Source organism: Rhodoluna sp. (assembly GCF_024639375.1).
Taxonomy (GTDB): Bacteria; Actinomycetota; Actinomycetes; order Actinomycetales; family Microbacteriaceae; genus Rhodoluna.
On sequence record NZ_JAHEIM010000009.1, the window covers coordinates 17392 to 73311 of the forward strand.

Here is a 55920-nt window from a genome sequence, read left to right on the forward strand (position 1 = left end):
GAACCGTTAATTAGAACGGGACTTACGAAAGCCGCCTGTCGGCGCCTTTCCATACTCCCCACCAGAACCGTTAATTAGAACGGGACTTACGAAAGCCGCCTGTCGGCGCCTTTCCATACTCACAACTTTCGTTGGTCGATTGCGGCGGGCACCCTAGAATCGGTCGCATGAAGAAGATATTGATTGCAATGGTGACATTTCCACTTTTGGGGCCTTCATAAGTCCGGTTCAGGCTGCCGAATACGTTGTCTCGCCAAAAACTTTCCTAGTTCCGAGCCAATCAGCCGACGGATACCGTGATGTTGGCGGCGCTTTTCCAATTGGCAGAATCTATAACCGCAAACTCGTCGCAATGGGTGGAACTCTCACCACTAAGCAGCCTTATTACCGCTGGAAGCTTTTGAACATCGATGGTATTCAGGTTCCAGAGCTGCACATCAACCCAACGACTTGGGTATTTTATGGCGCGGGGCCAACAATCGAGGCCGGTTCGCACAAGGTTTGGGCCACGGTCACCGATGCTGCCAAGCGAACAATCAAATTCTGGTTCCCATTGAATCTAGTCACATGCAATTCAACAGCTGGCCCATTCGATGCCGGATTTGCACCGTGTCCTGAACCCGCATTCGTTCCTTACAACACGAATCGCACAGGCTATTTCCGACCAGGAAAATTAAACACTGAATACAATTTGGCGATTGGCGCAAGCGCGGGGCTGCAACCTTACACATTCAAGCTAGTTTCCGGTTCATTGCCGAAAGGGCTTGTTTGGAGCCCAAAGTACGGACTAATTCGAGGCATTCCTCGTCAGAGTGGAACTTTTTCCCTCGGTTGGAATCTGATCGACTCAAACGGTGAATCGTCAGGCGTGGAAGCCACACTCATCATCAAGAAGTGATATCGATAACTAGTGAAACCCGAGCACCGTTCGGGGGTTATCTCCGCAGGCATTTGGGGCTCCCGAAAGAGATAAGCGACAGATGTTGCTTTTCTCGATTCGCGGGTTTAGCATCTTTTTGTGCAAAACACTGCAGAGTCGACACCAGATGCCAGGGTTTTAAAGACCCAAAAGAGGCTTCGGAGCGCAGCCCTAGATTTGGCTTCTCGCCAGTCGATTAAGTCAATCTCTGTGACCGAACTTTCAACAGCAGCAGGAATCAACCGAGCGACGTTCTACAAACATGCTGAAAATCCTTTTCAGGTAGTCAAGGGTGCACTAGAAGACGACTTGGATCAGCTACGCACATCATTTCTAAATGGCACTCACGAGTCTCGACCGGATTTTCGGCAAATGTGGAGTGAAGCTGTTGTGGGAACAGTCGAACACGTAAAAAAGTTCGAACGAATTTATGAACTTGGTTTTGCAGAAAATGCAGATGGTGAACTCCAGAATCTATTGAGCAAACACATCAGTAAATCAATGCAAATGCTTTTTAGCGAGAACCCACAGATGCTTCCCAAGCATGCAAAAAAGAATCGTGAGTTTCTAATCACTTCGACCGCTGCCTTTCTTGGCAGCGGGTTGACGTCAGTCTTGCGAGTTTGGCTTCAATCGGGTGCCAGTGATGTGGCGCTTTATGAAAGTGCCGTCTTGAGTTCATTACCGGCATGGATGCTGTCCACTGATTCCTCGGACGGCGGTTTCATCAAATAACTTCCAGCAAAGAGCTGGATGCAAGTGAAACAGGAGAAACAAGATGAAGGCATGGCAATTTGAGGGCACGAATAAGCCTTTGGTCCTCAATGAAGTTCCAGAACCAAAAGTTCGACCAGGAACTGTAGTCGTGGATGTAAAAGCGACTGGCATTTGTCACTCGGACGTCAGCACGCTGACTGATCCAAACTGGATGTTTATGTATCCAGAACTACCTCGCACTTTGGGCCACGAAACAGCGGGTGTCATTTCTGAGGTGGGCCCGGGCATGGAACATTGGAAAGTTGGCGACCGTGTTGGTCTTGCCCCGGTGATGTCAAACGGTGAAGCCCTTGGTTACTATTCATGGGATGGCGGCTGGGCTCCAAAGATTCTCGCGACTGACGACAACCTTGTGAAACTTCCAGATGAGGTTTCATTCGAACTAGGCGCAATGGCAACCGACGCTGGATTGACTTCATATCACGCAATCATGGCCGTTGGTGGCGCTAAGGCAGGAATGAAAGTTGGTGTGATTGGTCTAGGTGGCCTTGGTTACATTGGAGCTAGAGCTGCAGTGCTAAGCGGCGCTGAGGTTTATGCCGCTGAAGTAAATGCTGAAACCCGTGCCTTGGCTGATGAAATTGGCCTGAAGGCTGTTGCAGAGTCAATCACCGAATTCAAGGATGTCGGTTTGGAATTGATTGTTGACTACGCCGGTTTCGGAACCACGACAGCCGAGGCCATCGACACATTGGCCGAGTTTGGAAAACTTGTTCAGGTTGGAATGGGTAGAGGTCAAGCGACCATCAACACCACTCCAATCATCATCAACCAGCTAACTATTGCGGGTTCAAAATCAGGCACCAAGGAAGACCTTGCTGGAATCTATGAACTGATGCGCACTGGAAAACTTAACCCTCCGATGAACCTCATTGGCTTTGAAGACATTCCAGGGGCTGTAGACAAACTACATGCCGGGGGAGTTGTTGGTCGTTTCATCGCAACAATGTAGCTGTCGAAAACAAAAAGAGCGGGTGGCCGTAGCCACCCGCTCTTTTTTATTGAAGCTTTACTTCCAGTCAACCGCTGACCAGTCAGCAACCTTTAGAAGGTAAAGCTGGCCACCTTCAACTGCCTTGGCAATTGAGGTTGGGTCAGTCACGTCAGGTCGTGAGGCCGCTGGTGTCGCGTGAATCTGAGCATTCAAAACATAGTAAGAAGTCTTGTCTGCAGCTTTCTTCTTGAAGAAGCTGGTCACGTCTAAGATTCCAGATGACTCTTCGTCATTGGTGATCTTTGTTGCGGCTGGAGCGTTCTTGGCAAACATCGAATCCTTGAACTTAGCAACGACGGCTAGCTTCTTGGTAGGAATGTCGTATGCAAAGATGCGTGATACCTGGTCATTGCCTCCTGGGTCTTCCTGAATCAGGATGTGACCAAAGTTGTCAATGGTGATGTTGTCAGGCTTGTTGGCGTAGATCCATTCAGAACCGTCGAGCAACATCTCAAGAGTCGCACCCTTCAGAGGCTCGTTGACGTTCTTGAAGCGCAGGCGCCATAGAGCTCCACCGTCGCGTGAGGTTACGTCTGGGGTAGCTGGGTTCAAGGCGATTGCTGATTCCCACTTGTTCGACTGGGTGGTCACAAAGTAGTAGTCGTTTGGGTGCTTAGGGTCAAAGGCGCCATCCTCAACGCGAGTGAAACCAGTAGCCAAGGTGCCTACGTGTGAGTTCTGTGAAATAGCGGTTGCATTGCTGTCGTACTTCTTGAACGAAACATTTGCTTTCACGTTCTTGCCAACGAATGCGCGGAACTCGCTGTCGGTGGCAATGTCGTCAACCTTTAGGAAGTATGAAGAACCGTTGGTTAGACCAGCCTTCTCGTACCAGGTGCCAGAGTTGTTTTTGGTGCCTACGTACATGCGAACTTCGCTCGAAACAACCTCGTCGTCCTCGTTGCCGATAATTACTGAGTTGGCGTTTGTGGTCTTAGCGGCGTTGAAGGTTTCCTGACCAGCAAGACCCAACTTAGGTAGCTGAACTAGCTGACCAGCGGTGTTCATCGCAAAGCCACGTGACTGAATGCCTGACTCCTCAGGTGTCATGAATACCGCGCCAGTGTAGCCAACGGTCTTGCCATTCTTCTTGTATGTGAAAGTGCCGGCTGGTGCAAGTGATGCTGAACAGAATCGGTCTAGGTTCTTTGCGAATGCTGGACCGTAGTAGTTGTTGACTGCTTTGCCATCCGGTGAAGTAGGTGTGTCACCATAAGTCTTGGTCTGGTAGTTGTACCAAACAACTGAGCTCAAAAGCTCTTTTGCTGCCTTGACTTTGCCCGTTGCTGGGTCAATAGTGACCTCAGAAACGGTTGAACCACCGGTGGTTGATCCGGCACCCTGAGCCCAGGCAGCCTGGGCGCCAGTGAACTCGTGGTTTACCAAAAGCTTGACGCCGTCAGCTGTCTTGTATGCGCCCATGCCGTCTGGGGTTCCTGGCAGCAGGTATCCGCCGATGGTGTCGCCAGAAGTAGCCAGCACATCTAGGGTTGCGCCAGCAGCAACTGGCTCCATGTATACAGGCTTTTCTGCTGCGTTGGCTGCGAGTGCGCCAGTGGCAAGCAGAGTTAGTGCAGCAGCAGAAGCTGCAACGCGCTTAATCATCTTTTCTCCTTATAGAACTGCGTTTATGGGCAGTGAGAAAAGTCAAATTTGGCCAAGCAAACTGCGGATGTCCTTTTGCTTTCGTGCTGGTTAACTAAATGGAAATATATTCCTGGTTCAGGATTACTTTTCGATAAAAGTACTTTTTTCTTCGATGTAGCAAGCGGGGCAAAGCGATTCATAAGTCACGTCGACACCATCAATGGCAACTTGCTCGCCGTCGAAGATAAATTCTCCATTGAATTTGCGTGCGTTGAACATGGCTTTACGGCCGCATCGGCAAATTGTCTTCAACTCTTCGAGTGTGTGTGCAATCTCGAGCAAACGAATTGAACCAGGGAACCCCTTGGTTTGAAAGTCGGTTCGAATTCCGTAGGCAAGCACTGGCACGTCATCTAGAACAGCAATTTCAAGGGCCTGGTCTACCTGGGCAGCAGTTAGAAATTGAGCTTCGTCAATCAGCAGGCAGGCAATCCCTTGGCCTGATTCCTGCTTGATTTTGGAGCAAAGTGCATTGAACTCATCGCGCAGATTTAGATCAGGCGTAAGTAAAAAGTCAACGTCTCGATCAACACCAAGTCGACTCACGATCGCCGCACTGCCCTTGGTATCGATAGCCGGTTTAGTGAGCAAAACTCGCTGTGAACGCTCTTCGTAGTTGTGGGCTGCTTGCAAGAGTGCTGTGCTCTTACCGCTGTTCATGGCTCCGTGGCGAAAATATAGCTTGCTCATAAAAAATAAGGCTAGCAGCGGGGTAGGGGTGTCAATTGCCTTAGGATTTCATTCATGACTTCTCGAAGTGGCACACAGAATGACGACATTGTCGCCATTCCACTTCGTCACCCTTGGCGTTGGGTTTCAGCAGCTCTAGTAGTTCTCATTCTTGGAGCTTTTGTCTATTCACTTTGGTCTTCGCCAAATGTGAATCACTCAATTATTAACGAGTTCTTGTTTGATAAGCGTGTGATCGGGGCAGCCGGTTTAACGGTGCTGCTCACCGTGATTTCAATGTTTATCGGCACAGTTCTAGCCATTCTTCTGGCGATCATGAAGCTATCCACAAATCCGGTTCTCAGAATTGTTTCTACCGCGTACGTGGGCTTCTTTAGAGGCACACCTTTGCTATTGCAGGTAGTTTTCTGGGGATACCTCGGCATTATTTATCCCAAGGTTGAAATCGGTATTCCATTCACTGACTTCTTGCTTTTTTCAGAGAAGACAAGTTTGGTTTTCACTTCTCTAGTGGCCGGCATCATTGCGCTTTCGCTAAACGAGGCTGCTTATGCAGCGGAGATTGTTCGCGCCGGAATTTTGTCTGTGGACTCTGGTCAAACTGAGGCTGCCAAATCGTTGGGCATGAGCACCGGCTACACGCTTCGTCGAATTGTTTTGCCGCAGGCCATGCGAGTGATCATTCCGCCAATGGGCAACGAATTCATTTCAATGCTCAAGAACACCTCTTTATTGCAGGTGGTTGCAGTGATGGAGCTTTACGCACGAACATCTCAAATTTCATCGCAAAACCTTGCACAAGTTGAGCTTCTTGTGGTTGCTGGTTTCTGGTACCTCGTTATGACCACCGTGCTTTCGTGGCCACAGAGTTATCTTGAAAAGCGCTATGGCCGCGGATTCAGTGCACCAAACCAGCAGCAGCGTTGGCTTAGATTTTCGTCAAAGGCATCAGCATGACAAATGACTTGATGGTCGATGCTCGCAGCATTCGCAAACACTTTGGTTCAAATGAGGTGCTAAAGGGAATTAACCTGCAGGTTAACCGAGGAGAGGTGCTTTGCTTGTTGGGCCCGTCGGGTTCTGGCAAGTCAACCTTGTTGCGCTGCATCAATCACCTCGAAACCATAAACGGTGGTCGTCTTTACGTAGACGGCTCTCTAATGGGATTCCGCGAAAAGGGCGACGCGCTGCACGAGATGCGCCCAAGTGAAATCGCAAAACAGCGAAGTCACATTGGAATGGTTTTTCAGCGCTTCAATCTGTTTCCGCACCTAACCACGCTCGAAAACGTGATCGAAGCCCCAATTGGTGTGTCTGGCATGTCGCGAGCTGCGGCACGTGAGAAGGCTCTCGAGTTGCTAAAGACTGTTGGGCTTGCCGACAAAGCAGATGCCTATCCAAGCCAGCTTTCCGGGGGTCAGCAGCAACGTGTCGCCATTGCCCGCGCCTTGGCCATGGAGCCCAAGCTAATGCTTTTTGATGAGCCAACCTCGGCGCTTGACCCTGAGTTGGTTGGCGATGTGCTAGATGTGATGCGCAAACTCGCAGATTCTGGCATGACCATGATTGTGGTGACCCACGAAATGGGGTTTGCTCGCGAAGTAGCGGATCGCGTGGTCTTTATGGATCAAGGCGTGGTTGTCGAAGAGGGCAAGCCTAAGGATGTCATCGACAAGCCTCAAAACCCGCGCACTCAGGCGTTCTTGCGAAGCGTGCTCTGACCATTTCGGTTTTGTAAACTCTGCTCAAATCAAGGCCAAGCCAGGCCATGCCTGAACTAGGCTTTTTTCATTACCCGAGATTAGGAGACAATTTGTCTATTTCTAAAGTCGCCGGTTTGGCCATGTTGGCCACCGCTAGCCTTTTTGCACTAGCTGGTTGTGCAGCTGAGCCCGCACCGTCAGCAAGCCCAACATCAGCATCAACAATCGCTGTGGATGAAGCAGCTGCAGCACTTGTTCCAGCTGAGTTCAAAGATGGCATCAGCATTGCATCAGACATTCCTTATGCTCCAATGGAGTTGTTCGACGAGAACGACAACCCAACCGGTTTTGACTATGACCTTTCGCAGGCAATCGGCGCCAAGCTCGGCGTAAAGATGAGCTTTGAAGACCAAGACTGGGATGGCATTATTCCTTCGCTTCAGTCGGGTGCACACGACGTAATCATGTCTGGCATGAATGACACCGCAGAACGCCAGAAGGTTCTTGACTTCGTTGACTACTTCAAGGCTGGCTTTGCCATCATCGTTGCTAAGGGCAACCCAGAAGGCGTCGCATCACTTGCTGACCTTTGTGGCAAGACCGTTGCAATTCAGACTTCAACCGCACAGATTGACTTGATCAACGCTGTGAACCCAAGCTGTTCAAAGAAGATTGAGATTCTTGAGTTCCCAACCGATGGCGATGCACAAAACGCAATTCGTGCGGGCAAGGCAGTTGCTGGTGTGAACGACGGTCAGGTTGCTGCCTACACTGCACAGACTGCTGGAGCTGGCGAATACTTTGAAATCGTTGCACCGAGCGACCCACCAGCTGGTTTCGAATCAGCTTTCACCGGTGTTGGTGTGTTGAAGGCAAACTCAGGTTTGACTGCAGCCATTCAGGCAGCGATTCAGTCTCTGATTGACGATGGCACATATGCCAATCTGCTTGCCAAGTGGAACCTTTCTGCATTCGCAGTGACCGAGGCAACCATCAACGGCACCAAGTAATAAATAGTTCAAAAGTTTCAACGGGTGGGGGCATGCGAAAGCGTGCCTCCACTTTTTTATCTGAAAGAATAAAGGCATGTCAGCGCAGATAACTCAGGTTGCATCAGTTCAGGATGCAGAGCAGTTAGCTGCGTTTTTGAATTCAATTTGGAGTGACGGGGCAGAAGTTGCGCCGTTCGACTTGATACTCGCAGCGGTTCACGTGGGCGCATATGCCGTTCTTGCAAAACAAGACAATCAAGTTGTTGGCGGTTCGTTCGGATTTGTTGGGCAATTTCAAGGCCAGACCATCTTGCACTCGCACGTGACCGCTGCAACCTTTGCTGGAGTGGGCTTCACAATCAAGCAGCATCAAAAACTTTGGGCTGCGCAACAAGGCCTTAGCGCAATCACATGGACTTTCGACCCGCTGGTGCGCCGTAATTGTGTCTTCAATTTTGAAAAACTCGGCGCCACTGCAATCGAGTTCTTGCCTAACTTCTATGGCTCTATGAGCGACTCAATCAATGCTGGCGATGAGTCTGACCGACTTTTCACATACTGGCCAATTGATTTTGGTGCCAAAATTGCCCCACCAACCGGCAAGCGCATCGAAATTGCGTTGCCCGCAGACATCGAGACTCTGCGCAAACAAGACCTCGAAGGTGCTCTTGAGTGGCGTCGACAAATTCGTGAAATCTTGCAACCAGCTTTTGAATCCGGAGCGACTATTCACTCCATGACCGAAGATCGCACTGCTTTAGTGCTAAACACCCCGGAGGCATAACCATGAAACTTGAAGCAGTCGAACTTATCCGACTCAATGTTCCACTCAAATCAGCATTCCGCACATCATTCTCTTCGGTAAGCATGCACGAAGTTTTTTGGGCTCACGTTATTACCGACCAGGGTGAAGGTTGGGCCGAGTGTGGTGCGAACGATCGCCCAGACTATTCGAGTGAATATCACACCGCCGCCATGGACGTTATCAAGCAGTTCATTTTGCCTGACCTCTTTGCCATGGGTGATGACCTAACTGCCGAAAAAGTTGCACCGGCAGTGCATTGGATGAAAGGCCACCGCATGGCCAAAGCGGCCATCGAGACGTCCTTACTAGACGCGCAACTGCGTCACCAAGGAATCTCTTTCGCAAAGTATTTTGGTGCTGTGAAGGATCGTGTTCCAGCTGGAGTTTCGGTTGGCATCATGGATTCATTGGGCGAACTTATGCGATACGTTGATGGCTACTTGAACGAGGGTTACCTTCGCATCAAACTCAAAATCGAACCAGGCTGGGATTACGAACCGGTCAAGCTAGTTCGTGAAACATACGGTGATGATTTGCTGCTTCAGGTCGATGCGAACACCGCTTATACCCGTGATGATTTCGACCTGCTAAAGAGACTCGATGAATTCAACCTGTTGCTCATCGAGCAGCCAATCTTTGAAGAGGATCTATTAGGTCACGCAAAGCTGGCGCAATACATTGAGACTCCGGTTTGTCTTGACGAAACAATCATTTCGGCCGACATCGCGCGAGACGCCATTGAATTGGGCGCAGCCGAAATCATCAACATCAAACCTTCGCGCGTTGGCGGATACCTTGAATCAATGAAAATTCATGACGTCGCTGTGGCCAACAACATTCCGGTTTGGTGTGGCGGAATGTTGGAGACCGGAATTGGCCGAGCTGCAAACCTTGCCCTTGCTGCCATGCCTGGTTTCACTTTGCCAGGCGATACCTCGGCATCATCACGTTATTTCGAAACCGATCTCACCGAACCTTTTGTTTTGGTGGATGGGCACGTGTCAGTTCCCACTGCACCCGGAATCGGCGTTGATCCAATCCCTGAAATCGTTGAAAGATTCACAGTTTCTCGAGAGTGGATTAAGCGCTAGAAGGTATCCGGGGCCATTTTTGGCCTTTGACAGATGCAAAACGCCAGGCGTATTCTTTATGGGCGCCGCGAACACAGGACATTGGGGAAGATGCACCTAGGTTCGAGAGGCGAGTATGACATCGATTACCGCCCACGGCATGGTTTTTATCCACAGTGCCCCTAGGGCCTTAATGGCACATCTTGAATGGTCTATTGCAAGTGTGCTCGATACCGAAGTACGCCTGCAGTGGGCCGATCAGCCCATAGCTCCCAAGAGTGCCCGCACTGAATTTCTCTGGTCTGGTCACGAGACCGCTGGCGTTGAATTGGCAGCCATTTTGGCCAGCTGGCAAAAGGTTCGGTTTGAGGTAAATCAACAGTCCAGTGAGGCCCAGGAGGGCTCTAGATGGGTCTATACACCTAGTTTGGGCATGTTCTATTCACCAGTAGATTCAGCGGGCAATATTCTCGCTTCCGAGCTCAGAATCAGATCGGCCATCGATGCTGCCGGCACAAATCTGCTTGATCTGCAACGAGGTCTGCGAGCTGTTTTGGGGCAGGCTTGGGATGACGAATTGGAAGGCTACCGTAAGGCAGAGTTGGAAAAGCCGCAGGTTGAATTGCGTCGAATTAGCTGATCAGCGACCGTTTAGCCCTGATAGCTGCGGAATGCGATTACCGCGTTGTGCCCACCAAAACCAAAAGAAGTGCTGATTGCCAAGATTGGACCATCAGGAAGCTTGCGAGGGCTAGTCACCACGTCGAGAGGAATCTCTGGGTCTTGCTCATCCAGGTTGATAGTTGGGGGAGCAGTGCGTTCGTGCAAGGCCAAGATGGTGAAAATTGACTCAATCGCACCAGCGCCACCTAGAAGGTGACCGGTTGATGCTTTGGTTGCCGAAACCGCAATGTTGCCCAGGTGGTCACCAAACACGCGCTTTAGTGCGGTGTACTCGGCGATGTCACCAACCGGGGTGCTGGTTGCGTGAGCGTTGATGTGTGCAACATCTTCAGGCTGTGCGTTGGCCTGCTTTAGCGCAGCGACAACAGCGCGAGCTGCGCCTGAACCCTCAGGGTCTGGGGCAGTGATGTGGTAGGCATCCGAAGTAACAGCGCCACCAACTAGTTCGGCATAAATCTTTGCGCCACGAGCCTTGGCGTGGGCTTCGGTTTCAAGAACGATGGCGCCGCCACCTTCACCCATCACGAAACCATCGCGGTTGACGTCGTATGGGCGTGAAGCTTTGGCTGGATCTTCGTTGCGGCGTGAAAGTGCATGCATTGACGCGAAAGCTGCGATTGGCAGTGGGTGAATTGCAGCTTCACAACCACCAGCAACAACAACATCAACTTCGCCAGATAGCAGGCGGTTCAATGCGTTTGCGATTGCCTCGGTGCTGGACGCGCAAGCAGAAACTGAGGTGCGCACACCGCCGCGAGCCGCGATGTCCATGCCGATTGCTGCAGCCGGGCCATTTGGCATCAGCATTGGCACGGTCATAGGCAAGACGCGGCGAGGGCCACGCTCTTTTAGAGTGTCGAAGGCATCCAACAAAGTCCACACGCCACCGATGCCGGTAGCAAATTCAACCGCGAGGCGCTCAGGCTCAACTGCAGGAGTACCTGCGTCGGCCCAAGCCTCGCGTGCTGCGATCAATGCAAACTGGCTTGATGGGTCGAGGCGCTTGACCTCTTGCGGGGTAAGAATTTCGGCTGCCGGAACCTTTGCTTGACCAGCAAAAGTGACAGGAATTTCGTACTGCGCTACCCAAGCTTGCTCAAGAGTCGAGATACCCGATTCTCCAGCAAGCAATGCATTCCAGGTTGATCGCGCGTCGCCACCGAGTGGCGTGGTTGCGCCAATACCAGTGACAACAATTTTTGTAGACAATTTGTTTAGCCTCGGCCTAAATTACTGAGCGTTGGTAATGAAGTTAACCGCATCAGCAACTGTGATTAGGTTCTTAACTTCTTCGTCTGGAATCTTTACGCCGAACTTGTCTTCTGCGTTTACAACGATTGTCATCATTGAAATTGAGTCAATGTCTAGGTCGTCAGTGAATGACTTCTCTAGCTGAACGGCTTCGGTAGCAATACCGGTCTCGTCGTTAACGATCTCTGCTAGACCTGCAAGAACTTCGTTCTGTGAAAGTGCCATTGATTTCTCCTTTAGGGGTTATTTGACCGTGGTTAAGTTTAGGGCAGTACTACTACTTGAGCGCCGAAGGCAAGACCCGCGCCGAAGCCGATTTCTAGGGCCAAACCGCCAGATTTGACCTCGCCAGATTCAAGCAGGGCATGCATGGCAAGGGGAATGCTTGCTGCGGATGTGTTGCCGGTGTAGACGATGTCTCGTGCAATCACAACGTGCTCTGGAACCTCAAGCTGCTTGGCAAGTTCGTCAATAATGCGGATGTTTGCCTGGTGGGTGACTAGGGCGGCGAGGTCTTCAACTTTGATGCCAGCAACTTCAAGTGCCTGGCGAGCAACCTTAACCATTTCCCAAACGGCCCACTTGAAAACGGTTAGGCCTTCTTGGCGAAGGGTTGGCCAGTTTGCAGTTCCGTCACGAAGTTCCAACAAGGATGCGCTCATGCCAACGGCATCCCAGTGTGAGCCATCCGAGCCCCAAACGGTTGGGCTAATGCCTGGAGTGTCTGATGGGCCAACAATTGCCGCGCCTGCGCCGTCGCCAAGCAAGAATGAAATTGTGCGATCGGTTGGGTCAATGAAGTCAGAAAGCTTTTCGCCACCGATTACCAAAACATATTTAGCTACACCAGATCGAACTAGAGCATCTGCCTGCGCAATGCCATAGCAATAGCCGGCACATGCTGCAGAAATGTCGAATGCTGGGGCAGGGTTGGCACCAATCTTGTCTGCCAATAGAGCGGCTGCGGATGGAGTTTGGTGCGGGTGGGTAATGGTCGAGAAAATTACTGCACCGATTTCAGACGCCTGAATTCCGGCTTTGGCAATTGCTTCGTTCGAAGCTGATACTGCCATGTCCATAAGGCTCAAGTCTTTGCTCGCGCGTTTGCGAGTGATGATTCCGGTGCGCTGGCGAATCCATTCGTCGCTTGAATCGATTGGGCCGGCAATGTCGTCATTGGTGACGGTGAGATCGCCACGAGTTGCACCTAGTGAATAGATGCGTGAGTACTTGACGGTCTCGTACTGATTTAGCGTCGGCTGCGACATTGATCCTCGGTTCTTGTTCTATTCACCAATTTACTTGGCGAAACCTTAGCTGTGGTTGTTGATTAGTAACAATGCTTGTTCGATATTTTCTGGAGTTTTAACTGCCAAGGTCTCAATTCCTGGCATAGAGCGCTTGGCAAGGCCAACCAGGGTTCCAGCCGGAGCCACCTCAATTAGGGCAGTGACGCCCGCCTCGACCATTGCTTGCATGCACAAATCCCAGCGAACCGGGCTCGACACCTGATTCACCAGCAGGTCAACAAACTCAGTTCCGCTAGCAACCTCGCGGCCGCCGTTGTTGCTCCAAATCTTGATTGCCGGGTCGTTCACTGGCACGCCGTTGGCGTAAGTGCGAAGTGACTCAACGGCTGGCTTCATAAAGCGAGTGTGAAAAGCACCAGCCACCTGCAGAGGAATAACACGGGTGCCGGCAAGTGGCTCAGCTTGCAGTGCCGCGATCGCTTCTGCGCTGCCAGCAGCAACAAGCTGTCCACCACCGTTGTAGTTGGCAGGTTCCAAATCGAGTGATTTCAACTTTGATTCAACCTCGGATTGGTCGCCGCCCAAAATCGCTGCCATGCTCGTTGTTTCTAGTGCAGCAGCCTTGGCCATTTCGCGACCGCGTTCGGCAACAAACTTGATGCCTTCTTCTTCGGTGAAAATTCCTGAAATAACCGCTGCAGTGATTTCACCAACCGAGTGTCCAGAGACACCGGCAATGCCTGCGGATTTTGCACCGGCGTTTTCGAATAGGGCAGCAACGGTTGCAACACCGGCTCCAACGATTAGTGGCTGAGCGATGGCGGTGTCACGAATTGTATCGGCATCACTTGTTGTGCCGTGGGCAATCAAATCAATGCCACTTGCCGCTTGCATTCTTTCGATTGAACTTTTGAAGTTAGGCAATTCGAGCCAGGGAGCCAGAAAGCCTGGTGCTTGCGCACCCTGACCTGGGCAGACGATAACAATCATTAGATTTCCTTACCTTTTTCGCTTCGAATCATTTTCACTCATTGCGCCGAGAACCATGGAAACCTGCAGCACAAATGCTTCGCGAGGGCCACTCGCATCCCAGCCAATAATTTCGCTGATTCGCTTTAGGCGGTAGCGAACAGTGTTTGGGTGCACAAATAATTCGCGAGCAGTCGCTTCTAGAGAACGGCCGGTTTCAAGATAGTGAACCAATGTCTCAAGCAGTTCTGCCGAGTTCGTTAATAGTGGGCGGTAGATGCGCTCAATCAGAGTCGCTTTCGCAAGCATGTCACCGGCCAAGGCTCGTTCGGCTAACAAGTCATCCGCGGCAATTCTTCGCGGTGCTTTATTCCAAGCTTTTACAACGGCAAATCCTGCAAGTGCCGCCTTTGCTGATTTATGCGCTTCGGCGATGGTCGCCACTTCGGGGCCGATCACGACCGCACCATTTCCAAAATGCGAATCCAGAGCTTCGGTTAGCTTTGCAAATGTTTGAGTCTTGGCATCCTGGTTTGGGTCAATTCGACCGATTACAACAATCAGGCGATTGCCGTGCACGCCAATGAGAACGTCGGCATTGTTTTTGCGTGCGATTCGGCGCAACGCATCTTGGTCGACTGGTTCTGCAGCAGTGCCGACCAACGCGCAAACTGCGCCTTGCGCGCGCCAGCCAAGCGCAGCAATTCGTGAGGCAAGTTCTTCATCGCTCTCGCCGCTCAAAATTGAATCGACTACCAGTGCTTCTAGTCGAGCATCCCAGAGGCCACGAGCCTCAGCAGCACGTGCATAAACATCGGCGGCTGAGAAGGCAATTTCGCGTGAGTAAAGCAACACCGCTTCGCGCAATGATTCGTCTTCGCGCACAACGGTTTCTTCAACTACCTGAACCACTACACGAATCAACTGCAACGTTTCTTGCAATGAAATTGAACGCAGCAATTCTCTTGGGGCAGTGCTAAACACATCCGCGGCAACCCAAGGTTGTGACTTCGGATCTTTATACCAAGCTAAAAACGAAGTGATGCCAGCTTGGGCGACTAAGCCAACCGATGCTCTGCGCGAGGCAGGCATGTCGCGATACCAAGGAAGCAAGTCATCTAGGCGCTTTAGCGTGGTGGTTGCTAAGTCGCCAGAGATCGACTTAAGCCAGTCGATCGTTGCCTGCTTAGTTTTCGCCACCGGTCGATCCAGAGGTTCCAGCATTCACGTCGTGCAAGCGATAGCGGTCGATTGCAATCTGGGGAACACTCGGGTCAATTTCACCGCGTTCAACAAGTTGCTCAAGAACGCGCACCGCGATTGAAGGACCATCGATCTTGAAGAAACGACGTGCAGCTGCGCGAGTGTCAGAGAAACCAAAACCATCGGCACCCAAAGTTGCATAGTCGCCTGGAACCCATGGTCGAATCTGATCTTGCACTGCATGCATAAAGTCGCTCACGCCAAGAACCGGGCCAGCAGCGTTTTGCAATTTGCTAGTCAAGTAAGCAGGTGCAATCTCGTGGTTAGGGTTCAAGAACTTCGCCTCATCGCGGGCTAGGCCATCGCGACGAAGTTCAGTCCATGAAGTTACCGACCAAATGTCAGCCGATACACCCCAGTCGTTTTGCAAAAGTGATTGCGCTTCGTAAGCCCACGGCAACGCAACACCAGAAGCAAGAATCTGCGCCTTGCGACCTTCACTGTGGTTTTCAGAAACACGGTGAATACCGCGGATGATTCCGTCGACGTCAACGCCCTCTGGTTCAGCAGGCTGAACGTAAGGCTCGTTGTAAACGGTTAGGTAGAACACGACGTTTGGATCTGGGTGCTGACCGCCATACATGCGTTCAATACCGTGACGCATAATGTGTGCAATTTCGTATCCGTAGGCCGGGTCATAGCTGATGACACCAGTGTTGGTTGAGGCCAACAAAGGTGAGTGACCATCGGCGTGCTGCAAGCCTTCACCGGTAAGTGTGGTGCGACCTGCAGTAGCGCCAATCATGAAGCCGCGAGATAGCTGGTCAGTTGCAGCCCAAATTGAGTCGGCTGTGCGCTGGAAACCAAACATTGAATAGAAGACGTAAACCGGAATCATTGCCTGACCCTGGGTTGCGTAGCTGGTTGCTGCTGCGGTGAAGCCAGCAATTGATCCGGCTTCGTTGATGCCAGTGTGCAGAATCTGACCCGAAACACTTTCTTTGTATGCCAATAGCAATTCGCGGTCTACCGAGATGTAGTGCTGACCATTCGGGTTGTAAATCTTTGCAGTAGGGAAGAATGCATCCATACCGAAGGTGCGAGCTTCATCAGGAATGATCGGAACAATTCGCTCACCAAATTCAGGTGCACGCAAAAGGTCTTTTAGCAAACGCACGAATGCCATGGTGGTTGCAATTTCCTGAGTACCCGATCCCTTTTTGGCAATCGCGTATGCATCAGTTTCTGGCAACTTGAAATCAACATATTTGCTGCGACGCTCTGGAAGGTATCCGCCAAGTTCGCGACGACGTTCGTGCATGTACTGAATCTCTGGAGCATCCTGACCCGGGTGGAAGTAAGGAGGCTGGTAAGGGTTCTCTTCGAGCTGAGCATCGCTAATTGGAATCTTTAGCTCGTCGCGGAATCCCTTTAGGTTCTCGAGGGTTAACTTCTTCATCTGGTGGGTAGCGTTGCGACCCTCAAATGACTTGCCCAGGGTGAAGCCCTTAATAGTCTTCGCCAAAATTACAGTTGGCTGGCCCTTGTGCTCAAGAGCTGACTTATAGGCTGCGTAAACCTTGCGGTAATCGTGACCACCGCGCTTTAGGCCCCACACTTCATCGTCGGTCATGTGTTCAACGAGTTTCAGTGTGCGAGGGTCGCGGCCAAAGAAGTTTTCGCGCACGAATGCGCCATCTTCGGTCTTGTAAGTCTGGTAGTCGCCATCCGGAGTCTTGTTCATCAAGTCGACCAAAGCGCCTTCGGTGTCGTTGGCAAGAAGTGAATCCCACTCGCGACCCCAAACAACCTTGATTACATTCCAACCGGCACCGCGGAAGAACGATTCAAGTTCTTGGATGATCTTGCCGTTGCCTCGAACAGGGCCATCAAGACGCTGCAAGTTACAGTTCACAACGAAGGTGAGGTTGTCTAGGTTGTCGTTGGCTGCAAGTTGCAATGCACCGCGTGATTCAACTTCGTCTAGTTCGCCGTCGCCGAGGTAGGCCCAAACGTGTTGTTCGGCGGTGTCTTTGAAACCACGGCCGGCAAGGTAGCGGTTGAACTGCGCTTGATAAATAGCGTTGATTGGGCCAATACCCATCGAAACTGTTGGGAACTGCCAGAAGTCTGGCATCAATCGCGGGTGTGGGTAAGAAGACAAACCGCCACCGGCGTGTGACTTCTCCTGGCGGAAACCATCAAGTTGGTTTGCGCTCAGACGACCTTCAAGAAAGGCGCGAGCATATGGGCCAGGTGAAGCGTGTCCCTGAATGAAAATCTGGTCGCCACCGGATGGGTGGTTCTGACCCTTGAAGAAGTGGTTAAAACCAACTTCGTATAGCGAAGCCGATGACGCAAATGTAGAGATGTGTCCACCAACGCCAACGCCTGGTCGCTGAGCTCGGTGCACAAGCATTGCAGCATTCCAGCGCATCCATGCGCGGTAAGTTCGTTCGATTTTTTCGTCACCGGGAAACTCGGCCTCGTTTTCGGGCGCAATGGTGTTGATGTAGTCGGTGGTTGGAACGATCGGAACGTTCAGCTGTAGTTCGTGTGAGCGACGAAGAAGATTAAGCATGATCTCGCGGGCTCGACCGCGGCCGTGCACTCGTGCTACCGCATCGAGTGATTCAAGCCATTCGCTTGTTTCTTGTGGATCAAGGTCAGGGGTGTTGACCGCGTATGCATCGTTGTTGTTTATGGACACCGACATTCCCTTTCGTGGGGGATAGACAAAGAATTCCGATTAGCTTTGGTAAAGCCTCATAAGAGTTTAGAACGACTCGGGGCTTGCTTAGAACAAAGGGAAGCATATGTATGTGCTGCTAGTTTGTAACCAGACCAGCCCATCTTTCAGCAACGGAGACAGTAAATGACCCTAATCATTGGCGACGAAGCCCCTAATTTCGAACTGATCAACCAATTCGGCGAAACCGTAAAACTTTCAGATTTCCGCGATCAAAAACCCGTTGTCTTGGTCTTCTATCCGCTATCTTTCTCAGGCATCTGCACCGGTGAACTTTGCGAAATCCGCGACAACTTCGCCAAGTTCGACAACGAGAATGTTGAACTGCTTGCTATCTCAGTGGACTCAAAATTTGTTCAGAAGAAGTTCGCTGATGAAGAGGGCTACAAATTTTCCGTTCTTTCAGATTTCTGGCCTCACGGTGCCGTTGCTAAGGCTTACGGGGTCTTTCTAGAAGAATCTGGAATCGCTAATCGAGCTACCTTTGTAATCAACATCGAAGGCATTTTGACTGCTAAATTCGTGACCGCACCTGGCCAAGCTCGCTCTCAGGATGAGTACGACCGCGCATTGGCTTCGTTGCAAGTTGGCGTTAACCGCGATTGATGCGGTAGGCTCTTCGAGTTGCAGTTCACTGCAACCTCGAAAGAGGGCCTTTAGCTCAGCTGGTAGAGCGCCACGCTTACACCGTGGATGTCATCGGTTCGATCCCGGTAGGGCCCACAACTAGAGAAACCCCAGGTCAATTGGCCTGGGGTTTGCTTTTGCCCTAACCAGCCCCGTTGCCTTCCCGAATAAGAATTTGGGCCACATTAGAATTTGGCTATGGATTCCAATCAATTCAAGCCTCCCGTTCGCCGCTCGATGACTGATGCCGAGCTGCAGGATGCCCTTGGCAATTCGCAAGCCGATGAGGCTGGAATCTTGAAGGCCATGGAGCTGCTTGAAACCCAAGCACAGTTGCGTGACATCGAAAAGATGGAGCTTGCTGCCTGGGTTTTGCAAATGGAGCAAATTGGAACGCCTGAGGCGTTTTTGGCGGTCGAAAACGCAGCCCGTGTTTCTAAAGGGTTGGAACCACTGGAGGTCTTGCCAACTTCGCAACCTCCGGTTGAAGACGTTGTTGCCAACCTGAATGCACTGTTTGGTGCTGTCACACCAACCGCCCCAGCTGAGCCGGTGCAACATTCAGAGCCAGTTCAATCGCAAGAACTAGAGACGCCTTCGCCATCAGAAGATCCACAGTTCAACTATGTAGACGCTGTGACTCACGAGTCGGCAGTGATTCAGCAAATTGAAGTTCCTGCTGCCTTCGAAGAATTCTTCACAGAAATCGAAAACGAAGAGGCCTCGGATGCGCCAGCACCTGTGGCCGTCGCTGCAACCGACATCGAAGCCTTTGACATGGTGATTGGTGCCGAGGAAGAACTCACAGCACTCGAGGAAGCTCTTTTTGAAGAGCCAGAGCAAGATGTTGAGGTAGTCGTCGAAGCGGATCCATTCGTTGAATTTATTACTGGTGCAGAACCAGTGGTTGAAACCGTCGCTCTCGAATCGGCGCCAAAAATCAGCCGCCGCAGCCGTGCAATCTCACAGTTCTGGGCTTGGCTAGGGCTCACTGGTTCAGTAGTTCCGTTTCTCTTTGCCAGTTTCCTGAATGGTTTTGCGCTTTCATTTGGTCAACTTGCTTTAGCAGTAGTGCTCGGCTTAGTTGCTTCAGGCGCCGTTATCGCAATTGGAAGTCTTGCTGGCAAGCGAAGTGGCTTGCCGACCCTGATGTTGTCACGCGCTGCCTTTGGTGTTCACGGCAATCTTGCGCCGGCAATTTTTATGACTATCAACCGACTCTTCTGGACTGCAGCGCTGATTGGCATGGGGCTTTCTTTGGCCTTTCCAAGTTCACTGCAGTTCGATGCAATCAGCACGGTGACATCTGGCGCACACCTGATTCTGGCAATAGTTGCAGTTCTGCTTATCGCAGCAGTAACGCTGGCAATCTTTGGCGGTCGTGTGCTTTATCGAGCGCAACAGATTTCAGGCCTGATTGGTTTGATTGCAGTGGTTGCCTGGCTCTCAGTCATGGCGCCAACAATTTCGACGACCAAGATATTGCAAACAGCTGACGGAAGTTGGCTCGCCACATTTGCGGTTGCTGTTCTAACTTTTAGCTTCTTCGGTTTGGTGTGGTCGTCGGCGAGCGCAGACTTCGCTCGCAAACTGCATGTTTCGGTTCGTGGCATTCGAGTAATCGCTTGGGGGCTGCTGGCTCTGGTTGTGGTGCCAGCCGTAATCATTTTGGCCTCGTTGACGGTTCTTCGAGGTTGGGGTGGCCCTGGAGGTTTACCTGCTTGGTTGGCAACCGTTTTGGCAGTTGCGGCTGTGACATCAGCAATTGTTTGGCTTGGAATGTCGTTCTACTCGTCAAATCTCAGCCTGCACTCAATCGGTCTGAAGTTGCGACCAACCATTGCGCAACCATTGCTGGGTTTGCTCTTGGGCTCCGCAGCGGTATTTGCCTTCATGCATCTGCAGGTTTCGGGTTTCTGGTTCAACCTGCACGGTTATGCATTGGTTCTTGCTGTACCAGCTGCCGCTTGGACTGGCATATTCGTTTCTGACATTTTGATTCGTCGAATCGCATATCACGAGATCTCGCTGAGCCGCGGTTACGGTTTCTATAAGTCGGTCAACTGGTTCAATCTCTCTGGTTGGGTAGTTGCATCGGTGATTGGACTAGGCCTCACTTATTCAGAACTTACAGAATTCCAAACACTTGGATTCATCGCCGAGCAATTAGTGAATCAAGAATTCTGGCGTCAGTCTTCTTTTGGAATTGTGATTGCGTTCGCAATTGGATTGCTGGTTCCGGTTGCAATTGGCATTCCTAGAATCAAGCGTCAAGAAGCTGAAGTGCTCACCATTGAGGCTCGTCGCAACGACCTTAAAGACGTTCTTGGCTTGGTCGACTAATGTCGGTTGAACTTTCGCAACTAATAGCTTCGTTTGAAAAGGCCTGGCCGATTGAATTAGCTGAAACTTGGGATGCGCCCGGCTTGATTGCTGGTTCTGCTAACCAGCGTGTAGCACGTGTATTGCTAACGGTAGATGTGACTGCCGAGATTTTGGCCGAGGCGCAAGACGGTGCCTTCGATTTGATTCTGGCTCATCACCCGTATTTGATGCGAGGCATAACAACCGTTAACGAACAAACTGCCAAGGGTGCCCTGTTGGCTTCAGCTGCTAGGTCCAACACGGCAATTTATGCGGCACATACCAATGCTGATGTTGTGTCTGATGGCGTATCGGCGGCCCTCGCAGCAGCAATCGGAATTACGACCGCAAGACCGCTCGTTGCAAGCACAGATCAATCAATTGGCCACGGCCGCATTGGCGATTTGGCGGCACCAATGACTCTCGGTGACTTCGCTCGTCAGGTGGCTAATGTCTTGCCTTCTACCGCAACTGGTGTGCGTGTTGCTGGTGAATACGACCAGATTGTTTCGTGCATTGCACTGTGTGGTGGTGCTGGAGACTCGTTCATTGCCGATGCAATCGCAAGCGGTGCTGACGTGTATCTATCTTCAGACTTGCGTCATCACCCGGCTCAAGATGCTCGCGAACATGCTCAGTTGCATAATTCCAAACCAGCGCTGGTTGACGTTTCGCACTGGGCAGGAGAGTGGATGTGGCTTGAAGTAGCTGCAGCGCGCCTCGCCAAGGAATTTTCTGAAGTACAGTTCGTAGTTAGCCACATCAGAACTGATCCGTGGGATTTTGTAGTCACCCAATAACTCAACATCAAGAAGGCAACACATGAAGGCATCAGAAAACCAGCAAGCAGGCTTACTGTCTCTAGGCAACCTTGATGCGGAGATCTCACGTGCGAAATCTACGCTCACTGAGCTCACCAGCGGTAAGTCGACAAAAGATATGCGCGAACTTAATCTAAAACTTGCTGGTGAACTGATTGAAGCCCGAAACCAACTTGACTCAGTTGAACTTGAGCTCAAGCGTGCCGAAACAGATTTGCAAACCGTTGAGCAGCGAATCGAGAAAGACAATGCACGCCTAAGCACCACCTCAAACAGCAAGGATGCCCAAGGCATTCAATCGGAGTTGGCAACACTCACCAAGCGCAAGTCGGAACTTGAAGACATGGAGCTTGCCATTCTTGAAAAGAAGGATGAAGTGGCTGCGGTATTCGCCGAAGTGCAGGCACGCAAAACTTTGAACGAGAACGAACTTCGTGAAGCCGAGGCAAAGATTGAGGCTGAAGTTCTTAAGCAGCGTTCAGGCCTAGATCTCATGGTGCAACAGCGGGCTCAGCAATCAACCCAATTGCCTGTTGAACTGCTAGAGCTCTATGAAAAGAAGGCAGCTAGAGGAATTGCAATTGGGCGACTTATCGGTCGCGAATGCGGAGCGTGTCGAATTTCTTTGGGAGCCACGGCATACGCAGAGATTCAGGCCTTACCCAGCGACGACATCGCTACTTGCCCAGATTGCCAAGCGATTTTGGTTCGATGAGTCTGCCGCAAAATCTAATCATCGAAGCCGATGGCGGCTCGCGTGGTAACCCCGGACCTGCCGGAAGTGGCGCGGTTGTAATTGATGCGGACACCGGTCTGGTTATCGCTGAAATCGCAAGATTCATCGGTGTTGCTACGAACAATGTGGCTGAGTATGTTGCATTGCAAGCAGGTCTTGAAGCTGCCTTTGCAATAAATGCCGAAGCGCGAGTTCTAGTGCGCATGGATTCAAAACTTGTCATCGAACAGATGAGTGGCGGCTGGAAAATCAAACATCCCGACATGATTCAACTTGGTGCACAGGTTCAAAAACTGGTCGCTGGCAAAGTCGTGCGCTGGATGTGGATTCCTCGCGAAGATAACAGCAAGGCTGATGCGCTCGCTAACAAGGCGATGGATGACCGCGCTGATTCTTCAACGGTTCCTAGAAATTCGAAACCAAAGTCTGGTGTTGCCGAATTCAATCACGAATTGCCCAGCTCGGTACGAGCTCCCGGGGGAGTCACTGAGCCACTGACAACAATTGTTTTAGTTCGCCACGGCCGCACTCACCTAACCGAATCAAAAAGAATTTCGGGCCGCGGGGGAGAGAACCCACAGCTTTCTGCGCTTGGCCGTGAGGATGCAACTGCCGCTGCAAATGCACTGTCACAGTTTGGTCAAACCGGATCGTGGGCGCACTTGAAGCCTATTGATGCGATAGTTGCCTCGCCCGTAGCTCGCACTCATGAAACAGCAAACATTATTGGCGCAAAACTCGGCTTAGACGTGGCCACAAATGAAAACATCGCCGAGATTTCTTTTGGCGACTGGGATGGTCACACCAACGAAGAGGTCTTCGAATTGTGGCCGGAACAATTTGCCGCCTGGCAAGGCTCGTGGACCGTGGCGCCGCCCGCTGGAGAGTCGCTAGAGGAATTCGATGCGCGCATTCTTGAAGGGCTTGCTTCAATTCAGAAGCTGCATGCCGGCAAAACTGTGGCCGTGGTGAGCCACGTGATGCCCATCCGCGGATTTGTTCGTGCCGCTATGGATGCCGGAATCGCAGCTTATTGGCGCCCAAGCATTGCACCTTGCTCAATCACGGTCTTGCGTTTCTGGGGTAATCAGGCCGCTGAAGTGCTCTGCGTGAACGCCACAAGCCACCTATAGGGCTTAGCAAGTTTGACAAAGCCCAAGTAGTCTTGAACGCGGATGGGTCGGCAAGGCGATCGCGATGGCAACATCGAGGAACGTCCGGGCTCCATAGAGCAAGACGGTGGCTAACAGCCACCCGGGGTAACCCGCGAGAAAGTGCAACAGAAAGTAAACCGCCGCGCAAGCGGTAAGGGTGAAACGGTGGTGTAAGAGACCACCAGCGGTGCGTGTGAGCGTGCCGGCTAGGTAAACCTCGTTTGGAGCAAGGTCAGACAGGAAGCGCATAGAGCTGCTCGCTCTAGTTTTCGGGTAGGCCGCTTGAGGGCATTGGCAACGATGCTCCTAGATAGATGATCGTCACCTAGAAATAGGAACAGAACCCGGCGTAATAGCCGGCCCATCCACTTAATCTGTTGAGTTTTTATAGGCCAGAGCAGCAGCTCCCAAGATGCCTGCGTTATTGCGCTTTAGTGCCGGAACAATCTCTGCGCCAAGTTTTAGCTTGGGCAAGAAGTTTTCGTGTTCTTTAGAAACTCCGCCGCCAACCACGATCAAATCCGGGCTGAATAGTCTGTCCAGGGTGCCGTAGTACTTCTGCAAGCGGGCGGCCCAGTCATCCCACGAAAGTTTTTCACGTTCTTTTGCCGCAAAAGATGCTTGAGTTTCGTAGTCGACGCCATCGATTTCAAGGTGACCCAGTTCCGCGTTCGGCACAAGTTCACCATTGATAAACAGGGCGGTACCAATTCCGGTTCCCAAGGTAGTCATGATGACTAGGCCATTGCGTTTTTTGGCAGCGCCGAATTTAACTTCGGCAACTCCGGCTGCATCTGCATCGTTGATCACGTGCACATGACGGTTCAGAGCTCTTGTAAAAAGTTCGTCGGCGTTCAGGCCGATCCAGTCTTTGGATACGTTTGCCGCGGATTGGGTGTAGCCATGCTTCACGATTGCTGGAAAGCAGATGCCAACCGGCATGCTTGCTCGAGTCGCTGGCAAGTCGGCAACGATGTTTCGCACAACTTCAGCAATATCGGCGGGCTTGCCGCCCTTCGGTGTTTCAAAACGAACACGCTCACCGATCAAAACACCGTTTTTCACATCGACCAGGGCGCCCTTGATTCCGGTGCCGCCAATGTCGATTCCAATTGCTTTTCTAGCCATTTCTTACTTTCTTTTAGGGCAGAGTCAGAATCTCTGGCCCGTTATCGGTGATTGCGATTGTGTGTTCAAACTGCGCGGTAATGCTCTTATCTTTGGTCACGATGGTCCACTGGTCTCTCCACATGTTCCATTCGTGCGTGCCCAGGGTCAACATCGGTTCGATCGTGAAAACCATGCCCACTTTGATTTCGTCTGCATAGGCAGGAGCGCTGTCGTAGTGGGGAATGACCAATCCTGAGTGAAAAGCTTCGCCAACGCCGTGACCCGTGAAATCGCGAACCACACCGTAGTCAAAACGTTTGGCATAAGTTTCGATAGCTCGACCAATCACATTTACCTGGCGACCAGGCAACGCCGCATTGATTCCGCGCATCATTGCTTCGTGTGTTCTTTCCACCAGGTTGCGAATATCAGGGGCAACCTCACCGACCATAAATGTTTGATTACTGTCACCGTGGTAGCCATCTTTGAATGCCGTGATGTCGATGTTTACGATGTCGCCTTCTTGCAACACGGTGTCATCTGGAATCCCGTGGCAAATCACTTCGTTGATTGACGAGCAGAGTGATTTTGGAAAGCCTCGATATCCGAGAGTTGAGGGATAAGCGTCATTAGCGATCAAGAACTCGTGACCAATGCGATCTAGTTCGTCGGTGGTGATACCTGGCTTCGCGTGTGAACCAACAAGTTCGATGGCTTGGGCAGCAATTTTGCCCGATGCTCTAATTTTGGCTATTTGATCGGCTGTCTTAACATCGCTACCGGTAAACTTTGCTGGCCCAGTTTTGCCAACATATTCTGGCCTTGCAATGTGCCCAGGAACCGCTCGAAGTGGGCTGACTTTGCCTTGGGTAAGGAAGCCGGTTTTAGGGTCGCGGGGCATGACTCCAGTCTATTTTGCGCTTGGCTTTATGCTTCTAGGTGAAAGCGGTGTCGCATGAGAAGTAGTTATTCCGAGCAAGAAGAGAAGCCAGAGTTCTGGTTCAACCTTCAGACCAATCAGGTCGAAGTGGGTAAGCAGTCGGCTGCGAGCCATCGCATGGGTCCTTATGGCACCCGTGAAGAGGCAGAGCACGCATTGGCCAAGGCTGCCGAAAGAGCAGCAAAATGGCGCGAGGACGAAGCTCGGGATTAGCCTTCGAAAGAGTGCTCGGCAGTAGGGAACTCTTTTGTTGAAACTTCGCGTTTGTATTCTTTCGCAGCGGTGGCGAGGTTCTCGCGAATGTTTGCAAAGCGCTTCACAAATTTGCGCGGCTTTTGACTGCTGAGCCCAGCAAAGTCGGTCCAAACCAAAATCTGCCCATCGGTTCCGTTGCCAGCTCCGATTCCGATCGTCGGGATTGTTAGTTGCTTAGAAATTTGAGTGGCTAAATCTGCCGGAACCATTTCGAACACAACTGCAAAGGCCCCAGCGGCTTCAACGGCAAGAGCATCAGCAATCAAACTTTCGGCTGATTCACCGCGGCCTTGAATTTTGAAACCACCAAGTGCGTTGACGCTCTGTGGTGTGAAGCCCAAGTGGCCCATGACAGGAATGCCAGCCTCGGTGAGAGCTTTTATTTGCGCTGACACGCGCGCACCACCCTCAAGCTTTACTGCTGCTGCACCAGTCTTCTTGATGAGTTCAACGGCATTTTGAATCGCGTCAGAAACGCCACCTTCATAGCTGCCGAATGGCATGTCAATCACAACTAGCGCGCGCTTAGCGGCACTTGCCACGGCGCGCCCGAATGGGATCATTTCAGCCACTGTGATTGGCAGGGTAGTGGTGTAGCCCAGCACGTTATCGGCGGCTGAGTCTCCAACTAGCAAAACATCAATGCCAACCTCATCGAAGATGCCGGCGGTTAGGTGGTCATAGCTGGTTAGGCAGGTGAACTTTTCGCCTGCGTCTTTAAATTCTTTGAGGCTGGTGGTTCTTACCCGCTTGGGCGTGGTTGTCATTAGCTGCGCTTCCAGGCATCAACTTCGATTTCGACCAGCATCTTTGGATTGATGAATTTAACGCCGGCCAAAATTGTCAGCGCAGGTCGAATTTCGCTGAACACTTCACCGTGGGCTTTTCCCGCGGCATCCATATCATCTGGGTTGGTTAGGTAAACGCGGGTGCGCACCACATCGGCAACTGTGTAGTCAACCTGAGCAAGCGCGGCAGCAATTACCTCAAGGGCAACCTTGGTTTGCCCATAGGCATCGCCTTCATGTTGCAGTTGACCATCGACGGTTGCGGTTGTGCCTGATACGTGCACGTAATCTCCGGCAACTACTGCGCGAGAGTATCCCAAAACGCCTTCCCAAGGGCCTCCGCTTGAAATCAATTTGTCTGCTGCCATTTGCTTACCTATCTCTTGTATCCATTTGTGATTGGCATACGGCGATCTCTGCCATATGCCATGCCTGTGATCTTTGGGCCGATTGCTCCTTGGCGACGCTTCCATTCCGAGATCGAAACAAGGTGAATGATTCGATCTACGGTAGCTGCATCAAAACCTTGCGCAATAATTTCTTCTCTGCTCAAGCGTTTTTCAATGTAGGCGTCAAGCAAGTCGTCGAGCAATTCATAATCGGGCAAACTGTCTTGATCGGTTTGATCAGGGCGAAGTTCTGCCGAAGGCGGTTTGCTAATTGAATTCTCAGGAATCGGCGCAACCAAACCCAAATCTGTGGCTTGGGCATTGCGCCACTTTGCGAGTTCCCAGACCAATGTTTTTTCAACATCTTTGATTGGAGCAAAACCACCAACGGAGTCGCCGTAGATTGTGCTGTAGCCAACGGCAAGTTCGGTTTTATTTCCGGTGGTCAAAGTGAGATGGCCTTCCGCGTTGCTGAGACCCATCAGAATGGCGCCTCGCATGCGTGCCTGAAGGTTTTCCGCGGCCAGTCCATCGAAGCCGAGTTGTGTTTCAAAGGCGCTGACCATAGCTTCAATCGGTTCGGTGCGGAGGTGAACTCCGAGGCGCTCCGCTAGGTCATCTGCATCAGAACGCGAATGATCCGAGGAATACCTACTTGGCATCGAAACGCCAAAAACATTTTCTGCACCAATTGCATCGGCTGCGATCGTGGCGCATACTGCCGAGTCAATTCCGCCGCTAAGTCCCAAGACCACACTCTTGAAACCATTTTTCGAAACATAGTCTCGCAAGCCAAGCACCAGAGCACTCCATACTTGGCCCTCAAGCTGCTCCTTGCTGGCTTGGTTGGCTGAACGACATTCGGTCTTCGAATCGATGTCTACCAACGCAACATCGCTAGCAAATTGCGCAGCTCGAGCGATGGTCTCACCTTCGGCATTCACAAAAATGCTGTCGCCATCGAAGACCAGGTCGTCTTGACCACCTACCAGGTTCACGTAGGCGACCGCACAGTTATTTGATTTGGCAAGGTTCTGAACGAGCTCGGCACGTTTGTCGGTTTTATCTACTTCAAATGGTGAACCGTTGAGCACCAAACACACATCTGCATTGCTGGTCTGCAATTGGGCAACTGGCCCACCTGATTGCCAGATGTCTTCACAAATTAGAGTGGCAAATTTAATGCCTTCGAATTCAAAAGTGAGTAGGTCCTTGCCGGGCACAAAAATTCGATACTCATCAAACACTGAGTAGTTAGGCAGGTGATGCTTGGCATAGCGACCAATCACCTTGCCGCCCAAAAGCACCGAGGCGCTGTTCTGAGCGATTGCCCAGGCTTTTGATTGGTCTTCGATTAGCGATGGGTGCCCAATAATTACCGCAACATGGCCCAGATTATTAGCCAGCAAATCTGCGGCGAGCCTGTGAACTGCGGTTTCGGCCTCGGCTACAAACGATTTTCTAGTGGCAAGGTCTTCAATCGGGTATCCGGTGGCGACCATCTCGCCAAACAAAACCATATTTGCGCCCGATTTTGCGGCGTCAATTACCACGTTGAGGCAATCGGCTAAATTGCCATCAATATTGCCAACCAACGGGTTTGTCTGCGCGAGTGCTAAGCGAACTTTAGCCATAACCATTAGCCTAGTAGCAGCACGAGAGAGGGTTTCCCCATGGAAAGACAGCGCGATTTTGTTCTGCGCACCATTGAAGAACGTGGAGTTAAGTTCGTTCGCCTTTGGTTCACCGACGTAGCGGGAACCCTTAAGTCGGTAGCGATTGCACCGGCCGAAGTTGAAGGTGCCTTTGCCGAAGGCCTCGGCTTTGATGGCTCTGCTATCGAGGGCCTTGCCCGCACCTATGAGGCCGACATGTTGGCTCAGCCGGACCCAAGCACCTTCCAGATTCTTCCTTGGCGCGGTGAGATCGACCCAACCGCTCGCATGTTCTGCGATATTCAAACCCCGGATGGCCAGCCGGCTGCCGCAGACCCGCGCAATGTGCTGCGTCGCGCGCTTGCTAAAGCTTCTGATCGTGGATTCTCTTTTTACATTCACCCGGAGATCGAGTTCTATCTGCTCAAGTCTTCAGAGCTTGATGCCAATGGCGAACCGGTTCCTGTAGACAAAGCCGGTTACTTTGACAACGTTCCTGGTGGCACCGCACATGACTTCCGTCGTCGTGCAGTTTCGATGCTTGAACAGCTTGGCATTTCTGTTGAGTTCTCACACCATGAGGGTGGCCCTGGCCAGAACGAAATCGACCTTCGTTATGCAGACGCTTTGACCATGGCTGACAACATCATGACCTTCAGAACTGTGATCAAAGAAGTCGCAATCGAGCAGGGTGTTTATGCCACATTCATGCCGAAGCCATTTACCAACCAGCCTGGTTCAGGCATGCACACCCACATGTCATTGTTTGAAGGCGACACCAATGCGTTCTTCGAAGCCGGTTCGCAATATCACCTTTCAAAGACCGCGAAGCACTTCATCGCGGGCCTCTTGCGTCACGCACCTGAAATCACCGCGGTGACTAACCAGTATGTCAACTCATACAAGCGCCTTTGGGGCGGGGGCGAGGCTCCGAGCTTTGTCTGCTGGGGTCACAACAACCGTTCAGCACTGATTCGCGTGCCACTTTATAAGCCAGACAAGGGCAACAGTTCACGCATCGAATACCGCGCCATCGACTCTGCCGCAAACCCTTACTTGGCCTACGCGTTGTTGCTCGCTGCAGGACTCAAAGGCATCGAAGAGGAGTACCCGCTTCCTTCGGAAACCGAAGACAACGTTTGGGCCCTAAACGATGCAGAACGTCGTGCCATGGGCATCCAGCCGCTGCCACAGAGTCTCGATCACGCCATTCGCAAGTTGGAAGAATCTGAACTTGCTGCGGAAACCCTTGGCGAAGAAGTGTTCAGCTACGTGCTTGCCAATAAGCGTCGTGAGTGGAGTGAATACCGTTCACAGGTCACTCCGTTCGAGTTGAAGCACAACCTCGAGACTCTTTAGGCGAAAGCCGTGGTGGCTGCGCACGATCGCTCACAGGGTCTATCTGAATTAGCCAGGTTTGGCTTTGTTGACCTTGCCGGAACCATTGGCAAACTCGATGCACTGGTAAAAATTGTTGGAGACAGCGGGCGATCAGCGCTTGCCTCATTGGCTGTCACTCAGGACCCCGATCAGGCGCTTAATGCCTTGCTCACCCTGGCAGAGCGTCAACCAGGGGACATCAAGGCACTGCTAAAAAAAGAAGATTCTGCTAGACGACTTTGCTTGTCACTTGGTGCATCTACATCACTAATTGATTTTCTCAATCGAGCTCCAGAAAATCTCGATGTCTTTCAAAAACCCATCAACACTTTGGATGACGCATCGACGCTGAACACAAATCTGTTGAACAGCGTTTCTAAGATCCTTAAGCCAGGTTTTCAAGTTGCCGAAGCATGGAATGCAATCCGACGTGCATACCGTCGTGAATTGCTTAAGATCGTCTCTTTCGATCTAACTCAAGCGAATCCGCAATTGGCTCAACCAGTGGTTGCCGCTGCTTTAGCCGATTTGGCCGGCGCGGCCATTGAAGCTGGCTTGGCTGTTGCGCGTGCGGAACTTAAATTCTCAACCGAGCACGGCGTCTTTACTGAATTTGAAGTTGAAAACACACGCGTTGCCGTGTTGGCGATGGGCAAGTGCGGCGCACGGGAGCTTAATTACATCAGCGACGTAGACGTTATTTATCTTGCCGAATCTGCAAGCGCGGAATTGGAAACAGCCCGGGCAATTGAAGTTGCAACAAAGCTTGTAACACGAATGATGCGCGCCATGGATGGCACCTCAACAGAGCCAATGCTTTGGCAGGTGGACCCCAACCTAAGACCAGAAGGAAAGTCTGGTGCGCTGGTTCGTAGCCTTGATTCGCATGTTGCATACTACGAGCGCTGGGCACAAAGTTGGGAGTTCCAAGCGCTTCTAAAGGCTAGACCATTGGCGGGTGACATTCCGCTTGGCAATGCCTACGTTGAAGCGCTCGCTCCAAAAGTCTGGAGTTCGGCTACTCGCGAAAACTTTGTTGAGTCAGTGCAACGAATGCGCGAACGAGTAACCGAATTCATTCCTGCCAACGAAATTGATTTGCAAATCAAACTTGGTCCCGGCGGTTTGCGCGATATCGAGTTCACCGTTCAGCTGCTGCAACTTGTTCACGGTCGCACCGACGATTCAGTTCGTCAGCGCGACACAATATCGGCGATCAACGCACTTGCTGCCGGGAGTTACATCGGTCGAATCGAGGCCACACAATTTGCCGATAGTTACAGATTTCTTCGCTTGCTGGAGCACCGCATTCAACTTTCAGACATGCGCCGCACTCACTTGATGCCAACTTCGGAATCACGACGCAGAGCACTTGCAAGAGCCATCGATCTCAAGATGACCGCAGAACAACTAATCACTCGCTGGGAAGCTGTGAAAGTTGAAGTGCGGGCATTGCACCAAAAGATTTTTTATCGCCCGTTGCTATCCGCGGTTTCTCGGCTTGATGATTCGAGCCTTTCGCTCAGCAGCGATCAAGTGCAAGATCGACTTCGAGCGATTGGTTTCAGCGACACCAAGGGCGCGTTGGAGCACATTGCTGCACTGACTCAGGGTCTGTCGCGCAGAGCAGCAATTCAGAAACAACTTTTGCCGGTGCTATTGCAGTGGTTCTCGGAGGGCACTGATCCAGATGCTGCGCTGCTTTCGTTCAGACGCTTAAGTGAAGACCTAGGGGAGTCGCCTTGGTATTTGCGAATGCTTCGTGACTCCACAGGTGCAGCACAACGCATGACGCAAGTGCTTTCAAATTCCCGACTGGCCACCGGACTATTTGAGCGCATTCCAGAGGCTGCTGCTTGGTTCGAGAAATCAGAAGACCTCATTCCGATGACAGCTGCTGAACTACAGGTGGAATTTGAATCGGTGATTTCGAGACAAACTGACGTGGATGCCGCTGCGAATCTAATTCGCAGCATTCGTCGCCGTGAGACTTTGCGCATAGCAATCGGAGCTGTTCTTGGAGATCTAACCATCGATCAGCTCAGCCAGGGGCTTAGTGACCTAACCGCAAATTATTTGAAGGCCATGCTCGAAGCGGCAATGCAATTGCGTGGGCTAGACATTTCGGCGAGCGATATCAACAAGATTCTTGATTTTGGAATTATCGCAATGGGCCGCTTCGGTGGTGAAGAACTCGGCTTTGGTTCAGACGCCGACGTGATGTTCGTTTATCAGGTGGTTGAAGGTGCTGACCCTGCGGTCGCGCAGAAAACCGCAGAGCGAATCATTGCCGAATTGAAGCGTCTATGTGCCGATCAACTGCTCGAGTTTGAGTTAGACATCGATCTTCGTCCCGAGGGTAAGAATGGCCCTGTGGCTCGTTCGATCGAGTCATACGCGGCTTATTACAAGCGTTGGGCAAACACTTGGGAGGCGCAGGCACTATTGCGCGCAAGACCAATCGCAGGCAGCGCAGCCTTGCAATCGGCATTCCTTGAACTAATCAACACCTATCGCTATCCAACCGAATTTTCTGACTCGGCGATCACCGAAATTCGCCGCATCAAGGCACGCGTCGAGACTGAGCGTTTGCCGCAAGGCGCTGACCCTCGCCGCCATCTCAAACTCGGCCGTGGCTCACTCAGCGATGTTGAGTGGCTAGTGCAGCTGCTGCAACTTGAACACGGTGCCGAACATCCGGCAATTCGCACTCCAAAAACCCTGCCAGCTTTGGATGCCTGCATTGCGGAAGGGCTCATCGCCGAGCACGATGCTCGTGTGCTTTCTGAAGCTTGGTTGTTGGCTTCAAGAGTTAGATCGGCCAGTGTTTTGTGGGCAAATAAACGCACCGATGTTTTGCCCACCGATCGCCGACAACTCGAGGGCATGGCACGAATTTTGGAGTATCCGCGGGGGAGTGCATCAAACCTTGAAGAGGATTACTTCGCATTCACGCGCCGCGCGCGGTCAGTTTTCGAGCGAATTTTTTACGGGCAACAAGCTGAATAGTTTCAACCAATAAAAAAACCCCGAGCATCTTCTCTCGGGGTTTTTTTAACAACAAATTAGTTGGTTAGTTCTTTGTGTGCTTCTGCGTCTAACTCAGAAGCGTGGTCATGGTGAGCTGCTTCCAACTCAATCTGACCAACCGGTGAAATGCGGTCTTCAAAGTAGAAACGTGACAGCCCTGCACGAACGCGAGCACCAACGGTGATTTTGCCCTTAGCGTTAGGGCGAGCAAGAGTCGGCTTGTAGTCGGCAAAGTCAACCAACTTATACATGTCGTGAGCGTCAAGTGGTTCGTGAACTTCGATGTACTCACCGTGTGGCAAACGAACAATACGACCCGACTCACGACCGTGTAGCACGATCTCGCGGTCTTTGCGCTGCAATGACAGGCAAAGGCGCTTGGTGATGAAGAACGCAATTATTGGGCCAACAATCAACAAGATCTGCATTGAGGTAAGCACCTGGTTCAATGACATCTTGAAGTTTGTTGCAATCAAGTCAGTTGCAGCTCCAGCCCAAAGTGCAGCATAGAAGGTTACACCGGCTGCACCGATAGCAGTGCGAGTAGGCGCGTTGCGCGGACGGTCAAGTACGTGGTGTTCACGCTTGTCGCCGGTGACCCAAGCTTCGATGAATGGGTACAGTGCAACAACGGCCAAGAAACCAACACCAACAATCATTGGCAGCAAGATGTTCCAAGCCCAAGTGACTCCACCAGCGGTTACCTCTAGGTGGGTTGGTGCCAAACGAAGGGCGCCATCCAAGAAGCCGATGTACCAGTCAGGCTGTGTACCAGCTGAAACAGGGGATGGGTCGTAGCCACCGTAGTTCCAAACCGGGTTGATGGTGATGGTGGCTGCAATCAGCATGATCACACCGAACACGATGAAGAAGAAGCCACCAGCCTTTGCAACGTATACAGGCATAAGCGGGTAGCCAACAACGTTGTCGTCACGCTTGCCAGCACCTGAATAGTGAGTGTGCTTGTGAATAACAACCATGAACAAGTGGATGACGATGAACACGAGAATCAATGCTGGAACCAGCAAGATGTGTAGACCGTAAAGACGAGCAACAATGGTTTCCCCTGGAAACTCGCCACCGAATAGCAATGATGATGTGTAGGCGCCGATTACCGGGATGCCCTTGATCATTCCATCGATGATTCGAAGACCGTTTCCTGAAAGCAAGTCGTCAGGAAGTGAGTATCCAGTAAAGCCACCAGCCATGCCGAGCACGAACAACACAAAACCAACCAACCAGTTGATTTCACGTGGCTTGCGGAATGCACCGGTGAAGAACACGCGGAGCATGTGCAAACCAGCAGCTGCAACAAATAGAAGCGCAGACCAGTGGTGCACCTGACGCATCAAAAGGCCGCCGCGCACCTCAAATGAAATGTCGAGTGTCGATGCGTAGGCAATTGACATCTCGGCACCCTTTAGCGGGCCGTATGCTCCGTCGTAAATAACCGGAGTCATAGCTGGCTGGAAGAAGAAGGTTAGGAAGGTTCCTGAAAGCAAAAGCACTAGGAAGCTGTAAAGCGCAACCTCACCCAACATGAATGACCAGTGGTCGGGGAAGATCTTGCGACCAAACTCCTTGAGAATGCCTGCTACACCGACGCGCTCGTCGAGGTAGTTTGCTGTGCCGGCTAGAAAGCCGCCTTTTTTAGCTTGAACTGCGTTGCTCATTTTTAACGCTCCCAGAAGCTAGGGCCAACAGGCTCGGTAAAGTCACTCTGTGCAATCAAGTAGCCCTCTGCGTCTACGGTGATTGGCAACTGAGGTAGTGGTCGAGATGCAGGACCGAAAACAACCTTGCAGGCATCGGTCACATCAAAAGTTGACTGGTGGCACGGGCACAACAAGTGGTGAGTGTGCTGTTCGTATAGCGCTACTGGGCAACCAACGTGGGTGCAGATCTTGCTGTAGGCAACGATGCCGTCGTAAGACCAGGTTTTGCGTTCTTCAGATTCTTTGATGTCTGCTGGGTCAAGGCGAACTAGCAAGACAGCTGCCTTGGCCTTTTCTTCAAGCTTGTGGTGCTCAAGATCAGCTAGGCCTTCTGGAATCACGTGGAAAACAGATCCGATGGTGACATCCGAAGCTTTAATTGGTGTGCCAGTTGGGTCTTTCGCTAGGCGAGTGCCCTTCTTCCACATGGTGTGACGCAAAGTATCGCCTGGGTTTGGGCCAAGGTCACCGAACAACATGATTGCTGGAAGCGGGAACAAAGCCAATGCTCCGTATAGAGAACGGCGAATCAACTTGCGACGAGAAAAACCAGATTCTGAATCTGCAAGCTTGATGATCTCGATTGCGCGGGCACGAACTTCTTCGCTGCCGCGGGTTTGGTGACGAGGCTCAGAAACTTCGTTGTCTGGCATCAAGGTCTTTGCCCAGTGCACGGCACCAATGCCAATGCCAAGCAAACCAAGGGTGATGCCTAGACCAAGCAGCACTGTGTTGTTGCGCACGGATCCAAGGTCGTCGGTTAGTGGAAAAGCAAAGTAGGCATAGATTGCAAAAGCGCTGCCAATTGCCGAAGCCACGAACATTGCTGTCACCTGACGTGAGGCAGCCTTCTCATGCTTCTTGCTCTTGTCGGTCATGCGAACGCGGTGAGGTTCAAGACCCGGGTCTTGAATTTTATCCGCAGCGATTACCGCTAGACCACCTGAGTAGTCGTGCTCAGCATCTGGTGAGTTAGTTTTGCTCATAATCTCTATCGTCCTTAGTTCGACTTAGCGCCAAGCCAAATGGTGATTGCAACAATTAGTCCAAGACCAAAGATCCAAATGAATAGACCTTCTGCAACTGGGCCAAGGTTGCCGAGTTCATAGCCACCTGCGGATGGGTTTGACTCCACGTACTTTAGGTAAGTGATGATGTCTTTTTTGTCAGCAGGGGTGAGGTTTGCATCGTTGAAAACCGGCATGTTCTGAGGGCCAGTAAGCATGGCCTCGTAGATGTGATCTGCAGGAACACCAACCAACGACGGCGCGTACTTGCCTTCGGTAAGCGCACCACCGGCACCAACAGCGTTGTGACACATCGCACAGTTGATGCGGAATAGCTCGCCACCGCGAGTTGCGTTACCGTTGGCCTCAAGCTGAGCGTCGGTTGGAATTGCTGGACCAGGAGCAAGTGTTGCCACCCAAGCGGCCATTGCGTCAATCTGGTCAGCAGTGAACTGTGGGTATTTCTTTTGAATCTGAGGGCCTGAAGCCTGAGCCGGCATGCGACCAGAGTCAACCTGGAATTCAACTGAAGCTGCCCCAACACCAATCAAGCTAGGAGCGTTGTTCGTGCCTTCTGCATTCTTGCCGTGGCAACTTGCACAGTTAGCAAGGAAAAGCTTGTGTCCAGTGTCTAGCTGAGCAGCATCGGCAGCTGCCGGGGCAGCGGTTTCGGCAACAGCAGCAGTAGTTGCTGCATAGCCACCACCGGTCAATGCCAAGCCTGCTGCGATTACTAGAACCGCTGCAAACGGGCTTCGACGAGAGCCGTTCGATTTCTTCATGAATGCCATTGTTATAGGTCTTTCAGGTCGATCTTTATTTGAGAACGTAAACGATTAGGAACAAGCCGATCCAAACTACGTCAACGAAGTGCCAGTAGTAAGAAACAACGATTGCGCTGGTTGCCTCGTAGTGACCGTATTTCTTAGCCGCGAAGGTGCGACCAATAACGATCAAGAATGCGATTAGACCGCCGGTCACGTGGAGGGCGTGGAAACCGGTGGTGATGTAGAAAGCGCTGCCGTACGAGTTGGCGTTTAGCGCGACGCCTTCAGAAATTAGAGTTGCGTATTCCCAAACCTGGCCTGCAACGAACACTGCTCCTAGAAGGTAGCTGAGCATGAACCATTCTGCTACACCCCATTTAACAGGTGACCAGCCAGTTGCACGCGGCTGAAGTCGTTCAGCCGCAAAGACACCGAACTGAGCAGTGAACGATGAAGCCACCAAAATCAGGGTGTTCACCAATGCGAATGGCACGTTCAAAATGGTTGTGTCATGAGCCCAGATCTCTGGTGAATTGGCACGAAGTGAGAAGTACATTGCAAAAAGACCTGCAAAGAACATCACCTCGCTGCCAAGCCAAACGATAGTTCCAACCGAGGTTGAACTTGGGCGATTAATGACTGGGGCGCTAATGGTCGTCATGTTTTCCATCCTAACTCTCAGAATCGCTTGATAAGGGCTTTTCAGGCGGTTCGTCGTGGATTTTCGCTAATAAACTTTGCCCTATGAGCGCTTCGACGAATTGGCAAACATTACTTGGCAAGCTAACGCGGAAAATCGATTTAGATCGAGCCGAGGCGGCCTGGGCAATGCAGCAGTTTATGTCGGGTGAAACCCCCGAGATAACCATGGCTGCTTTCATGATTGCATTGCGCACTAAGGGTGAATCAGTAGACGAACTATCTGGTCTAGTGGATGTCGCGCTGGAGCACTCGCTCAAATTAGCAACCGGCCAGAACGCGGTCGACATTGTTGGCACCGGTGGCGACATGCTCGGTACGGTAAACATTTCTTCGATGGCATCCGTAGTGACCGCAAGTGCCGGTGTGCCGGTTTTGAAGCACGGCAGCCGATCGGCCTCGGGTAAGACTGGATCAGCCGAAATGCTTGAGGCTTTGGGTGTTCGTTTGGACGCCAGCCCAGAGCGACTTGCCGAGATTTTCGAACAAGTGGGCATCACATTTTTCTTTGCCCCGGTATTTCACCCCTCACTGCGCCACCTAGCCCCGGTGCGAAAGGCCTTGGGGGTGCCTACAACTTTTAACTTCCTGGGGCCACTGGCGAACCCAGCTCAGCCAATCGCGACCTCGCTTGGTGTGGCTAGGGCTTCCGTTTTGCCGCTTATCGCAGCAGAACTCGCATCTAGGGGCCGCACAGCCCTCGTTTTCAGAGGCAGCGACGGTCTGGACGAGCTAACTACCACCGGTGAAAGTGAGATTTTCCAGGTTTGTGGGGGAGAAGTCACCACGTTCGAGCTAAATCCCACCCATTTTGGGTTGAAAAGGTCTGAAATCAGCCAATTAATCGGCGGAAATGCAGAAGAGAACGCTGAAGTGGCTCGCCAATTGATTGCTGGCAGCACCTCGGGCAACCTTGGCGCAGTGCGAGACATCGTTTTGTTGAATGCCGCCGGAGGAGTGGTGGCCTATGAATTGGCCAAGGATCACTCACGAGCTGACGTTGACCTCAACCTGCGATTTGAAGATGCGCTGCAACGCGTGACAACTGCATTGGAGTCTGGCGCCACCGCCGAGAAGCTTTCTCAGTGGATTAGCGCGAGCCAGCAGTAACCCAAAGCAAAAGAACCTGCGGATACCGGGGAGACGGTCCTGGATGCCAGAGAAACATTACTTGACATAATGTTCATTATCGGCGAATGGGGTTCTAGCTCCTGAACTGCTGCTGCAGCAATTGCACCAATTCTTGCGGTCCTACCAGCTCATCTGAATTTGCCAGCTCTTCGATGTTCCACCAGCGATGTTCCAGCACATCTCGCCGTTCATCCTCAGTCCAACCTGAAATGTCTAAATCAAATTGCGGATATTCCAGTTTGTAAAAATGATCGACAAATGTGTGGTGGTTTTTTCCGTCACCCCAATCCCAGCGGCCGGTAAAACTGGCGATTGGCTCGCCCAGGTCCTCAGGTTGCACCACAAGGCCCGTTTCTTCGCGCAATTCGCGCACGGCTGCATCCAGCGGGGTTTCGCCGTCATCAATTCCGCCACCCGGGGTGATCCAACGAGCCGGCAATTGAACCTCAGGGTCAAAATGCGTCTTCAGCAGCAAAATGTGATGCTGCGGGTCATAAATTATGACTCTTGCTGTTTCGCGGTGCTGTCCAGGCTTCATAAAAGTCATTTTGCCTCATCAACTGTTAACCATTGCCGTTTATCATCTGAACATGGCCTCGAAAAAGAGCTACTGGAGCACCTTGGAACCGCGTATTTTCGCGCACCGAGGTTTGGTCACTTTGGACAGTCCAGATGAAAACACGGTTCCCGCATTCAGAGCTGCGGTTTTGGCTGGGGCCGACTACATCGAATCAGACCTGCAATTAACCTCGGATGGTGTTCCCGTGCTCTTTCACGACGCAGATTTGTTGCGTGTGGCTGGTCTTAACAAAAAGATCTCCCAGGTCTCTTGGGCTGAACTGCAAGATATCCGTTTGCTGCGGGGTGGCCACATTCCCCGTCTCGAAGATGTTCTCAAAGCCTTCTCGGGTTCAAAATTCAATTTGGATTTTAAGAGTGATGATGTGGTTGCGCCTGCAGCTGCGGTTATTAATAAGTTGCGTTGTCACAATCGTGTTTTGGTCACTTCTTTTAGTGACGCTCGCCGCCGTCGTGCAGTTTCTTTGATGGACTCCCCTGTGGCAACATCTGCGGGTTCGATCACCGTGGTGCTTATTTATATAGCTTCGTATGTGCCGGTGCCAGCATTAGGTCGCCTAATTGCACGCGACGTGGATTGCTTGCAAATTCCAGTTGGAAATAAATACATCCACTTTGACACCAAGCGGTTCATTAGATACTGCAGATCAATAGACCTGAGTGTTTATTTCTGGACCATAAATAAGAAAAAGGATATGAAGCGCCTAGTTGGTTTGGGCGCCGCCGGAATCGTCACAGATAAGTGCGATCTAGCGATTGAGGCATTCGCAACTTCTCTGTGAGTTTGCTGTTAAGACTGCAAATGCGGGATGATTGACTGTTCTCGCCGAGTTGTTCCTCGTCGAGCCCTAATCGGGCCAATCTTCAGGAGGAAATAATGGCACAACAAACTATGCGCGGAATGCGCCTGGGAACTCAAAGTCTTGAGAGCGAACGCGGAGTAAATTACTCGGCTCGCGTGCAGCACTCCTACCAATGTGCAAACAACCACGTTTCAGAAATGGTTTTTGCTGCGGATGCTGAGATTCCACAGACCTGGCAGTGCAAGAGCTGCCCACAGCAGGCAACATTGCTTGAAGATGGAAAACTAATCAAACTTGATTTGGTTGAAGACAAGACTCCACGCAGTCACTGGGAGATGCTTCTTGAGCGTCGCAGCCGTGACGAACTTGAAGAAATTTTGCAGGAGCGCCTGGACTACATTCGTGCACGTCGTGCCGGTGGTCAAGCAGACCTATAAAAACCCCATTTGGTGACCAGCCATAGTGCCTCGAGCACTATGGCTGTTGTCATTTTTGAGGCACCATGGTTTCGCTCCACGAAGGTAATTGGCACCTCACGGATTCGGCCACCTTGTTGGTGAACGCGCATTGCCATCTCTACTTGAAATGCATAACCTCGCGCGGCGACGCCATGCAAGTTCATCTGGCGAAGAAAGCTAATTCTGAAAACTCTAAAACCCGCAGTCATGTCTTTGATTTGAGTTCGCAACATGAGGTGCGCATAAATGTTGCCAACTCGCGATATAAGTTTGCGATGTGCGGGCCAGTTGAGTACCTCTCCCCCAGCAACCCAGCGCGAGCCGATAACTAGGTCTGCATTTGTTGCTGCATCAAGAAGTTTGGGCAGGTCGATGGCTCGGTGACTTCCGTCGGCATCCATCTCTACAACTAATTCATAGTGACGCTTTAGTGCCCATTCAAAGCCGTGCAGATAAGCAGCTCCCAAACCATCTTTGCTGTTGCGATGCAACACCGAAATGCGTGAATCGGCTGCGGCGAGTTCGTCGGCAAGCATGCCGGTGCCGTCGGGGCTAGCGTCATCAACGATCAAGATTTCAACGGTAGCGACGTGCTTCAAAATGCTATTGACTGAGGTGCTTAGATTCTCGATTTCGTTGTAGGTGGGCATGATTACCAGAGTCTTCATTTACCTTCACCCCGCAGCAGGCTCTTCTTTAGGCGGCCATGGCGAATTGCCCGAAAGATGAAAAATAGCGCTAAAAGATTGAGGCCTAAGTCAACGTATTGGCCAAAGATCATGGCCGGAGTTAGCGATGTGCGCAGCGGAACGGCAGCAACCATGGCACCGGGTTCAAAAGTAGGTAGCTGTTGAATCACTGCGCCATCTGGCGCATAAACAACCGACTTACCTACAGTGGAAATATTGACTACTGCCCTGCCTGTCTCTATCGCGCGCAGTTTGGCAAATGCAACTTGCTGAAAGGTTTCATCGCTGTGACCAAAGTCGGCGTTGTTTGTTTGCGAAATAATCACCTGTGCACCCTCGCGCACTAAATCACGACCAATGTCGTCAATGGCAATTTCGAAGCAAATTAGCACGCCGAGTTTCTCTTTATTCAGTTCAAAAATTCCGTCACGAGTTCCAAAGGTGTAGCCACGTGAGATCAAACCCACTAGGTCTGGAGCAAGTTGATACCAAAAGTCTCGGTCGGGTACATACTCCGCAAACGGCACTGGACGCTTTTTGTCGTACCAGTCAACAGGTCCTTGGTTTGGCTTCCACAAAATTGAGCTGTTGTAGATGTCTTGCCCACGACTAGTAATAGTTCCAAAAATCAGTGGCACTCCCAGAATGTTGTCGACTTCGTTTCGAATTGTTTGTGCTGCCTTCACATCGATAAACGGGCTGATGTCCGAGGCGTTCTCTGGCCAGATCACGACATCAACTTTGTGTTGCTTAAGTTGCTTATAAATCAGTTTCGTTGCTTCAAGGTGGTTTCGCAGAATCGAACCTCGATCAGGGTTCGCGAATAAGCCTGCATTCGCATTGCCCTGCACCGCTCCAACGTTCAACGTTCCGGCCTCGCTCGTTGATGGTGGTGTTGTGAGCACCGGGATAGCGAAAGTCGCAGCAACAGTGAGAAATGCAATCGATTTTTGAAGTTTGGACGCCGTTCGCCACTCAAGTACCGACACGAGACAAAGCACGCTTACGAATGCGACGACAAAAGTAAGAGAACCAAGGCCTCCCCAGTAAACCCAATTGGCGAGTGGCGATTCGCTTTGGCTTTGGGAAAGTCTTGACCAGGGAAATCCACCATATGGAATTGAAATTGAAACCCATTCACGAGCAGTGAATATGGATGCCAGTGTCGCAGCGATTGACAACTGACGCGTGGCTCGGTTCTTAAGTCGGTCAAGTTTGCTCAGAACCAAGGCGATGCAAGCCATGCCTACAGCGAATATCGCGGCTTCCATAATTGAAAGTGCAAGCCAAGGCACGGGGCCAAGATAAAGGCTCAACCATTCAATCTGGCTTAGGTAAAAAGCTAGGCCACCAACAAATCCAAAGAAAAGCGCTTTTGCAAAACCTAAACCGCGAACCGAGAGCGTTAGCAAAGCTACTGAAACGAAAATCAGTGGCCAGATGCCCTCTCGCGGAAACGCAAGGCTCGACACCAAACCGCCAAGGAGTGCCATGGCTCCGCGCACCAGGTCATAGCGCGTGATTGAAAATTTCAGCTTAGGCATCGTTATCCGTAGTACGAGTAGGCCACGATGCCACGCTTTACTTTGTCGACAGCATTTTTAGCAGTCGCAGCCAATTCGCCATCCGCGGTTTGTGCAATCTGATCGAGAAGGTCGATGATCATCTTGGCCCATCGGATGAAGTCACCGGCAAGCAAGTCGGCGGCATCCAACACGGTGTCAAGGCGAGCACCAGATGCCCAGCGGTGAATCGGCAATGCCAAACTCAAATCGAGTGGCGGGGTCTTGCCCAACTTGTGGTGGTGGGCTAGTTCCTCGAGGTCTGCCCAAATCTCTTGCGTGCGTTCAATGACCTCGACAAAATTGCCTTTAGGCAATCGAGGTTCCCATTCCTCATCACGCCTTGCCTCGTAAACCAATGCTGCGGCAACGGCAGCTAGGTTCGGGGCATCTAGTTTGTTCCAGACACCCTCGCGCAGGCTTTCTGCAATTAGCAAATCGCGCTCGCCATAAATGCGTGCAAGTTTCTTGCCTGCTTCGAGCACCTCAAAATCGCCATCATTGTCTTCTACATATTTAAGATCGATGAGCATGTCGCAAATTCGATCGAAGGTTCGCGCAACCTGATTTGTGCGCCCTTCAATTTGCGCGTGAATACCGTCAAGTTCACGTTGCAGCTTGAACCAACGCTCACCCCATCGTGCGTGCGCTTCTCTTTCATTACACGCATGACAAGGGTGTGAACGCAGATCTCTCTTTAACTGATTGATGCGCTGTTCTTGAATGTGTCGCCCTTTTGACTGTCGAATGTCCTTGCCTCTGTCTGCACGTACTCTGCCAGAAGCCAACAGGCGCTCGATGTCTGTAATCTCACGTCGCATTTCGGCATAAGCCTGAAAATCACCAAGGTGACACTTCATTGCGGTGGCATAGCCGGCTAGCGACTCTTGCTTCTCTCGAATTCCGCGAGCTAACCCGACAACCGAACGGTCTGCTTGAAATTGTGCAAACGATGTTTCTAGAACTTCGCGAGCTCGTTCGCGACCGAAGGCCTCTAGTAGATTCACCGACATGTTGTAGGTGGGTCTGAACGGGCTGATCAACGGGTAGGTGCGCTTGCTGGCAAGACCGGCAACATTATTTGGATCCATGTTGGCCGACCACTGGATGACCGAATGGCCTTGTGTGTCGATGCCTCGACGTCCGGCACGACCGGTGAGCTGAGTGTATTCGCCTGGTGTTATTTGAACGCGGCCTTCACCGTTGAATTTGTCCAGACGCTCAAGCACCACAGTGCGAGCTGGCATGTTGATGCCAAGCGCGAGAGTTTCGGTTGCGAAGACAACCTTCACAAGCTTGCGCAAAAACAGTTCTTCGACCACCTCTTTGAATGCTGGCAACATTCCTGCGTGGTGAGCGGCAACACCCTTCTCTAATCCGCTTAGCCAGTCGAAATAGCCAAGCGTGGCTAGATCTTCATCAGCTATGTTGTGAGTTTTTTCTTCAACAATTCGACGAATCTCTTGCTTTTCCTCGGTTGTAGTCAGGCGCACTTGGCTGCTTTGACAAGCTTTTACCGCTGCATCGCATCCCGCGCGCGAGAAGATGAAGAAAATGGCTGGCAGCAGATCAGCATCTTCAAGAATCTCAACTATCGCAGGCTTTGAAATCCGCTCAATGCGGTTTTGCATGGCCCGATTCTGCTCGCCATATGACTGCCGCTTGCCCCGGTATGAGTTATTGATTGGTTGGCGCATTTTGGTGGCATGCTTGGCTGCTAGCTCGCCGTTGACTCGAGTTGCACCCTCACTCTCGTCAAACAGCTCAATCATCTCTGAGCCAAAAAGCACGTGCTGGTTCAGTGGTACCGGTCGGATTTCCGAAACGATGATTGCAGTATCACCGCGAACTTCGTCTAGCCATGCTCCAAATTCCTCAGCGTTGGAAACCGTTGCGCTCAGAGAAACGATCTTGACGTCTTTTGGCAGGTGCAGAATAACTTCTTCCCAAACCGCTCCCCTAAACCGGTCGGCAAGATAGTGAACCTCATCCATCACTACATAACCAAGCGTGATCAATGAGTTCGAATTGGCATAAATCATGTTTCGAAGCACTTCGGTGGTCATCACCACAATTTGCGCATCAGAGTTCTGATTGGTGTCACCGGTCAGCAGACCAACTTTTTCGGGCCCATACCTTTTGACCATCTCGGCGTATTTTTGATTGCTCAGCGCTTTGATGGGAGTTGTGTAGAAAACCTTCTGATTTTTTTCTAGCGCCAGGTGGATGGCAAACTCACCCACGATAGTTTTGCCGGCGCCAGTTGGCGCTGCAACCAGCACACCCTGATCTTTAGCAAGCGCACGACAGGCTTGCTCCTGAAAGTCATCGAGTGGGAATTTGAGGAGTTTGGTGAACGAATCTAGCGAGGGCACAGCCGGAGCCTTACGAGATTTGGCGTATCGTTCTGCGGGCGAGAGCTCGTTATTAGTCACAGGCACTAGTCAACCTGAGGTGCATCAGATAATCCGTCTAATTCGAGGTCGATTTGCAATTGTTTTTTCGCTCGACGCTTATCGTTTAGCCAAGTGACTAACGCGGATAAAGCGTAAAGCGCCAAAAGTGGAATCATCACTAAGAACATCGACATTGGGTCGGCAGTTGGAGTAGCTAATGCGGCAATCACAGCGATCACGAAGATAGCCACGCGCCAAGACTTGATGATCGAACTTGCAGAAATCAAATTGGCAAAGTTTAGAAGAACCAAAACAACTGGCAAGACGAATGCGATTCCGAAAACAAGCAGAATGCGGATGGTGAACAAAATGTACTCGTTGGCATTAATAACGTTGGCGCTGCCTGAAGGTGTGAATCCAATTAAAGTTGACACGAAGCCCGGTAGCGAGACCCATGCCATCCAACAACCAGCTGCAAATAGCGGAATAGCACTGCCAAGAAACGCCAACGTATATCGACGCTCACGTTTTTTGAGACCGGGAGTTATGAAGGCCCAGAGGCTATAAAGCCAAAAAGGGCTAGTGATTAATACTCCAAGAAAAATCGATACCTGCAACCGCAGGTCGAAAGCGCCCACAACGGTGCCGAAATTTATGGTGGCGTTGATGTTCTTGCTCTGGGCAAGTTCAACAACGGGCGCCTGAAGTATTTGGAAAACAGGATCAAACAAAATCCAACCCAGAACTGAACCAGCAAAGATCGCGATAGCAATAAAAAACAGTCGATTGCGCAACTCTTTTAGGTGACCACCAAGGCTCATACGAGCGTCGGGGTTGCGTTTCTTAGCCATCAAAGCCCAGCTCGGTTGCTAGTTTTCGGTTGGCTTGTCGCCCTTATCAGATGGCTTGGTGTCATCTGCCTTGAGTTCTTTCTTAAAAACTCGCATTGACTGTGCCAGGCTCTTGGCCAAACCTGGAAGTTTTGGACCACCCCAGAGCAGCAAAACGATAACGAGGATGATGATCCATTCCCAGCCATTGAGTCGCATTATTGAAACCTGCTTTCTGTGGGGTCAAACTGATTTAATCGCTTGATAAGCCTACGCTGTCGATCTTCACGTTTCTTTGCTTTGTTGCGCAGTAGTCGCTTTCGAGCCTGAATGTGAATCTGCGGGTCATCGTTCATATTGGAGCCCGGAGCCTCGATTTGAGCCGGCTCATCGATTGCCCGCTGCAGTTTTTCGAGTGTTGGCAACAGCTTGGCTGCCTGCCGAGCAACGGCTTTTCCGCTCTGAAAGAGGCTGTATCCAACCAGTGCAAAAACAACCAGACTGAATATGCCTACCCCCACCCAGATCCAAAACAAGGCCCAAAACCCCATCAGCTACTCCTCATCCTGAACTTGATTCGTCAATTCGGGTTGGCGGCCAAGAGCCTTTAGCGCGTAAGTCTTAACGAAACTCCGAGCTTCGAGTGGTTCGATTACTTTTGCCGCTCCCCCATATTTAGCCACTAGCCGAGCAATGTTGGGAAGGTGGCCAACCTTGATTTCTGCGCGGATGTTTCCTGATTCAATCGATTTCGGTTCAGCCACATTTTGGAATTCAGAAATCAGACGATAGGCCTCGGGTTGAACCTCAACCACCACAGTGGTGTCGGTTTTATCTGCCACGTAAAGCGCGTCATCAATCTCGCCCACTGACTTAGCCTCATTAGAAATGGCAGTTTCGAGAACCTCGATAGAACGCATGCGATCGAGTCTGAAATTGCGCATTGCGTTATTTATCGGGCAATAACCCCGCAAGTACCAGCCATCGCTTCTTGGATCAAGCCGAATCGGATTAATATCTCGCAGTGCACGTTCGCCTTTTTGGTTGAAGTATTCACATCGAATTTGCTTCCCCTGCAAAATTGCTTGACGGATTATTTCTGATCCGGCTTCAACAGTCCCAGGAACAACTTCGACAGTTGCGACTGCACCTCGACCCGATCCAGCTGCCAAAAGATTCTGCAATTCAATCAAGTCTTTATCATTTGCAAACTCTGGAATGGTGGCCAGGTAGTTAAGACCAGCGGCAATTGCAGAAGCTTGCCTGGTCGAAAGACGCGGCACATTTTCGATTACTTCATTTTCAAGTAGTTGCAAAATGCCGTCTTCTTCAAGAGCATCCACATCAATGTAAAAAAACCATTGCTCAAAGTCGCCCACCTCAGCCGTCAATTCATTGATTGATGTGACTGCAGCACGAATGTATTTCTCTTCTAAATCAAAATGTTCGGCAGCTTCAGCAAGTGAAACCGGCCCTCGGTTTTGCAAATATCCAATCAAAGCGAGCAGAAAATTGAATCGCTCCTCGCCGTTGAAACTAGCCAATCTAGGCATGAGCCTCAACCACCTTTTCAAAGCCACTTCGGATAGCCTCGCCAAGGGCAACGGGAGAAATAACTGTCACATCAAGGGCGAATTCCCTGAGTTGTTCAGCCAATAGGTGCATGTCTAGATAGGCAACCGAAACCAGACCATCCGAGGTAGAAGGTTGGTCATTTAATTGAAAATGAAACCAAGCCTGAGAATCTGGTTTCACTTTCAACCGTGCTACCTGAGTGTTGATCAACTCAGAGAGTTCAGCCTCTGCATCAGTAATTAGTTTCGAATCTGGCGCAGCAAATGTAACTTCAGTATCGTCAATTTTCACCGTTGTCACTTTAGAAACGATGCGCATCAGAAGAAAGTTGCGTGTGGCGTTTCGGTCGAGGTCAAAACTGATGACTAACCATTGGCCATCTATGTTGCGCAAAGCCCACGGTTGAATGTGACGAAGAGAAATCTCGCCATTTGGTTTTCGATAACTGAAGCGAACCTCCTGACAAGAATCAATTGCAATATTCAGTGGCATAAATGCCGGTTCGTGAGTCTTAATTCGAGGTGCGTAGCCAATCAGGTCGGATGCAGCGGGGGCAACTCCAAGCGCTCGCAATCGCACCAACGCTCGGTTTGCGTCTGACTGCAATGATGCGTGAGCCCACACACCTGCTGCCAGATTTAGCAATTGAAGTTGATTTGGGTTTAGTCCAACTTGCTTGGGCCAAACGAATGTATCGCTAGCAACCACGTATCGAATGTCATCGCCGTCGACCAGATTCTCTTTGATCTCAACTTGAATTCCAGTGTTTCGAAGGTCGGTCTTGTCGCGCTCAAACATGCGAAAGACTGATTCTTCATTTGTGCCAGAGGCAAGAGTGTCTCGATAGCTTGGAATGCACTCGAACAACTCTTTTTTGCTCAAGCCCCGTTGAGAGAACAACAAGGCGCAAGTGATTTGCATCAGTCGTTCTGATTTATCACTTTTGGCTGGCTGCCAACCCAATTCGGCTTTCACCACGAAGTCACCAAACCGCTTATTTAGCGGCCGAGTCAGTTCCTAGAATGTCGATCACAAAAATAAGAGTTGAATTGGCTGGAATTGAGCCCTGTGCGGTAGCCCCATAACCCTCGGCCGGCGGAATTACTGCAATTACTTGAGAGCCAACTTTTTGACCAACCAGCGCCTTGATGAAACCAGGTATTAGTTGACCGTCTACAAGTGGAAATTGAACTGGAGATCCGTTGCTCCAAGACGAGTCAAACTCTGCTCCGCCCCAAACAATTCCTGTGTAGTGCAGAGTGACGTTGTCACCCATGGCCACAGTGGCGCCCGCCCCCTTGATAAGTGTCGAGACTTTGAATTCCTTAGGTGCCTTACCCGACTGGGTCACGCCTGGTTGCCCGTTTGGTGCGCGAACAACGGTCGGCATTCCAGCCTCGGCCGCTTGTGCGTCTCCAACAGCCTTCTGCAGGTAAACGCGCTTCACATCAATCACGTAAACCACGGATGCATCAGCATCAAGGCCGGCCTCAGTGTTTCCTTGACCGCCGTGTGCAAATTTAGGTGGCAAAAGCACGGCAACGCGTGAGCCTTCGCGAACACCGGCTAGAGCGTGGCAAAAATCAGGTGACTGACCCGACTTGATTAGCTGAGACGCAGCATCGGTGCCATTAAAAGAAGTGTTCGAAAGGGTTGCACCGGTTTTGCCGTTTAGCGCAATGAATTCGAGCGAGATGAATTGGTCACCGGCAAATTTAGGGCCCGCGCCCTCGGTGATGATCTGAGTCTCGATCTTGTCGCTGGTGATGCCGTTCGCAAATTCAACTTTTGGCACGGCACCTGCGGCACCACTCACCTTAATTTGAGCCGCGTTGTTTCCAGTTGTATAGCTGCCACAAACCTGCTCGATGTCTGAGTACATGGCGTCTGCGGCATTGCCTGTGGCGCATCCGGTGAGAGAAATAGCCAAGGCTGCGCTGGCAATAACGGTTAGGGCTTTAAGCAAAATATTGAACCTTTGATCGAGATTTTCTTAGTGTAGTCAGGCAAGTTGAAATTATTCGGTGTCTTGCGCGGCCTTGGCTTCAGCAGCTGCATTGGCACTGCGGATGGTTTTGCGGAGTTTCTTGTCAGACACCTTGCGCTCCCCCATGTGATCAGGGTTCCAAACTGCCAAATCTTCGTCGGCGAATTCTGGCTTTGCTTTGGTGGTTTTGAAATTTGGCAACACGGTTCCAGGGGCCAGTTTGCGAGCAACGACCAAGAAGCCAGTGTGACCAATCATGCGATGCTCCGGGCGAACGGCCAACCCCTGAAGGTGCCAGCCACGAACCATCGATTCCCAAGCCTCTGGCTCGGCAAACAATTCGCTCGCTCTAAGTGCCTCGGTGAAACGAGACAACTGCGTGACTGTTGCCACGTATCCCATGATCAAACCACCGGGAACGAGTGCGTCTGCGCACTCCTGAACACACTCCCAAGGCGCAAGCATATCGAGGATGATGCGGTCGATGCTTTGCGCTTCGACCTTATTAGGCAGCTCATCCTGTAGATCACCAAGGTGAATCTGCCAAGTGCTTGGCACCACCCCAAGGTTTGTTTGAACGTTCGCTTGGGCGATTTCGGCAAATTCGGCTCGCCGTTCGAAGGAATGCAGCTGGCCGGTTGAGCCAATGGCGCGCAGCAGATACATGCTCAGACCACCTGAGCCAACACCAGCCTCAACAACGCGAGCACCAGGAAAAATGTCACCCATTACGATGATCTGTGCTGAATCCTTGGGATAAATGATGTTGGCACCACGAGGCATTGATAGAACGAAGTCGCTTAGCAATGGTCTAAATGCAAGGTACTCGACACCATTGGCGTTCTGAATGACTGAACCTTCAGGCTGGCCAATTATATCATCGTGCTTTAGGTCGCCACGGTGGGTGCCGAATGCTGCACCTTCGCGCAAAGTAATGGTGTTCAGTCGACCTTTCGGCCCAGTCAGCTGCACACGGTCACCCGCGCGAAACGGGCCAGTCGGCAGACGCAATTCGGCGTCGTTTTGTTTACTAGTCATTGGGTCCTAATCAAATAGTCTCTGCAGGTCTTTTAGGCGAACGCCTTCAAGAGTTGGCCAAAGAATTCGGCCTTCGATTTGCGGAATTTCGATGAAGTTCGGAATTCCAATAGCTTTCGTGCCGGCCGCTTCTGCGGAGCGCAGACCAGTGTTTGAATCCTCAAACGCAACACAGTCCTCTGGAGCAACACCAAGAAGTTTTGCGGCCTGGAGGTAAGGGTCCGGAAATGGTTTGCCGCGGCTCACGTCGTCTCCGCCAACGATTACGTCGAAGGCGTCAAAGGGAATCTTGTCGACTACTTCCTGGGCCATGCGATGCAGCGACATAGTTACCAGGGCCGTCTTTACGCCCTTTTTCTTTAGCTCGAGCAACAGCTCTTTGGCGCCTGGACGCCACGGGATTTCTACCGCCAATTTGGCGACCACTGAGTCGGTTAGGTGCTGAACAATAGCCTCAGTGCTCATATCGCTGTTGAGTTTGGCCTTGATGATGCGACTGGACTCATAAAGACTGTTGCCAATCAAGTCATGCCCGTCTTTATCGGTCCATTCGGCAGAATGAGCCGAAGCCAAGGCTCGTTCACTGGCCATCCAATAGTGCTCAGAGTCGACCAGCGTGCCGTCCATGTCCCACAAAACGGCAGCAGGAAGCCTCTTTTTAAACATAATGAGTTGATTTTACCCTTCGTCAATTGGCTTAGAGTTTTAGGGGCAAGAATCGGCATAAGCAATTAGGAGCACTCTGATGAGCATCTTTTCGGGTCGCCCGCTAATTGTTGCGTTCGAGGGTTGGAATGACGCCGCAGAGTCTGCCAGCTCGGCTGTGAAGCACATCTGTGAGCAACTAAATGTAGATGTCGTTGCAGCAGTTGACCCCGAAGATTACTTTGACTTTCAATTCACTCGCCCTACCGTGGCACATGACCAAAATGGCGAACGAGAAATCACCTGGCCATCGGCACAGATGTGCAGCCCATCCGTAGAAATTACGGCAGCAAACCCCGATCTTGGTCGTCTGCACATTTTGCTGGGCACCGAACCTAGCCGTCGCTGGCAATCTTTCACCGCTGAAATCATGGAAATGATTGAGGATCGCGAGATTGACTCAGTCATATTCTTAGGTGCCATGTTGGCCGATGTGCCTCACACCAGACCAATCAACGTGATGACCACGAGTCAAAATGCGGCTGCTCGCGCCGAGCTAGGCGTTGAACGCAGCCAGTATGAAGGCCCAATCGGAATTCTGAGCGTTATTGGAATCGCACTTGAGAAGGTTGGCATTCCGAGCATCGCTCTCTGGGCATCCGTGCCACACTACGTTCACAACACACCTTCGCCAAAAGCCACGCTAGCCCTGCTGATTGAGATTGAAAAAGTTCTAGGCATGCAATTCGAGCACGGCACTCTGGGTGACGATGCATTCACCTGGGAACGCGGCATCGATGAAGTTGCCGAGGGCGATGAAGAAATGGCTGGCTACATTGGCCAACTTGAGAAGACTCGGGATGAAGTTGAATCACCGGCCGCCAGTGGCGATGCACTTGCGATGGAGTTTGAGAAATATTTGCGATCAACTGACGAAAAGCCAGATGATCAAGCAACCAACTGACCGGTGCTAAGCATCACAATCAAAAAGGCACCAACAATCAATCGCCAGATTACAAATGGCATAAAAGATCCGCGGTTCAAATAACGCAATAAACCTACGATCACCGAGAAGCCAATTGCGAACGAAACCACCGTGGCAATAACTGTGGCCGTCAATGCACTGCTTGGTAGATCTTTATATGAGGTTGCGAATTCAAATAATCCACTTGCCAACACTGCAGGTATCGCGAGCAAGAAGCTGTAACGCGCTGCAGCTTGGCGGCTGTATCCGAGGGCTAGACCAACCGATATGGTTCCACCAGAACGAGAAACACCAGGAATAACCGCGAGCGCTTGACCGAGACCAAACAAAACGCCATCACGGCCCGAAAGGGACTCGATTGATTTTTGCTTTCTGCCGGCGCGGTCTGCCCAGCCAAGGATCAAGCCAAATATTATTAGCGTGAAAGCGATGACCCAAAGGCTGCGCAATTGATTTTCGATCACGTCTTTGAAAATCAGCCCAATGCCAACCACTGGCAGTGAACCCACAATGATGAGCCAACCCATCTTGGCATCGCGACCGTCTTGGTCGGTCATTGCGGAGCGTGCGAAGAACGATCTAAAAAAGGCTCTGACAATCCGAACGATGTCTCGCCAAAAATAAATGAGCACTGCTGCTTCGGTTCCAAGCTGAATAGTTGCAATAAATGCAGTGAGCTGAGGTTTCGAAAGACCTGTGACGCCCAAGAGTTGCTGAACGATTTGCACGTGTGCACTTGATGAAATCGGCAAGAACTCCGTGAGCCCTTGAATGATGCCAAGAATTACCGCGTCAAAGGGGTTCACTCGGCGTCATCCTCAGCAAGTTCTAGCGGCAAAAATTCGCCGAACTTTTCTGAGAGCGCCTCTTCATAGTTTAGAAAGGCATCTTCAAGTTGGTAGTAGGCCTGCTCAATCGCTGGGTCTTCGTTGCCGTGACGCGACGAAACGGTTTCAAAGTGGCGCTCTAGCGAAGCAATAAATTGCTGCAGAGCAATGCGCGGGTCTTGAGCCATAGCCCTATGATAACCTTGCTCTTTGTTGAACGGCAGTATTAGTTGAACAAACACTTGTCCGGGTGGCGGAATGGCAGACGCGCTAGCTTGAGGTGTTAGTCCTCGTAAGGGGGTAGGGGTTCAAGTCCCCTTTCGGACACAATGAATTGCGAAAGTTAGACTGACTTCGATGTCAGAGAGAGAATCACTAAGCGCAGCCGTTACATACGGCATTGATTTTGCGCGCGAGCGACTTGCCGCCAAGCGAATCCTTGCTCTCACCGGCGCTGGCATTTCTACCGATTCCGGAATCCCCGATTACCGCGGCGAGGGTCGTGTTGCACGGCATCCGATGACTTTCGACATTTTCATGGGCTCTCATGAAGCACAGGTTCGCTATTGGTCGCGAAGTTTCATCGGCTACAGCCGAATTGCAGAAGCAAAGCCGAATGCCGGCCACTACGCATTGGCTCACGCAGAGTCACTGGGTCGCGTATTTCAAGTTATTACCCAAAACGTTGACGCACTGCACGAGCGCGCAGGAAGCAAGCATGTGATCGACTTACATGGTCGCCTTGACCGCGTAATTTGCATGGCTTGCTCGGCTCAATTCTCGCGTGAAGCAATTGATCTGCAACTTACCGCCTTGAACCCGACTGTATCGAAGTCAGAAGATTTTGAGTTCACCCCGGATGGCGACGCTGAAGTTGAACTGACCGCGGAGTTCCAAATTCCCAGTTGCGAAAAATGTGGTGGCGTTCTAAAGCCAGATGTGGTGTTTTTTGGCGAATCGGTGGCTGAATCGGTGGCTCAACAAGCCATGCAACAGTTAGACCATGCTGAAGCACTATTAGTAGCTGGCACGTCACTAACGGTGAACTCTGGCCTGAGATTTGCCCGTCGCGCAGCCCGAGCAAACAAACCCGTGATTATCGTGAATCTTGGAGCAACTAAAGCTGACGAGATTGCAACTGCAAAGATAGAGGCGAGCACTTCTTTGGTGCTTGAGAGGTTATTACTTGACTAAAACAACACTGGGATTGCTTCGTCACGGGCAAACCGACTGGAATATCGATTTTCGACTGCAGGGAATCACCGACATCCCACTAAACGAAACTGGCATCGCACAGGCGCGCGATGCGGCCCTTGCATTGAATGCTGCCGATTGGGACATTGTTCTCACCTCTCCCCTCTCTCGAGCTGCTGACACCGCAAAGATCGTTGCAGATAGTTTTGGATTCGATTCGATTGCTGTGGAGCAACTACTACTGGAAAGATCATTCGGCGAAGCCGAAGGACTAAGCCATGAGGAATGGAAGGCAACTTACTCCGACCCAAATGCGGTTCCCGGTGGCGAATCTCTCGAAGCACTAAAGGTGAGGTCACGAGAGTTGTTGCGGCACATCGCTGAAAAATACGAAGGGCAACGCGTTCTTGCGGTTTCGCATGGTGCCCTTATTCGCAAGCTGCTTCGTATTGTTAGTAATAACGAATTCCCACGTGAAGGCGAACGGTTGGGCAACGCATCGTTAAACATATTTGATTACGACGGTTTGCAGTGGAACATGGTGCGCTATGAACCGCGCACTCTGCATTCAGATCTGCATCAGCCTAAAGCTCAGTAAGCACGCGATAAAGTTTTGCGGCCGACTCATCCCAAGTAAATTTCTTGGCTTGTGCCTTTGCTGCCGCAGATTTTGCTAACCAAGCATCGTTGCCTTGCAAACTACGGATGCCTTCGGCGAAATCATCAGGACCCTCCGGTGAGCAGAAAATTGCAGCGTCGCCACCAATTTCTTTGAAGATATCTATGTTCGAAACCACCACTGGAATACCTCGGGCCATTGCTTCAACGAGAGGGATGCCGAAGCCTTCATCCTTTGAAGCGCTAACTAGCGCAACGGCCTGGTTGAGCAGTTGGTCGTATTGCTCGTCACTCACACCATTGAAGAAGGTGACCTTGGCCCCAAAGGAGTCGGCCAAACTTTGCAACTCTGCTCGACGAGCGTCATCGATTTTGCTTAGCAACTGCAACTCAAAGCTTTGCAGTTGGCCGGTCGCAGCGATCAGCGTTTCAACGTTCTTATAGGGCATGAAGCTGCCCATGTAGACCAGCGTTTGTTTCTCTGCAGGGCGCGATCCAGGCGTTGCTAACCTTTGCAGCTCAACCAGTGAACTCGCCGCGTTATAAACAACCTCGGTTCGTTTTCGGGTCAGTTTGTGCAATGTGATGAGTTTTTTAGTTGCTTTTGAGACTGTGATGACAACGTCACTGCGGTTTAGCAATAAACGTTGTGGCCAGTAGCTCAAGTGATACAGGCGCCACAAAATGCGAATTGCAAGGTTGAAGCTCGGTGGCGGAGTCGGGTGACGGTAGTAGATCAAATCGTGCAGAGTGACAGCCAATTTGAATTTTCTACCAAACGAACCAATCGTCTGCATTGGCGAAAAGACCACCTTTGCCCCAAGACGATTTAGCTTGTAGGCAATCAGTGGTTCAGAGATTGAAGTTGGGTCGTTGAGCATGACCCATTTTGTGCCGGAAGGCAACTTCTCTAATTGTCGCAAGTCGCTGATGATAGCCGTGACCGAAGTCAACTTAGAAATTGCAGCGAACAAGCCAACCGAGAATCGACTGATTCCGTCGTGATGTGAAACTCGAATGTATCGAGCATCAAAATAGAAAGCTTCAAGACTCAATTTGCGTTCCTAGATTGCAGAAATTCTCTGATGTCCTCTGCTATCAAATCGGGAATTTCATAATGAGTTAGGTGCCCAACGGCTCGGTGCTCAACCAATCGATTCTCAACTTTTAGCAGAGCAACCATTTGGCGCTGTTGTGAGGGAGACGTGATGTCGTCTTTGGTGCCAATCAAAACTAGGGTCGGGCGTTGGAATCTTGCCGCGTATTCGCTCACGTGATGCGAGATTGAAGCTGAATAACCCTCGAATGCAACTCGATTGCTTTCAAAATCGTTGAAGTTTTCATCATGCTGCCGATGTATCCACTCGCGCAGCTTTTTGTTGTGCGACTTAGTCATCACAATGCTCATTCCGCGAACCATTGGCCAACTCTTGAGCGCCCAGTTTGCAGTTTTGCTTGGCAAT

The 55920-nt window shown here is 51.2% G+C and carries 56 protein-coding genes, 2 tRNA genes and 1 other RNA gene (1 of these 59 only partly in view); 26 read left to right on the plus strand and 33 right to left on the minus strand.

All coding sequences use genetic code 11. The features are described 5' to 3' along the window. The first annotated feature begins 352 nt into the window (after positions 1-352). From Q0L28_RS03855 to Q0L28_RS03865, 3 genes are all read left to right on the plus strand, one after another. Entirely contained in the window at positions 353-898 is a 546-nt protein-coding gene (locus Q0L28_RS03855; protein WP_296631858.1) for a putative Ig domain-containing protein, read from the plus strand. A 231-nt stretch (positions 899-1129) separates the two neighbouring features. Then, a complete protein-coding gene (locus Q0L28_RS03860; protein WP_296631860.1) occupies positions 1130-1654 on the plus strand; it encodes a TetR/AcrR family transcriptional regulator in 525 nt (174 codons plus the stop codon). A gap of 43 nt (positions 1655-1697) precedes the next feature. Beyond that, positions 1698-2648 (plus strand): zinc-binding dehydrogenase, encoded by a 951-nt coding sequence (locus Q0L28_RS03865; RefSeq protein WP_296631863.1) that lies wholly within the window; start codon positions 1698-1700, stop codon positions 2646-2648. A 57-nt stretch (positions 2649-2705) separates the two neighbouring features. Here the strand turns inward: Q0L28_RS03865 and Q0L28_RS03870 are convergent, their stop codons facing one another. Together Q0L28_RS03870 and Q0L28_RS03875 are read right to left on the minus strand one after the other, a co-directional pair. Further along, positions 2706-4295 carry an alkaline phosphatase PhoX gene (locus Q0L28_RS03870; protein ID WP_296631865.1) on the minus strand — a complete coding sequence of 530 codons (1590 nt, stop codon included), beginning with the start codon at positions 4293-4295 and terminating at the stop codon, positions 2706-2708. 123 nt (positions 4296-4418) lie between these two features. Continuing rightward, a complete protein-coding gene (locus tag Q0L28_RS03875) occupies positions 4419-5027 on the minus strand; it encodes a thymidine kinase (protein WP_296631867.1) in 609 nt (202 codons plus the stop codon). A 54-nt stretch (positions 5028-5081) separates the two neighbouring features. Here Q0L28_RS03875 and Q0L28_RS03880 point away from each other — a divergent pair, with 54 nt between their 5' ends. From Q0L28_RS03880 to Q0L28_RS03905, 6 genes are all read left to right on the plus strand, one after another. After that, complete coding sequence (locus tag Q0L28_RS03880; RefSeq protein ID WP_296631870.1) at positions 5082-5984, plus strand: amino acid ABC transporter permease; 903 nt, start codon at positions 5082-5084, stop codon at positions 5982-5984. Then, positions 5981-6748, plus strand: a complete 768-nt coding sequence (locus Q0L28_RS03885; RefSeq protein ID WP_296631873.1) for an amino acid ABC transporter ATP-binding protein — start codon at positions 5981-5983, stop codon at positions 6746-6748. Before Q0L28_RS03880 ends, Q0L28_RS03885 begins: the two co-directional genes overlap by 4 nt. Positions 6749-6840: 92 nt before the next feature. Further along, positions 6841-7740 (plus strand): ABC transporter substrate-binding protein, encoded by a 900-nt coding sequence (locus tag Q0L28_RS03890; RefSeq protein WP_296631874.1) that lies wholly within the window; start codon positions 6841-6843, stop codon positions 7738-7740. 76 nt (positions 7741-7816) lie between these two features. Further along, positions 7817-8506, plus strand: a complete 690-nt coding sequence (locus tag Q0L28_RS03895) for a hypothetical protein (RefSeq protein WP_296631876.1) — start codon at positions 7817-7819, stop codon at positions 8504-8506. Between the two features lie 2 nt (positions 8507-8508). Next, the gene (gene menC, locus Q0L28_RS03900; protein ID WP_296631878.1) at positions 8509-9618 is read left to right on the plus strand and encodes an o-succinylbenzoate synthase; all 1110 of its coding nucleotides are present in this window, start codon (positions 8509-8511) and stop codon (positions 9616-9618) included. A gap of 139 nt (positions 9619-9757) precedes the next feature. After that, a complete protein-coding gene (locus tag Q0L28_RS03905; RefSeq protein ID WP_296632054.1) occupies positions 9758-10237 on the plus strand; it encodes a DUF3145 family protein in 480 nt (159 codons plus the stop codon). An 11-nt stretch (positions 10238-10248) separates the two neighbouring features. Here Q0L28_RS03905 and Q0L28_RS03910 read toward each other — a convergent pair whose 3' ends face one another. Genes Q0L28_RS03910 through aceE form a run of 6 tightly spaced genes read right to left on the minus strand, consistent with a single transcriptional unit; the run spans position 10249 to position 17664 of the window. Next, the gene (locus tag Q0L28_RS03910; RefSeq protein ID WP_296631881.1) at positions 10249-11490 is read right to left on the minus strand and encodes a beta-ketoacyl-[acyl-carrier-protein] synthase family protein; all 1242 of its coding nucleotides are present in this window, start codon (positions 11488-11490) and stop codon (positions 10249-10251) included. Between the two features lie 21 nt (positions 11491-11511). Next, on the minus strand, positions 11512-11757 hold the full coding sequence (locus Q0L28_RS03915) for an acyl carrier protein (protein WP_296631883.1): 246 nt from the start codon (positions 11755-11757) through the stop codon (positions 11512-11514). A gap of 38 nt (positions 11758-11795) precedes the next feature. Then, positions 11796-12800 (minus strand): beta-ketoacyl-ACP synthase III, encoded by a 1005-nt coding sequence (locus tag Q0L28_RS03920; protein ID WP_296631885.1) that lies wholly within the window; start codon positions 12798-12800, stop codon positions 11796-11798. A 45-nt stretch (positions 12801-12845) separates the two neighbouring features. Next, positions 12846-13772, minus strand: a complete 927-nt coding sequence (locus tag Q0L28_RS03925) for an ACP S-malonyltransferase (protein ID WP_296631888.1) — start codon at positions 13770-13772, stop codon at positions 12846-12848. Between the two features lie 9 nt (positions 13773-13781). Beyond that, complete coding sequence (locus tag Q0L28_RS03930) at positions 13782-14975, minus strand: CdaR family transcriptional regulator (RefSeq protein ID WP_296631891.1); 1194 nt, start codon at positions 14973-14975, stop codon at positions 13782-13784. Beyond that, positions 14938-17664: a pyruvate dehydrogenase (acetyl-transferring), homodimeric type gene (gene aceE / locus Q0L28_RS03935; protein WP_296631894.1), complete on the minus strand. Its 2727-nt coding sequence runs from the start codon at positions 17662-17664 to the stop codon at positions 14938-14940. The genes Q0L28_RS03930 and aceE overlap by 38 nt, the downstream gene beginning before the upstream one ends. 165 nt (positions 17665-17829) lie before the next feature. Between aceE and Q0L28_RS03940 the strand changes: the two genes are divergently transcribed. The 7 genes from Q0L28_RS03940 (at position 17830) to rnpB (ending at position 23773) form a co-directional block, all read left to right on the plus strand. Further along, positions 17830-18309, plus strand: coding sequence for a peroxiredoxin (locus tag Q0L28_RS03940; protein ID WP_296631897.1), 480 nt, complete (start codon positions 17830-17832; stop codon positions 18307-18309). Between the two features lie 44 nt (positions 18310-18353). Further along, a tRNA-Val gene (locus Q0L28_RS03945) sits at positions 18354-18426 on the plus strand. Between the two features lie 102 nt (positions 18427-18528). Further along, a complete protein-coding gene (locus Q0L28_RS03950) occupies positions 18529-20673 on the plus strand; it encodes a cytosine permease (protein WP_296631900.1) in 2145 nt (714 codons plus the stop codon). Then, positions 20673-21494 carry a Nif3-like dinuclear metal center hexameric protein gene (locus Q0L28_RS03955; protein ID WP_296631903.1) on the plus strand — a complete coding sequence of 274 codons (822 nt, stop codon included), beginning with the start codon at positions 20673-20675 and terminating at the stop codon, positions 21492-21494. Before Q0L28_RS03950 ends, Q0L28_RS03955 begins: the two co-directional genes overlap by 1 nt. 22 nt (positions 21495-21516) lie before the next feature. Beyond that, positions 21517-22230 carry a C4-type zinc ribbon domain-containing protein gene (locus Q0L28_RS03960; RefSeq protein ID WP_296631906.1) on the plus strand — a complete coding sequence of 238 codons (714 nt, stop codon included), beginning with the start codon at positions 21517-21519 and terminating at the stop codon, positions 22228-22230. Then, on the plus strand, positions 22227-23384 hold the full coding sequence (locus Q0L28_RS03965; RefSeq protein ID WP_296631909.1) for a bifunctional RNase H/acid phosphatase: 1158 nt from the start codon (positions 22227-22229) through the stop codon (positions 23382-23384). Before Q0L28_RS03960 ends, Q0L28_RS03965 begins: the two co-directional genes overlap by 4 nt. Positions 23385-23427: 43 nt before the next feature. After that, positions 23428-23773: RNase P RNA component class A (gene rnpB / locus Q0L28_RS03970), an RNA gene on the plus strand. 1 nt (position 23774) lies between these two features. Here the strand turns inward: rnpB and ppgK are convergent. Together ppgK and map are read right to left on the minus strand one after the other, a co-directional pair. After that, a complete protein-coding gene (gene ppgK / locus Q0L28_RS03975) occupies positions 23775-24533 on the minus strand; it encodes a polyphosphate--glucose phosphotransferase (protein WP_296631912.1) in 759 nt (252 codons plus the stop codon). 13 nt (positions 24534-24546) lie between these two features. Next, positions 24547-25416 (minus strand): type I methionyl aminopeptidase, encoded by an 870-nt coding sequence (gene map, locus Q0L28_RS03980; protein WP_296631915.1) that lies wholly within the window; start codon positions 25414-25416, stop codon positions 24547-24549. Positions 25417-25470: 54 nt separating this feature from the next. Between map and Q0L28_RS03985 the strand changes: the two genes are divergently transcribed. Further along, positions 25471-25668, plus strand: coding sequence for an SPOR domain-containing protein (locus Q0L28_RS03985; RefSeq protein WP_296631918.1), 198 nt, complete (start codon positions 25471-25473; stop codon positions 25666-25668). On the opposite strand, the gene panB is transcribed toward Q0L28_RS03985, so the two are convergent. From panB to Q0L28_RS04000, 3 genes are read right to left on the minus strand one after another with little or no spacing between them, the layout of a single operon-like run. Next, a complete protein-coding gene (gene panB / locus Q0L28_RS03990) occupies positions 25665-26477 on the minus strand; it encodes a 3-methyl-2-oxobutanoate hydroxymethyltransferase (RefSeq protein ID WP_296631919.1) in 813 nt (270 codons plus the stop codon). The genes Q0L28_RS03985 and panB overlap by 4 nt on opposite strands. Continuing rightward, complete coding sequence (locus tag Q0L28_RS03995) at positions 26477-26866, minus strand: RidA family protein (RefSeq protein ID WP_296631922.1); 390 nt, start codon at positions 26864-26866, stop codon at positions 26477-26479. The genes panB and Q0L28_RS03995 overlap by 1 nt, the downstream gene beginning before the upstream one ends. Positions 26867-26874: 8 nt before the next feature. Continuing rightward, positions 26875-28521 carry an NAD+ synthase gene (locus Q0L28_RS04000; protein ID WP_296631924.1) on the minus strand — a complete coding sequence of 549 codons (1647 nt, stop codon included), beginning with the start codon at positions 28519-28521 and terminating at the stop codon, positions 26875-26877. Between the two features lie 39 nt (positions 28522-28560). On the opposite strand from Q0L28_RS04000, the gene glnA reads away from it, so the two are divergent. Both glnA and Q0L28_RS04010 read left to right on the plus strand, forming a co-directional pair. Continuing rightward, positions 28561-29901, plus strand: coding sequence for a type I glutamate--ammonia ligase (gene glnA / locus Q0L28_RS04005; RefSeq protein WP_296631927.1), 1341 nt, complete (start codon positions 28561-28563; stop codon positions 29899-29901). Positions 29902-29913: 12 nt separating this feature from the next. Next, positions 29914-32931: a bifunctional [glutamine synthetase] adenylyltransferase/[glutamine synthetase]-adenylyl-L-tyrosine phosphorylase gene (locus Q0L28_RS04010; protein ID WP_296631929.1), complete on the plus strand. Its 3018-nt coding sequence runs from the start codon at positions 29914-29916 to the stop codon at positions 32929-32931. A 56-nt stretch (positions 32932-32987) separates the two neighbouring features. Here Q0L28_RS04010 and Q0L28_RS04015 read toward each other — a convergent pair whose 3' ends face one another. The 4 genes from Q0L28_RS04015 to Q0L28_RS04030 are packed head-to-tail and all read right to left on the minus strand — an operon-like array spanning position 32988 to position 37102. Then, positions 32988-34625, minus strand: coding sequence for a cytochrome bc complex cytochrome b subunit (locus tag Q0L28_RS04015; protein ID WP_296631932.1), 1638 nt, complete (start codon positions 34623-34625; stop codon positions 32988-32990). Positions 34626-34627: 2 nt separating this feature from the next. Next, complete coding sequence (locus Q0L28_RS04020; protein WP_296631935.1) at positions 34628-35653, minus strand: Rieske 2Fe-2S domain-containing protein; 1026 nt, start codon at positions 35651-35653, stop codon at positions 34628-34630. Between the two features lie 14 nt (positions 35654-35667). Further along, complete coding sequence (locus tag Q0L28_RS04025) at positions 35668-36456, minus strand: cytochrome c (protein WP_296631937.1); 789 nt, start codon at positions 36454-36456, stop codon at positions 35668-35670. 34 nt (positions 36457-36490) lie between these two features. Next, positions 36491-37102: a heme-copper oxidase subunit III gene (locus tag Q0L28_RS04030; RefSeq protein ID WP_296631940.1), complete on the minus strand. Its 612-nt coding sequence runs from the start codon at positions 37100-37102 to the stop codon at positions 36491-36493. A gap of 83 nt (positions 37103-37185) precedes the next feature. Here Q0L28_RS04030 and trpD point away from each other — a divergent pair, with 83 nt between their 5' ends. After that, on the plus strand, positions 37186-38250 hold the full coding sequence (trpD, locus tag Q0L28_RS04035; protein WP_296631943.1) for an anthranilate phosphoribosyltransferase: 1065 nt from the start codon (positions 37186-37188) through the stop codon (positions 38248-38250). Between the two features lie 94 nt (positions 38251-38344). Here trpD and Q0L28_RS04040 read toward each other — a convergent pair whose 3' ends face one another. Further along, entirely contained in the window at positions 38345-38809 is a 465-nt protein-coding gene (locus Q0L28_RS04040) for an NUDIX domain-containing protein (RefSeq protein WP_296631945.1), read from the minus strand. Positions 38810-38861: 52 nt separating this feature from the next. Here Q0L28_RS04040 and Q0L28_RS04045 point away from each other — a divergent pair, with 52 nt between their 5' ends. Next, positions 38862-39632, plus strand: a complete 771-nt coding sequence (locus tag Q0L28_RS04045; RefSeq protein ID WP_296631950.1) for a glycerophosphodiester phosphodiesterase family protein — start codon at positions 38862-38864, stop codon at positions 39630-39632. Between the two features lie 95 nt (positions 39633-39727). Continuing rightward, positions 39728-40090 carry an RNA polymerase-binding protein RbpA gene (locus Q0L28_RS04050; RefSeq protein WP_296631952.1) on the plus strand — a complete coding sequence of 121 codons (363 nt, stop codon included), beginning with the start codon at positions 39728-39730 and terminating at the stop codon, positions 40088-40090. Here Q0L28_RS04050 and Q0L28_RS04055 read toward each other — a convergent pair. From Q0L28_RS04055 to Q0L28_RS04105, 11 genes are all read right to left on the minus strand, one after another. Next, positions 40075-40779 (minus strand): polyprenol monophosphomannose synthase, encoded by a 705-nt coding sequence (locus Q0L28_RS04055; protein WP_296631956.1) that lies wholly within the window; start codon positions 40777-40779, stop codon positions 40075-40077. The two genes, Q0L28_RS04050 and Q0L28_RS04055, sit on opposite strands and share 16 nt — an antisense overlap. Further along, positions 40776-42344 carry an apolipoprotein N-acyltransferase gene (lnt, locus tag Q0L28_RS04060; RefSeq protein WP_296631958.1) on the minus strand — a complete coding sequence of 523 codons (1569 nt, stop codon included), beginning with the start codon at positions 42342-42344 and terminating at the stop codon, positions 40776-40778. The genes Q0L28_RS04055 and lnt overlap by 4 nt, the downstream gene beginning before the upstream one ends. A gap of 2 nt (positions 42345-42346) precedes the next feature. After that, positions 42347-44737, minus strand: a complete 2391-nt coding sequence (locus Q0L28_RS04065; protein ID WP_296631960.1) for a DEAD/DEAH box helicase — start codon at positions 44735-44737, stop codon at positions 42347-42349. A 65-nt stretch (positions 44738-44802) separates the two neighbouring features. Further along, entirely contained in the window at positions 44803-45609 is an 807-nt protein-coding gene (tatC, locus tag Q0L28_RS04070; protein ID WP_296631963.1) for a twin-arginine translocase subunit TatC, read from the minus strand. An 18-nt stretch (positions 45610-45627) separates the two neighbouring features. Next, positions 45628-45807 (minus strand): twin-arginine translocase TatA/TatE family subunit, encoded by a 180-nt coding sequence (gene tatA / locus Q0L28_RS04075; RefSeq protein ID WP_366843503.1) that lies wholly within the window; start codon positions 45805-45807, stop codon positions 45628-45630. Beyond that, the gene (locus tag Q0L28_RS04080) at positions 45807-46139 is read right to left on the minus strand and encodes a hypothetical protein (protein ID WP_296631966.1); all 333 of its coding nucleotides are present in this window, start codon (positions 46137-46139) and stop codon (positions 45807-45809) included. Before Q0L28_RS04080 ends, tatA begins: the two co-directional genes overlap by 1 nt. 3 nt (positions 46140-46142) lie before the next feature. Continuing rightward, the gene (locus tag Q0L28_RS04085; protein WP_296631969.1) at positions 46143-47132 is read right to left on the minus strand and encodes a YafY family protein; all 990 of its coding nucleotides are present in this window, start codon (positions 47130-47132) and stop codon (positions 46143-46145) included. 1 nt (position 47133) lies between these two features. Next, complete coding sequence (locus Q0L28_RS04090) at positions 47134-48045, minus strand: WYL domain-containing protein (RefSeq protein WP_296631973.1); 912 nt, start codon at positions 48043-48045, stop codon at positions 47134-47136. Positions 48046-48157: 112 nt separating this feature from the next. Then, a complete protein-coding gene (locus Q0L28_RS04095) occupies positions 48158-49129 on the minus strand; it encodes an FKBP-type peptidyl-prolyl cis-trans isomerase (RefSeq protein WP_296631977.1) in 972 nt (323 codons plus the stop codon). Between the two features lie 51 nt (positions 49130-49180). Further along, positions 49181-50188 carry a tRNA (adenine-N1)-methyltransferase gene (locus Q0L28_RS04100; RefSeq protein WP_296631980.1) on the minus strand — a complete coding sequence of 336 codons (1008 nt, stop codon included), beginning with the start codon at positions 50186-50188 and terminating at the stop codon, positions 49181-49183. Between the two features lie 6 nt (positions 50189-50194). Beyond that, complete coding sequence (locus tag Q0L28_RS04105; protein ID WP_296631983.1) at positions 50195-50854, minus strand: HAD family phosphatase; 660 nt, start codon at positions 50852-50854, stop codon at positions 50195-50197. Positions 50855-50933: 79 nt separating this feature from the next. Between Q0L28_RS04105 and Q0L28_RS04110 the strand changes: the two genes are divergently transcribed. Beyond that, the gene (locus Q0L28_RS04110) at positions 50934-51797 is read left to right on the plus strand and encodes a PAC2 family protein (protein ID WP_296631986.1); all 864 of its coding nucleotides are present in this window, start codon (positions 50934-50936) and stop codon (positions 51795-51797) included. Here Q0L28_RS04110 and Q0L28_RS04115 read toward each other — a convergent pair. Both Q0L28_RS04115 and Q0L28_RS04120 read right to left on the minus strand, forming a co-directional pair. After that, a complete protein-coding gene (locus Q0L28_RS04115) occupies positions 51782-52624 on the minus strand; it encodes an undecaprenyl-diphosphate phosphatase (protein ID WP_296631989.1) in 843 nt (280 codons plus the stop codon). The genes Q0L28_RS04110 and Q0L28_RS04115 overlap by 16 nt on opposite strands. Continuing rightward, a complete protein-coding gene (locus Q0L28_RS04120; protein WP_296631992.1) occupies positions 52621-52833 on the minus strand; it encodes a hypothetical protein in 213 nt (70 codons plus the stop codon). The genes Q0L28_RS04115 and Q0L28_RS04120 overlap by 4 nt, the downstream gene beginning before the upstream one ends. A gap of 56 nt (positions 52834-52889) precedes the next feature. On the opposite strand from Q0L28_RS04120, the gene Q0L28_RS04125 reads away from it, so the two are divergent. The 3 genes from Q0L28_RS04125 (at position 52890) to Q0L28_RS04135 (ending at position 54437) form a co-directional block, all read left to right on the plus strand. Continuing rightward, positions 52890-52972 (plus strand) — tRNA-Leu (locus tag Q0L28_RS04125). Between the two features lie 30 nt (positions 52973-53002). Further along, positions 53003-53839 (plus strand): NAD-dependent protein deacetylase, encoded by an 837-nt coding sequence (locus Q0L28_RS04130; RefSeq protein WP_296631993.1) that lies wholly within the window; start codon positions 53003-53005, stop codon positions 53837-53839. After that, positions 53832-54437, plus strand: a complete 606-nt coding sequence (locus tag Q0L28_RS04135; protein WP_296631996.1) for a histidine phosphatase family protein — start codon at positions 53832-53834, stop codon at positions 54435-54437. The genes Q0L28_RS04130 and Q0L28_RS04135 overlap by 8 nt, the downstream gene beginning before the upstream one ends. On the opposite strand, the gene Q0L28_RS04140 is transcribed toward Q0L28_RS04135, so the two are convergent. After that, a complete protein-coding gene (locus Q0L28_RS04140; protein WP_296631999.1) occupies positions 54424-55512 on the minus strand; it encodes a glycosyltransferase family 1 protein in 1089 nt (362 codons plus the stop codon). The genes Q0L28_RS04135 and Q0L28_RS04140 overlap by 14 nt on opposite strands. Further along, positions 55509-55920, minus strand: partial view of an alpha/beta hydrolase gene (locus Q0L28_RS04145; RefSeq protein WP_296632001.1) — the end only. The gene runs 491 nt beyond the window's last position; 412 of the gene's 903 nt are visible here — the last part of the coding sequence; the start codon falls outside the window, past its right edge; its stop codon occupies positions 55509-55511. The genes Q0L28_RS04140 and Q0L28_RS04145 overlap by 4 nt, the downstream gene beginning before the upstream one ends.

What these genes read in the sequence shown, in the direction of transcription:
- Q0L28_RS03855 (WP_296631858.1), top strand. Translation starts at nt 353, where the DNA reads ATGGGTGGAACTCTCACCACTAAGCAGCCTTATTACCGCTGGAAGCTT.
- Q0L28_RS03865 (WP_296631863.1), top strand. Translation starts at nt 1,698, where the DNA reads ATGAAGGCATGGCAATTTGAGGGCACGAATAAGCCTTTGGTCCTCAAT.
- Q0L28_RS03870 (WP_296631865.1), bottom strand. Translation starts at nt 4,295, where the DNA reads ATGATTAAGCGCGTTGCAGCTTCTGCTGCTGCACTAACTCTGCTTGCC.
- Q0L28_RS03875 (WP_296631867.1), bottom strand. Translation starts at nt 5,027, where the DNA reads ATGAGCAAGCTATATTTTCGCCACGGAGCCATGAACAGCGGTAAGAGC.
- Q0L28_RS03880 (WP_296631870.1), top strand. Translation starts at nt 5,082, where the DNA reads ATGACTTCTCGAAGTGGCACACAGAATGACGACATTGTCGCCATTCCA.
- Q0L28_RS03885 (WP_296631873.1), top strand. Translation starts at nt 5,981, where the DNA reads ATGACAAATGACTTGATGGTCGATGCTCGCAGCATTCGCAAACACTTT.
- Q0L28_RS03895 (WP_296631876.1), top strand. Translation starts at nt 7,817, where the DNA reads ATGTCAGCGCAGATAACTCAGGTTGCATCAGTTCAGGATGCAGAGCAG.
- menC (WP_296631878.1), top strand. Translation starts at nt 8,509, where the DNA reads ATGAAACTTGAAGCAGTCGAACTTATCCGACTCAATGTTCCACTCAAA.
- Q0L28_RS03905 (WP_296632054.1), top strand. Translation starts at nt 9,758, where the DNA reads ATGGTTTTTATCCACAGTGCCCCTAGGGCCTTAATGGCACATCTTGAA.
- Q0L28_RS03915 (WP_296631883.1), bottom strand. Translation starts at nt 11,757, where the DNA reads ATGGCACTTTCACAGAACGAAGTTCTTGCAGGTCTAGCAGAGATCGTT.
- Q0L28_RS03920 (WP_296631885.1), bottom strand. Translation starts at nt 12,800, where the DNA reads ATGTCGCAGCCGACGCTAAATCAGTACGAGACCGTCAAGTACTCACGC.
- Q0L28_RS03925 (WP_296631888.1), bottom strand. Translation starts at nt 13,772, where the DNA reads ATGATTGTTATCGTCTGCCCAGGTCAGGGTGCGCAAGCACCAGGCTTT.
- Q0L28_RS03930 (WP_296631891.1), bottom strand. Translation starts at nt 14,975, where the DNA reads ATGCTGGAACCTCTGGATCGACCGGTGGCGAAAACTAAGCAGGCAACG.
- Q0L28_RS03940 (WP_296631897.1), top strand. Translation starts at nt 17,830, where the DNA reads ATGACCCTAATCATTGGCGACGAAGCCCCTAATTTCGAACTGATCAAC.
- Q0L28_RS03950 (WP_296631900.1), top strand. Translation starts at nt 18,529, where the DNA reads ATGGATTCCAATCAATTCAAGCCTCCCGTTCGCCGCTCGATGACTGAT.
- Q0L28_RS03955 (WP_296631903.1), top strand. Translation starts at nt 20,673, where the DNA reads ATGTCGGTTGAACTTTCGCAACTAATAGCTTCGTTTGAAAAGGCCTGG.
- Q0L28_RS03960 (WP_296631906.1), top strand. Translation starts at nt 21,517, where the DNA reads ATGAAGGCATCAGAAAACCAGCAAGCAGGCTTACTGTCTCTAGGCAAC.
- Q0L28_RS03965 (WP_296631909.1), top strand. Translation starts at nt 22,227, where the DNA reads ATGAGTCTGCCGCAAAATCTAATCATCGAAGCCGATGGCGGCTCGCGT.
- ppgK (WP_296631912.1), bottom strand. Translation starts at nt 24,533, where the DNA reads ATGGCTAGAAAAGCAATTGGAATCGACATTGGCGGCACCGGAATCAAG.
- map (WP_296631915.1), bottom strand. Translation starts at nt 25,416, where the DNA reads ATGCCCCGCGACCCTAAAACCGGCTTCCTTACCCAAGGCAAAGTCAGC.
- Q0L28_RS03985 (WP_296631918.1), top strand. Translation starts at nt 25,471, where the DNA reads ATGAGAAGTAGTTATTCCGAGCAAGAAGAGAAGCCAGAGTTCTGGTTC.
- panB (WP_296631919.1), bottom strand. Translation starts at nt 26,477, where the DNA reads ATGACAACCACGCCCAAGCGGGTAAGAACCACCAGCCTCAAAGAATTT.
- Q0L28_RS03995 (WP_296631922.1), bottom strand. Translation starts at nt 26,866, where the DNA reads ATGGCAGCAGACAAATTGATTTCAAGCGGAGGCCCTTGGGAAGGCGTT.
- Q0L28_RS04000 (WP_296631924.1), bottom strand. Translation starts at nt 28,521, where the DNA reads ATGGCTAAAGTTCGCTTAGCACTCGCGCAGACAAACCCGTTGGTTGGC.
- glnA (WP_296631927.1), top strand. Translation starts at nt 28,561, where the DNA reads ATGGAAAGACAGCGCGATTTTGTTCTGCGCACCATTGAAGAACGTGGA.
- Q0L28_RS04015 (WP_296631932.1), bottom strand. Translation starts at nt 34,625, where the DNA reads ATGAGCAACGCAGTTCAAGCTAAAAAAGGCGGCTTTCTAGCCGGCACA.
- Q0L28_RS04020 (WP_296631935.1), bottom strand. Translation starts at nt 35,653, where the DNA reads ATGAGCAAAACTAACTCACCAGATGCTGAGCACGACTACTCAGGTGGT.
- Q0L28_RS04025 (WP_296631937.1), bottom strand. Translation starts at nt 36,456, where the DNA reads ATGAAGAAATCGAACGGCTCTCGTCGAAGCCCGTTTGCAGCGGTTCTA.
- Q0L28_RS04030 (WP_296631940.1), bottom strand. Translation starts at nt 37,102, where the DNA reads ATGACGACCATTAGCGCCCCAGTCATTAATCGCCCAAGTTCAACCTCG.
- trpD (WP_296631943.1), top strand. Translation starts at nt 37,186, where the DNA reads ATGAGCGCTTCGACGAATTGGCAAACATTACTTGGCAAGCTAACGCGG.
- Q0L28_RS04040 (WP_296631945.1), bottom strand. Translation starts at nt 38,809, where the DNA reads ATGAAGCCTGGACAGCACCGCGAAACAGCAAGAGTCATAATTTATGAC.
- Q0L28_RS04045 (WP_296631950.1), top strand. Translation starts at nt 38,862, where the DNA reads ATGGCCTCGAAAAAGAGCTACTGGAGCACCTTGGAACCGCGTATTTTC.
- Q0L28_RS04050 (WP_296631952.1), top strand. Translation starts at nt 39,728, where the DNA reads ATGGCACAACAAACTATGCGCGGAATGCGCCTGGGAACTCAAAGTCTT.
- Q0L28_RS04055 (WP_296631956.1), bottom strand. Translation starts at nt 40,779, where the DNA reads ATGAAGACTCTGGTAATCATGCCCACCTACAACGAAATCGAGAATCTA.
- lnt (WP_296631958.1), bottom strand. Translation starts at nt 42,344, where the DNA reads ATGCCTAAGCTGAAATTTTCAATCACGCGCTATGACCTGGTGCGCGGA.
- tatC (WP_296631963.1), bottom strand. Translation starts at nt 45,609, where the DNA reads ATGGCTAAGAAACGCAACCCCGACGCTCGTATGAGCCTTGGTGGTCAC.
- tatA (WP_366843503.1), bottom strand. Translation starts at nt 45,807, where the DNA reads ATGCGACTCAATGGCTGGGAATGGATCATCATCCTCGTTATCGTTTTG.
- Q0L28_RS04080 (WP_296631966.1), bottom strand. Translation starts at nt 46,139, where the DNA reads ATGGGGTTTTGGGCCTTGTTTTGGATCTGGGTGGGGGTAGGCATATTC.
- Q0L28_RS04100 (WP_296631980.1), bottom strand. Translation starts at nt 50,188, where the DNA reads ATGACTAGTAAACAAAACGACGCCGAATTGCGTCTGCCGACTGGCCCG.
- Q0L28_RS04105 (WP_296631983.1), bottom strand. Translation starts at nt 50,854, where the DNA reads ATGTTTAAAAAGAGGCTTCCTGCTGCCGTTTTGTGGGACATGGACGGC.
- Q0L28_RS04110 (WP_296631986.1), top strand. Translation starts at nt 50,934, where the DNA reads ATGAGCATCTTTTCGGGTCGCCCGCTAATTGTTGCGTTCGAGGGTTGG.
- Q0L28_RS04120 (WP_296631992.1), bottom strand. Translation starts at nt 52,833, where the DNA reads ATGGCTCAAGACCCGCGCATTGCTCTGCAGCAATTTATTGCTTCGCTA.
- Q0L28_RS04130 (WP_296631993.1), top strand. Translation starts at nt 53,003, where the DNA reads ATGTCAGAGAGAGAATCACTAAGCGCAGCCGTTACATACGGCATTGAT.